This window comes from Nitrobacter sp. Nb-311A (genome assembly GCF_000152905.1).
Taxonomy (GTDB): Bacteria; Pseudomonadota; Alphaproteobacteria; order Rhizobiales; family Xanthobacteraceae; genus Nitrobacter.
This window is the reverse complement of the sequence record NZ_CH672419.1, coordinates 156,682-213,142: the sequence shown is the minus strand read 5'-3', so window position 1 is coordinate 213,142 and position 56,461 is coordinate 156,682. Positions and strand designations below refer to the sequence as shown.

At 59.8% G+C, this 56,461-nt stretch carries 48 protein-coding genes, 1 tRNA gene and 3 pseudogenes; 26 read left to right on the top strand and 26 right to left on the bottom strand.

Annotated elements, in window-relative coordinates; genetic code table 11:
- Positions 1–526: 526 nt before the first annotated feature.
- Together NB311A_RS15805 and NB311A_RS15800 are read left to right on the top strand one after the other, a co-directional pair.
- Positions 527–853: a hypothetical protein gene (locus NB311A_RS15805; protein WP_009799493.1), complete on the top strand. Its 327-nt coding sequence runs from the start codon at positions 527–529 to the stop codon at positions 851–853.
- Positions 850–1,071: a hypothetical protein gene (locus NB311A_RS15800; RefSeq protein ID WP_009799492.1), complete on the top strand. Its 222-nt coding sequence runs from the start codon at positions 850–852 to the stop codon at positions 1,069–1,071. The genes NB311A_RS15805 and NB311A_RS15800 overlap by 4 nt, the downstream gene beginning before the upstream one ends.
- Positions 1,072–1,200: 129 nt before the next feature.
- Here the strand turns inward: NB311A_RS15800 and ligD are convergent.
- Positions 1,201–2,119: pseudogene (gene ligD, locus NB311A_RS15795) on the bottom strand (non-homologous end-joining DNA ligase).
- Between the two features lie 224 nt (positions 2,120–2,343).
- Between ligD and NB311A_RS22695 the strand changes: the two are divergent.
- Positions 2,344–2,520, top strand: a complete 177-nt coding sequence (locus tag NB311A_RS22695) for a hypothetical protein (protein ID WP_245257015.1) — start codon at positions 2,344–2,346, stop codon at positions 2,518–2,520.
- A gap of 6 nt (positions 2,521–2,526) precedes the next feature.
- Here NB311A_RS22695 and NB311A_RS15785 read toward each other — a convergent pair whose 3' ends face one another.
- The 3 genes from NB311A_RS15785 to NB311A_RS15775 are packed head-to-tail and all read right to left on the bottom strand — an operon-like array spanning position 2,527 to position 3,933.
- Positions 2,527–2,793, bottom strand: coding sequence for a hypothetical protein (locus NB311A_RS15785; protein ID WP_009799489.1), 267 nt, complete (start codon positions 2,791–2,793; stop codon positions 2,527–2,529).
- Complete coding sequence (locus NB311A_RS15780; RefSeq protein ID WP_009799488.1) at positions 2,790–3,515, bottom strand: SOS response-associated peptidase; 726 nt, start codon at positions 3,513–3,515, stop codon at positions 2,790–2,792. The genes NB311A_RS15785 and NB311A_RS15780 overlap by 4 nt, the downstream gene beginning before the upstream one ends.
- A 1-nt stretch (position 3,516) precedes the next feature.
- A complete protein-coding gene (locus NB311A_RS15775; protein WP_009799487.1) occupies positions 3,517–3,933 on the bottom strand; it encodes a hypothetical protein in 417 nt (138 codons plus the stop codon).
- Between the two features lie 598 nt (positions 3,934–4,531).
- Between NB311A_RS15775 and NB311A_RS15770 the strand changes: the two genes are divergently transcribed.
- Both NB311A_RS15770 and NB311A_RS15765 read left to right on the top strand, forming a co-directional pair.
- Complete coding sequence (locus tag NB311A_RS15770) at positions 4,532–5,887, top strand: HD domain-containing protein (RefSeq protein WP_009799486.1); 1,356 nt, start codon at positions 4,532–4,534, stop codon at positions 5,885–5,887.
- A 14-nt stretch (positions 5,888–5,901) separates the two neighbouring features.
- The gene (locus tag NB311A_RS15765; protein ID WP_131522926.1) at positions 5,902–6,420 is read left to right on the top strand and encodes a hypothetical protein; all 519 of its coding nucleotides are present in this window, start codon (positions 5,902–5,904) and stop codon (positions 6,418–6,420) included.
- A gap of 65 nt (positions 6,421–6,485) precedes the next feature.
- Here NB311A_RS15765 and NB311A_RS20755 read toward each other — a convergent pair whose 3' ends face one another.
- The 3 genes from NB311A_RS20755 to NB311A_RS15755 are packed head-to-tail and all read right to left on the bottom strand — an operon-like array spanning position 6,486 to position 7,969.
- Entirely contained in the window at positions 6,486–6,728 is a 243-nt protein-coding gene (locus NB311A_RS20755; RefSeq protein ID WP_009799484.1) for a hypothetical protein, read from the bottom strand.
- Positions 6,725–7,213, bottom strand: coding sequence for a hypothetical protein (locus NB311A_RS15760; RefSeq protein ID WP_040675552.1), 489 nt, complete (start codon positions 7,211–7,213; stop codon positions 6,725–6,727). The genes NB311A_RS20755 and NB311A_RS15760 overlap by 4 nt, the downstream gene beginning before the upstream one ends.
- An 18-nt stretch (positions 7,214–7,231) precedes the next feature.
- A complete protein-coding gene (locus NB311A_RS15755; RefSeq protein ID WP_009799482.1) occupies positions 7,232–7,969 on the bottom strand; it encodes a thermonuclease family protein in 738 nt (245 codons plus the stop codon).
- Between the two features lie 190 nt (positions 7,970–8,159).
- Between NB311A_RS15755 and NB311A_RS15750 the strand changes: the two genes are divergently transcribed.
- A complete protein-coding gene (locus NB311A_RS15750; protein WP_245257014.1) occupies positions 8,160–8,735 on the top strand; it encodes a hypothetical protein in 576 nt (191 codons plus the stop codon).
- Between the two features lie 71 nt (positions 8,736–8,806).
- Here the strand turns inward: NB311A_RS15750 and NB311A_RS15745 are convergent, their stop codons facing one another.
- Positions 8,807–9,889 carry a site-specific integrase gene (locus tag NB311A_RS15745; RefSeq protein ID WP_083780493.1) on the bottom strand — a complete coding sequence of 361 codons (1,083 nt, stop codon included), beginning with the start codon at positions 9,887–9,889 and terminating at the stop codon, positions 8,807–8,809.
- A 439-nt stretch (positions 9,890–10,328) separates the two neighbouring features.
- Between NB311A_RS15745 and NB311A_RS15740 the strand changes: the two genes are divergently transcribed.
- Positions 10,329–10,646 carry a hypothetical protein gene (locus tag NB311A_RS15740; RefSeq protein ID WP_009799479.1) on the top strand — a complete coding sequence of 106 codons (318 nt, stop codon included), beginning with the start codon at positions 10,329–10,331 and terminating at the stop codon, positions 10,644–10,646.
- Between the two features lie 652 nt (positions 10,647–11,298).
- Here the strand turns inward: NB311A_RS15740 and NB311A_RS15730 are convergent.
- The 3 genes from NB311A_RS15730 to NB311A_RS15725 all read right to left on the bottom strand — a co-directional run bounded on the left by NB311A_RS15730 (position 11,299) and on the right by NB311A_RS15725 (position 15,815).
- Positions 11,299–13,860 (bottom strand): DUF3987 domain-containing protein, encoded by a 2,562-nt coding sequence (locus tag NB311A_RS15730; RefSeq protein WP_009799477.1) that lies wholly within the window; start codon positions 13,858–13,860, stop codon positions 11,299–11,301.
- A 162-nt stretch (positions 13,861–14,022) separates the two neighbouring features.
- Positions 14,023–14,220 (bottom strand): helix-turn-helix domain-containing protein, encoded by a 198-nt coding sequence (locus NB311A_RS20750; protein ID WP_083780492.1) that lies wholly within the window; start codon positions 14,218–14,220, stop codon positions 14,023–14,025.
- Positions 14,221–14,444: 224 nt separating this feature from the next.
- The gene (locus NB311A_RS15725; protein WP_009799476.1) at positions 14,445–15,815 is read right to left on the bottom strand and encodes an integrase family protein; all 1,371 of its coding nucleotides are present in this window, start codon (positions 15,813–15,815) and stop codon (positions 14,445–14,447) included.
- A 546-nt stretch (positions 15,816–16,361) separates the two neighbouring features.
- Here NB311A_RS15725 and NB311A_RS15710 point away from each other — a divergent pair.
- Positions 16,362–17,543, top strand: coding sequence for a trans-acting enoyl reductase family protein (locus NB311A_RS15710; RefSeq protein ID WP_009799474.1), 1,182 nt, complete (start codon positions 16,362–16,364; stop codon positions 17,541–17,543).
- A 23-nt stretch (positions 17,544–17,566) separates the two neighbouring features.
- On the opposite strand, the gene NB311A_RS15705 is transcribed toward NB311A_RS15710, so the two are convergent.
- The 4 genes from NB311A_RS15705 to NB311A_RS15690 all read right to left on the bottom strand — a co-directional run bounded on the left by NB311A_RS15705 (position 17,567) and on the right by NB311A_RS15690 (position 22,351).
- A complete protein-coding gene (locus NB311A_RS15705) occupies positions 17,567–18,832 on the bottom strand; it encodes an O-antigen ligase (protein WP_009799473.1) in 1,266 nt (421 codons plus the stop codon).
- Positions 18,833–18,865: 33 nt separating this feature from the next.
- Positions 18,866–20,398: an undecaprenyl-phosphate glucose phosphotransferase gene (locus NB311A_RS15700; protein WP_009799472.1), complete on the bottom strand. Its 1,533-nt coding sequence runs from the start codon at positions 20,396–20,398 to the stop codon at positions 18,866–18,868.
- 108 nt (positions 20,399–20,506) lie between these two features.
- Entirely contained in the window at positions 20,507–21,640 is a 1,134-nt protein-coding gene (locus NB311A_RS15695; RefSeq protein ID WP_009799471.1) for a glycosyltransferase, read from the bottom strand.
- A 3-nt stretch (positions 21,641–21,643) separates the two neighbouring features.
- Positions 21,644–22,351 (bottom strand): polysaccharide biosynthesis/export family protein, encoded by a 708-nt coding sequence (locus NB311A_RS15690; protein ID WP_009799470.1) that lies wholly within the window; start codon positions 22,349–22,351, stop codon positions 21,644–21,646.
- 246 nt (positions 22,352–22,597) lie between these two features.
- Between NB311A_RS15690 and NB311A_RS15685 the strand changes: the two genes are divergently transcribed.
- Positions 22,598–24,751 carry an exopolysaccharide transport family protein gene (locus NB311A_RS15685; RefSeq protein WP_009799469.1) on the top strand — a complete coding sequence of 718 codons (2,154 nt, stop codon included), beginning with the start codon at positions 22,598–22,600 and terminating at the stop codon, positions 24,749–24,751.
- 20 nt (positions 24,752–24,771) lie between these two features.
- Here the strand turns inward: NB311A_RS15685 and NB311A_RS15680 are convergent, their stop codons facing one another.
- Both NB311A_RS15680 and NB311A_RS15675 read right to left on the bottom strand, forming a co-directional pair.
- Positions 24,772–25,965, bottom strand: a complete 1,194-nt coding sequence (locus NB311A_RS15680) for a GNAT family N-acetyltransferase (protein WP_009799468.1) — start codon at positions 25,963–25,965, stop codon at positions 24,772–24,774.
- Between the two features lie 193 nt (positions 25,966–26,158).
- Positions 26,159–26,365 carry a DUF2842 domain-containing protein gene (locus tag NB311A_RS15675; RefSeq protein ID WP_009799467.1) on the bottom strand — a complete coding sequence of 69 codons (207 nt, stop codon included), beginning with the start codon at positions 26,363–26,365 and terminating at the stop codon, positions 26,159–26,161.
- Between the two features lie 96 nt (positions 26,366–26,461).
- Here NB311A_RS15675 and NB311A_RS15670 point away from each other — a divergent pair, with 96 nt between their 5' ends.
- The gene (locus NB311A_RS15670; protein ID WP_009799466.1) at positions 26,462–27,541 is read left to right on the top strand and encodes a COX15/CtaA family protein; all 1,080 of its coding nucleotides are present in this window, start codon (positions 26,462–26,464) and stop codon (positions 27,539–27,541) included.
- Between the two features lie 77 nt (positions 27,542–27,618).
- Positions 27,619–28,866 carry a nitrate/nitrite transporter gene (locus NB311A_RS15665; RefSeq protein WP_009799465.1) on the top strand — a complete coding sequence of 416 codons (1,248 nt, stop codon included), beginning with the start codon at positions 27,619–27,621 and terminating at the stop codon, positions 28,864–28,866.
- A gap of 176 nt (positions 28,867–29,042) precedes the next feature.
- Here NB311A_RS15665 and NB311A_RS15660 read toward each other — a convergent pair whose 3' ends face one another.
- On the bottom strand, positions 29,043–30,320 hold the full coding sequence (locus tag NB311A_RS15660) for an O-acetylhomoserine aminocarboxypropyltransferase (RefSeq protein ID WP_009799464.1): 1,278 nt from the start codon (positions 30,318–30,320) through the stop codon (positions 29,043–29,045).
- A gap of 468 nt (positions 30,321–30,788) precedes the next feature.
- On the opposite strand from NB311A_RS15660, the gene rplM reads away from it, so the two are divergent.
- The 4 genes from rplM (at position 30,789) to tsaA (ending at position 33,446) form a co-directional block, all read left to right on the top strand.
- Positions 30,789–31,253 carry a 50S ribosomal protein L13 gene (rplM, locus tag NB311A_RS15655; RefSeq protein WP_009799463.1) on the top strand — a complete coding sequence of 155 codons (465 nt, stop codon included), beginning with the start codon at positions 30,789–30,791 and terminating at the stop codon, positions 31,251–31,253.
- Positions 31,254–31,255: 2 nt separating this feature from the next.
- Positions 31,256–31,732 (top strand): 30S ribosomal protein S9, encoded by a 477-nt coding sequence (gene rpsI, locus NB311A_RS15650; protein ID WP_009799462.1) that lies wholly within the window; start codon positions 31,256–31,258, stop codon positions 31,730–31,732.
- Between the two features lie 192 nt (positions 31,733–31,924).
- Positions 31,925–32,872, top strand: coding sequence for a lytic transglycosylase domain-containing protein (locus NB311A_RS15645; protein ID WP_050752135.1), 948 nt, complete (start codon positions 31,925–31,927; stop codon positions 32,870–32,872).
- A 91-nt stretch (positions 32,873–32,963) separates the two neighbouring features.
- Positions 32,964–33,446 carry a tRNA (N6-threonylcarbamoyladenosine(37)-N6)-methyltransferase TrmO gene (gene tsaA / locus NB311A_RS15640; protein WP_009799460.1) on the top strand — a complete coding sequence of 161 codons (483 nt, stop codon included), beginning with the start codon at positions 32,964–32,966 and terminating at the stop codon, positions 33,444–33,446.
- Positions 33,447–33,525: 79 nt separating this feature from the next.
- On the opposite strand, the gene NB311A_RS15635 is transcribed toward tsaA, so the two are convergent.
- The 3 genes from NB311A_RS15635 to NB311A_RS15625 form a co-directional block, all read right to left on the bottom strand.
- Positions 33,526–34,779, bottom strand: a complete 1,254-nt coding sequence (locus NB311A_RS15635; RefSeq protein WP_040675542.1) for a GNAT family N-acetyltransferase — start codon at positions 34,777–34,779, stop codon at positions 33,526–33,528.
- A gap of 127 nt (positions 34,780–34,906) precedes the next feature.
- Positions 34,907–35,659 (bottom strand): glycerophosphodiester phosphodiesterase, encoded by a 753-nt coding sequence (locus NB311A_RS15630; RefSeq protein WP_009799458.1) that lies wholly within the window; start codon positions 35,657–35,659, stop codon positions 34,907–34,909.
- Positions 35,660–35,664: 5 nt separating this feature from the next.
- Complete coding sequence (locus NB311A_RS15625; protein WP_009799457.1) at positions 35,665–36,132, bottom strand: RidA family protein; 468 nt, start codon at positions 36,130–36,132, stop codon at positions 35,665–35,667.
- 229 nt (positions 36,133–36,361) lie between these two features.
- Here NB311A_RS15625 and NB311A_RS15620 point away from each other — a divergent pair, with 229 nt between their 5' ends.
- Positions 36,362–37,249 carry a cell envelope integrity EipB family protein gene (locus tag NB311A_RS15620; RefSeq protein WP_040675624.1) on the top strand — a complete coding sequence of 296 codons (888 nt, stop codon included), beginning with the start codon at positions 36,362–36,364 and terminating at the stop codon, positions 37,247–37,249.
- Positions 37,250–37,339: 90 nt separating this feature from the next.
- Here NB311A_RS15620 and NB311A_RS15615 read toward each other — a convergent pair.
- Positions 37,340–37,843 (bottom strand): annotated as a pseudogene (locus tag NB311A_RS15615) (DNA polymerase IV); the annotation flags it as partial.
- Positions 37,844–37,908: 65 nt separating this feature from the next.
- Here NB311A_RS15615 and NB311A_RS15610 point away from each other — a divergent pair.
- A complete protein-coding gene (locus tag NB311A_RS15610) occupies positions 37,909–38,733 on the top strand; it encodes an IS5 family transposase (protein ID WP_083780491.1) in 825 nt (274 codons plus the stop codon).
- On the opposite strand, the pseudogene NB311A_RS15605 reads toward NB311A_RS15610, so the two are convergent.
- Both NB311A_RS15605 and NB311A_RS15600 read right to left on the bottom strand, forming a co-directional pair.
- A pseudogene (locus NB311A_RS15605) lies at positions 38,720–39,538 on the bottom strand (DNA polymerase IV); the annotation flags it as partial. The gene NB311A_RS15610 and the pseudogene NB311A_RS15605 sit on opposite strands and share 14 nt — an antisense overlap.
- A complete protein-coding gene (locus NB311A_RS15600; RefSeq protein ID WP_009799452.1) occupies positions 39,535–39,834 on the bottom strand; it encodes a DUF3572 domain-containing protein in 300 nt (99 codons plus the stop codon). The pseudogene NB311A_RS15605 and the gene NB311A_RS15600, both read right to left, overlap by 4 nt.
- 231 nt (positions 39,835–40,065) lie before the next feature.
- Here NB311A_RS15600 and NB311A_RS15595 point away from each other — a divergent pair, with 231 nt between their 5' ends.
- Together NB311A_RS15595 and NB311A_RS15590 are read left to right on the top strand one after the other, a co-directional pair.
- Positions 40,066–40,431 carry a response regulator gene (locus tag NB311A_RS15595; protein ID WP_009799451.1) on the top strand — a complete coding sequence of 122 codons (366 nt, stop codon included), beginning with the start codon at positions 40,066–40,068 and terminating at the stop codon, positions 40,429–40,431.
- A gap of 10 nt (positions 40,432–40,441) precedes the next feature.
- Positions 40,442–41,815, top strand: a complete 1,374-nt coding sequence (locus tag NB311A_RS15590) for a PleD family two-component system response regulator (RefSeq protein WP_009799450.1) — start codon at positions 40,442–40,444, stop codon at positions 41,813–41,815.
- Between the two features lie 108 nt (positions 41,816–41,923).
- Here NB311A_RS15590 and NB311A_RS15585 read toward each other — a convergent pair.
- Positions 41,924–42,000: transfer RNA gene (locus NB311A_RS15585), tRNA-Arg, on the bottom strand.
- 449 nt (positions 42,001–42,449) lie between these two features.
- Here NB311A_RS15585 and NB311A_RS15580 point away from each other — a divergent pair.
- The 5 genes from NB311A_RS15580 to NB311A_RS15560 are packed head-to-tail and all read left to right on the top strand — an operon-like array spanning position 42,450 to position 52,648.
- The gene (locus tag NB311A_RS15580; protein ID WP_009799449.1) at positions 42,450–47,669 is read left to right on the top strand and encodes an alpha-2-macroglobulin; all 5,220 of its coding nucleotides are present in this window, start codon (positions 42,450–42,452) and stop codon (positions 47,667–47,669) included.
- A complete protein-coding gene (gene pbpC / locus NB311A_RS15575) occupies positions 47,666–49,789 on the top strand; it encodes a penicillin-binding protein 1C (RefSeq protein ID WP_009799448.1) in 2,124 nt (707 codons plus the stop codon). The genes NB311A_RS15580 and pbpC overlap by 4 nt, the downstream gene beginning before the upstream one ends.
- A gap of 51 nt (positions 49,790–49,840) precedes the next feature.
- Entirely contained in the window at positions 49,841–51,583 is a 1,743-nt protein-coding gene (locus tag NB311A_RS15570; protein WP_040675538.1) for a glycosyltransferase family 39 protein, read from the top strand.
- Complete coding sequence (locus tag NB311A_RS15565) at positions 51,583–52,332, top strand: glycosyltransferase family 2 protein (RefSeq protein WP_009799446.1); 750 nt, start codon at positions 51,583–51,585, stop codon at positions 52,330–52,332. The genes NB311A_RS15570 and NB311A_RS15565 overlap by 1 nt, the downstream gene beginning before the upstream one ends.
- Entirely contained in the window at positions 52,325–52,648 is a 324-nt protein-coding gene (locus NB311A_RS15560) for a lipid-A-disaccharide synthase N-terminal domain-containing protein (protein ID WP_009799445.1), read from the top strand. The genes NB311A_RS15565 and NB311A_RS15560 overlap by 8 nt, the downstream gene beginning before the upstream one ends.
- A 26-nt stretch (positions 52,649–52,674) precedes the next feature.
- On the opposite strand, the gene metC is transcribed toward NB311A_RS15560, so the two are convergent.
- Entirely contained in the window at positions 52,675–53,871 is a 1,197-nt protein-coding gene (gene metC / locus NB311A_RS15555) for a cystathionine beta-lyase (RefSeq protein ID WP_009799444.1), read from the bottom strand.
- 540 nt (positions 53,872–54,411) lie between these two features.
- On the opposite strand from metC, the gene NB311A_RS15550 reads away from it, so the two are divergent.
- Positions 54,412–55,446: an amino acid ABC transporter substrate-binding protein gene (locus NB311A_RS15550; RefSeq protein WP_009799443.1), complete on the top strand. Its 1,035-nt coding sequence runs from the start codon at positions 54,412–54,414 to the stop codon at positions 55,444–55,446.
- 165 nt (positions 55,447–55,611) lie between these two features.
- The coding region (locus NB311A_RS15545; protein WP_040675620.1) for an ABC transporter permease subunit at positions 55,612–56,461 on the top strand (850 nt) is incomplete at its 3' end.

The window sequence follows — 56,461 nt, the reverse complement described above, 5'->3', positions numbered from 1 at the left end:
CGCGCACTCCTTCAGCCAAGCATGGCTCAGAATGCTAGTTGGGCAGAGTGCGGCCAACAAGGATGATCTTACATTTTGCTTCTCCCCGTAGAGCTAGGGTTAACGTACCGCCGTTGCCACACACCGAGAGTCGGCTCTGGTGTTCCTTGATGGATTCATGACGCTCCTTCACGAATACCAAATGTCGATCATGACGACGACGGCCATCAGGAGAGAGGCGGCAACCAACAAGATGATCGTATCCATCACCTGCCATCCATCAGGTATACAAGGCTCGTTATGATTATCACGTCGTGAACCCAGCCCCTGGCGAAAACGCGAGCCGGAGCGCCGCGAGATGGGGCATGCAAAAAGGCCTGCCGCAGCTCGGGGCAGCGGGCCTTTCGGGAACGGGGATTAGCAAGACCGGCAAAATTCCTGCCGGCCAGATGGACCTTTAGAAAAGTTCTGCCCTGTAATTCTTGACGACTGGCACCGTCTTCCTAATATTTTTGTCGTCCAAAACGAAAGGAGATAGGAGGACAACATGACCAATTGCGGCCGTGTAATTGACGACAACGTTTACGACCTCAACGCAATCCTTCATCCCGGGTCGGTCTACGACCACCCCCGCGACGTCCTGGCGGACGAAGAACTGACCCTAGCCGAGAAGAGAGCGATCTTGGCGTCATGGGCCTCGGACGCCGCCGCTGTTACATCCTGCCCGTCGCTGAGGGCAATTCCGGGCCAGCGCCAACCCGTGTCGATTGATGACATCCTGGAAGCTTTGTCCGCCCTCAATTATGGTCCGCGGCCACCCGGCGGGAAGCCAGCTCGGCGTCAATCGACCTCGCGAATCTCAGAAGCGGCATGAAGGAGGACGCCATGGTTGGGAGCCTACCAAAAGCATTCGAACTTCAAAGTCTACGCCGGCTGAAAGAAGCTTTGGTTGTGTCGAAGGCCAGACATGGCAAATCAGGTATGATCCCTGACAAAGACTGGCTGGCTGATCTAGATGCCAAGATCGCCGCCCTCGAGCGGGGCCTGGGTCTTGAAACCAGCCTGAGCCTTGAGCGCCGGCCAGGGGGCTAGATCGAGGTATTCAACCCGGCGGATTGGTCGCCCCGTTTTGCCGACGGGCTACCGATCCGTCGCCAGCTTCCCCCAATCGTGGCCATTGCTTTCTCGGGCTGCCGACAGGGTTCAATTCCGCTTCACTCTTCAGAGCTCTTCTCTGAGACCCCGAAAGAAAGGGTGCCGAACTTTGCCTTCCGCCGACTTTGCCCGGTATTCGATTTCGGCAAGCCACTCAGGCTCAACCCACACGCCTTTGTGGGCAATTCTCTTGGTGTAAGGCTGCGTCTTCCGAACTAATGGCGTGAGGCGCTTACGCAGATCAGCAATTGAAGCCTTGTCGAAACCGTGATCGACCTTGCCGGCGTAGAGCAAAGCATCCCCCCTTACGCCTTGCGAGATGGAGGCCGTCCCATTTGTTGTCCTTCTCAGCAAATCCAGCAATCACCAATGTCTCGCGCTGGGCACAGGTTTTCTTGACCCAATTGCGGCTGCGCTCACCGGTTGGATAGGTGCCGTCGGCAACCTTTGAAACGACGCCCTCGAGGCCGACTTTACAGGCGTGATCGAACATCTCGCGACCGTCGATAGTAAAGCTCTCGCTGAACTGAACAGCGGTGCCGCCGACTAGTGCTTTCAGTGCATCCTTCCGCTGATGCAGCGGCAAACTTCGCAGGTCATGGCCATCGAGGTAGAGCAGATCAAATGCCACCAGCACGATGTTTCGTGATCGGCCGCGGAGTTCATTTTGCAGAACTGAAAAGTCCGTGGTGCCGTCTTCTGCGGGCACCACGACTTCGCCGTCTATGATCGCAGTCACGGCCGGGATACGCGAAGCGTCGTCAGCAATCTTCCGGAAGCGCTTGGTCCAATCATTACCGCGCCTGGTGAAAACCTTCACATTCTTTTCAACGAGATGCACTTGGACGCGATAGCCGTCGAACTTGATCTCGTGAATCCATCGTTTGCCCTTAGGCACGCGCTCGATAGGCGAAGCCAGTGCCGGCGGGATGAAGCCCGGAAAGTTTGCCTGGGAGCCAATGGCTTGCTTGGGGCGCGCGGGCACGGCAGGTCGGAGCTCCTGTGCAAGTCGATTCAAAGCCGGCCATGTTCTTTCGTTCCCATCGTGGAACTGAACTAATCGTTTCGCCGTTCATCTTTGAAACAAAGGAGAAGCACATGGCGCGACCAGATTGGAAACGTCCAGGATCGCCGATCGGCAAGAAAGGACCGCGCAAAGCGAACCCGATCTATAAGCGGCGCTCCCGCGAGCGATGGTCAGATCAGGACGTGCGCGAACTTCGCAAGCTGGCAAAAGCCAATACGCCGACGGGCGTGATCAGCCTGAAGCTTGAACGGCCGCAAGCCGCGATCCGCAGCAAAGCCCAGCGCGAAGGGATTTCGCTCGGGCCGACAAACCGCTCGCCGTATAATCGACGCGCAAAACCGGCCAAGCGCAAGCGCTAACGGCATTCATGCAAACAGGTCTGTCCCGGTTTGCGTCAGGCGGACATAGGTGCCGCTTTCGTGCATCCAAAACCAGCCGTTTTCAATGGCGCGGTCAATTCCGGCTCGATATTCAGCCGGTGATCCATGGAGATCGTGCAAGAATGGCCAGTTGACCTTCTCGATGTGAATGCGGCCGTCCTGAACCGGCTCGACCGAATAGGCAATCTCCATCAGCTTGCGTGCGGCGGCTTCCGGATCGGCGTAGGGCCGCGATTCGACGAATGTTGTCATGCCGCCTCCGTGTCTTCCTTTTCGCCTGCCGCCACGATCCGGAGCGATCCGTCCGGCAGAGGCCGCTGCAGCGCTTTGGCTTCACCCCACGGCGCGTGCATCCAGACGTCATGCTCCTCGGGGGTGGTCAGGATCACCGGCATCGCTTTGGGGTGCACCTTACCGACCTCCGCGTTCGGCTGACAGGTCAGAAAGCCGAAAAAGTCCTCCGTGATTTCGCCTTCCTTTGCCTTGCGCACGCAGGTCCAGTTCGTCCACAGCCCGGCAAAGGCCAGTAGCGGCCGGCTTTCGTCAATTGCGAACCAGACCGGCACTTTCTTGCCATCAATCGCGTCGTATTCTGAGAATGACGTGAACGGGACCAAGCAGCGGTTATCGGGGCTGAGCCACCGCTGCCAGTGAGACGATGACGTGTTTCGGATGTTCGTCACGCCACAGTCAGGCTCGATCCGAAGCAACTCCCTGAAATCCACTGTCGCGCCCTTAGCCTCCAGCTTGGCCGCTCGCTTCTTCGTGGCGCCCATCAGCGCAACTGGCGACGACGGCATTCCCCAGCGCGCCATGACAATCTCGCGCTCACCGGCCGAATTGCGAACGATCGGGGCAGGATAGTCGGGGAAGATGCCGGGCAGGGATGGCAGGTTGCCGACCTGGCTGTTTACCGCCCCGAACAATCGTCGTATCGCGTCGACGTTTTTCGTCATCGAATAGAGGTTGCACATGCTACCGCTCGCCAGGCCACCATACCGAAGGGGGGTCGCTGGCCGATATCGGCGTTTGTCGCAAAGCGACGAGCTGGCCGCGCTTGTACCGATAGCCGCGCATCCGCGAGCAGTCTTTGCATGCCATACGGCGCTCCAGTTCATGGATCGGCGTCGTCTCCTTTGGTCGACGTACAGTCGTCAAGTCAACCGTGGAGTGCAGCTCGCAGCCGGCGCATCGGACCTCAAGATAGCGAAACCCAGCGTTGAGGGCATCCCCCAGCGTCGGAGAGGGTTGAGCTGGCCCGCGAAAGCCCAGCATGCGCTGCGACCAGGCGATGCAAGCGAGCTTGTCGGCCTCCTTGCGCGCTTCCATCGCGCGCTGGGCCGACATGCGAACTGAGGTGCCGTAAAGGTGCTCTCGCGACTTTGTGGTCATGACCGAAAGTGGAGCGGCCCACGATGGGAGTCCAGCCGCTACAGCTTGGGGTTCCTTTCGGATTGGCCCAATAGCTTGGCGATCTCTTCTAGATTTTCAGCAAGGTCCCACATCGCTGCTCAACAGATCAGCCAGGCGCTTCTCCTGGTCGCGATCGAGAGGGGCGCTCTGCTCTCGAGCAACCCGCGCGAAATCGTCTACCGCTCTGTCATCGGCATACCGGGATATGGTGCGGCGCCTGAACCAACCAATCACGCTCAAACGAGGGCTCCCATCTGCCGGCGCAGTCATTACAATTTCCGGATCACATGTGGAGTATCGCGATGCCCAGAACGCCGAAAGACTTGTCGGCGCCGGCGGGCGAAGGTCGACGACAGCACCACATCAGCGGGGCGCGGCGGATGGCGGCGTAGCACTGCCGCGTTAGATAGACCCGGCAGTGTTTTAAGAGGCCAGCTGCTACAGCTTATGGGCTTTTTCAGTCGCCCCAATAGCTTGTAATTTTCACCAAATTTCCGGGATATCCTCGCGGACCTTGGACTTTGGCAGGGCATCTGGCTACGTTCGCGCCATAGCTTTTTGATTCTGGGCGAATGGAATGGGGAAAAGGCTGCGCGATCCTGTGCACGGGCTCATCGTGTTCGATGAGACGGATCAACTGAGAGTGGATCCACTTGCATGGTCGCTCATTGATGCGCCCGAATTCCAGCGTCTCCGGCGCATCCGGCAACTAGGTGTCTCTGAATTCACCTTCTCTGGCGCAGTGCATACGCGCTTTGCGCATTCAATAGGCGTTTTTCATACCGCCCGCACGCTCGTGAAGATCATCCAACGTGAGATGATCCGTAATCAGCAGCACTACGACGAACAGAAGGCCAAAATCGCGCTGATCGCCGCCTTGTTGCATGATCTCGGCCACGGTCCCTTTAGCCATACATTCGAAGGTGTGCAAGAATCGCGCGGCGTCAAAAAGCGTCATGAACAATGGACGGCGGACATCATACGCAATCCCGACGGCGGTATACGACCTTTGCTGGAATCCTTCGAAGCTGGAACAACAGAAAAGGTTGCAGTTTTACTGGAGAAAGAAGACCCCGAGGACATTTACCACGCGATCGTATCGAGCTCGTTCGATGCGGACAGGCTCGACTATCTTCAACGCGACAAGCTTATGACGGGCACAGGCGCAGGCGCAATCGACTTCGATTGGCTGATCGAAAATGTCCGCGTCGCAGAGATCGAGTTGGACGCTCCCGATGAAGTAGGCAACGATTTCCGGAAAGTCCCAACCTTTTGTTTGACGAAGAAGGCGCTTCCCGCTGCAGAGCAATTTCTGCTGGCGCGCTACACACTCCATCAGCAAGTTTATTTTCACAAAGCCACGCGCTGCGTCGAGCACATGATCGGGAAGCTGCTGCGTGCTATCGCACGACTGGCGGCTGGAAAGAAGGCGGATCACAGGAAGACGGGGCTGCCGGATGAGCATCCGCTTCTGAGCTTCTTTAGCCGAAGTGACGAGACGATCTCAAGCTACCTTGCGATTGATGATGCGGTTGTCATTGGTTCGCTCGACGCAATGTCACGCGCTAAGGATCCAGTGGTTTCCGATACCGCGAGGCGCTTGCGGGATAGAGATTTGTACAAAACGCTTGACCTAGCTGAATTTGGCGAAGACCAAGGTCGTCAACGGTCGAAGCTGCGCCGAATCACCAATGACAACAAGACCAAGATCGCCTCCGAAGAGGTGCTGATCGACGATAAAGCGTCAATCGGCATTTATGCCGAAATTGGTGGGGACGAGGAGCGAATGCACAAGAAACTACACATTCTGGATGGCGGTGAACCACAAGAAATCAGCAAACTCTCAAGCCTAATTGATGCCTTGGTAACGAAAAAGCAGTTCACGCGTTTATATTTTGCTGATGTCGCAGACCGCGACGCGGCTAGACAGTGAGTGGGAGGGGAAACATGCCAGCTGAACCTGAGGCCATGGTTGCTGATGTGGTGGCAGCTGCCGGTGGACGGCTCGTCAGTCGAATTCGACTTCAGAAAATTGCATACCTGCTGGATAAGTTGGGTGCGCAGAGTGGATTCTCATTCTCATATCATCATTATGGACCATATTCTCGCGATCTCGACAGCGCCGTTTTAGATGCCGAAGCGTTTGATAAGATAAAAGAAACTTTTGGACGTCGACAATCGGACGGTGCGCGTTATAGCGTGTTTGAGATTAAGCCGCAGGGGATCAATCACGTATATTCTTTTTTGCAGGATCAGCAGCTCCGACAGCGGGTCCGGGAACTTGCTGCAGTCAACGTGACCATTCTTGAACTCGCTGCAACCGCTCATTGGCTTGCAATGGAGGAGCGCGTTCCGGACTGGAAAGCTGAGGTCATTAAGCGGAAAGGTTCAAAAACTAGCGGCAACCGTCTCGATGAGGCAACAAGGCTGCTCGGACAGCTTGGCCTCGAACTTCAGGCTAGCTAGTTAAGGACGGTGCCGAGTTTGTTGTGTTCCCGGCGTCAGGATATGCCCCGCTTCGGCGGGGTTTTCTATCTGAGGCCGCCAATTACCGAAATGGCCGCATCCGTCAGGACGAGCCTATCGTTGTTCACGCTGATCAAGCCCCGCTCTGCTAGCAACCGCAGGTCATCGCTGGATGGCGCCAGCAGTTTTGTTCGTCCCGCTCGGATGTCACGCAGTACCCAGCGAAGTCTTATCGCGGTATCAACGGGCAGGTGATGGAGCGAGCTTGGCTCCGCCGAAGGTTGGTCTTGGGTGTCGTCGTCACTCATCGAATCCTCTTGCGCGTCCTCGGCAGCGCCTTGTTCACGAGCGTTGAGATCATCTCGAAGTTCTTCCGAAGTACGTCTACATCTTCGCCGTCCTTTGCGGCCTGCGCCAGCGTCTTGATGTGCTTCAGAGCTGCGACCAGATTGATCACCTGCTTCTGCAGGGCGTGGTCGCCGACGTCGCCTCTATCGCTTTGGACCATTGCTTCCGGCTGCCTCGGTCCCAAGCGCAGCTCTGGCTGGGGTTCCATATTCGGTGCGGAAACCGGGCTTTGATAAGGAGTACATATTCCGCGAAGAACGCGCTGCTTTATGAAGGGAGGAATGAGGATTCCTTCGCCGTTCGTCTTGATCCACTGATTGAAAGAACTGGTATACTCAGCAGCGATCTTCTCTTCAGCTGCATAGCAGGCCTGTAAATCATCGTAGAGCATATTTGTTTGGAGTGGCGTCGTCCCCATCGCCATCATGACTAATGCCCATTTCATCGCTGGCTTTCCTTAGGATCACCGCTTCGGCGCCCTGCATCCTGCGGCTTCAGCTTCCTGCTCGGAACAGAACCAACGCCGGTCGGGCTTATCCATGTTCATCTTAGCGTACCAGCGATCGCCTGCCAGGTGATAGATGCACTCGCCGTTGCTCACACCGGCTTTAATGGTGCAGGCAGGATCCGGTGCTTCCTGCGATGAGACAGATCCGAGCAAGAGCTCTTGAGCGTTAGTTGGGACTGAGACGGCGCCGAAAACGGCGCTCTGTTTATTTCGAGATCGCCAACCCCAAGGCGCGATAAATGCGCCAGACCAAAGACCGGCCTGCGTATCACGGGCTTTAGTCTCCTCGGCGACGTATCGATCGGAATACTTTACGAACGCGAGCGCCCATCCGTGTCTGACCATCCATTGATTGATGTTCTGGCCAGCGATAGAGCACGAGGCGAGAAAGCGATCGTAACGATCGTTGCCAGAAACGTCGCAGGACCACGGCCGAGTCTTGGAGAAGGCCGCAAGCGCGTCGCGTGAAGCAACGCCGCATGCCCATTTCTTACCTTTGGCGTCCAAGCAAAGCTGATCGGTTTCCGGGGCATCGAGGCCGTTTAGCCTGATCTTCTTCTCGCCGATCTCTACGGTATCGCCATCAACAATGTGCGCCTCACCCAGGATAGTTTCGGCGCGAACAGCGACGGCACTTAAACAGTATAACGCGGGCAGAATAGCGGCGGCGATGGTGCGCAAAGGGGTGAACATAGAGGTCGCCAGATTGGTGATGCGTTAGAACGCTCCGCTGCCGTGTCCGTTCCGCAAACCGCGTTGGTTGGTGCCTATAGTGGTTCATTTTTTTTTCGCCTTTCTAGAGGAATGGAGTAGGAGTGCGCTTTCCTTCGAAACAATGTTGAGGCTTCAGCGTTGCCTCTCCCGAAGCATCGGGAGGCGACCAATGGCGTCAAGGGAACGCATTTTCTTCGCGGGAGTGGCCACATCAGCCCTGCTGATTGGAATTGGATTCGGCGGCGGCATATTGCTCGGACAAGCGGCGCTAGAACCAACTCAGCAGGCGCCTCAACCAAAGTTAGCGACTAGATCGCTTCCCCCAGCAAGAGTGGTTCTGCCAGCGCCGACGGAAGCGGCGCCGAGTCTGCCCGCATCTTCATCGGCTCCCCTCGTACAGGCGGCAACGCCAGCCGAGTTCGAGCCGCAAAGGACCTCTTCGCAGGATGATCCTGCCCGATCCCAAAAGGCCGACCAGGTCCGGACGCGGGATCTCGAGAACCAAAAACAGGCAGAGCGCCGGGCCAAAGTGGAAAAGAAGAACGTCGAGGCGGCCGAACGCCGCAAGAAGGCCGCCGAACGCCATCGGCGATATGCAGAGAAGAAGGCGCGGCAGGAAGCAGCGCTCGAGCAGCGAGCTCTAGAACAACGCCAAGAGGCACGTAAGCGGGCGGGACCCTTTGGTTTGTTAGCTTTCGATGACGGCGCCGAGTCGCCGAGGCCGGCTAGCTTCTTCGGCAATTGATCCTCTGCCAAAGCCAGGGGTGCGGCGACTTACGCAACCCTCACTTCGATAGCAACTCCAATCGCAGAGCCTCACCCTTCTTCGAACTCGTCCAGCTTCTTCCCCAAACTTTCGCTGCTGTGATGCCCGTACACGCGCTCAACAGTGGCGGTCGTATCGCCGAGCAGCTTGGCGACGTCGTAGATTGAGGCGCCCGCCTGGAGGAGGTGAGTGGCCCGTGTGTGCCGCAGGATGTGCGGGAAGCCTTTAGCGGAGAGCCCCAGACGCTTCAGATGCCGATTGAAGGGCGAGTAGTAGTCCTTCTTCGGCAATAGGCGGTCGTTTGGAAGGCGACCTGCGGTGAGACGGGTTAGCACCGGAAGCAGAGGGCGAACAATTGGCGTGATTGGCTTGCGCTTCTTCGAGCGGCGCTGCTTTGCGGACGCGTTGTCCGGCTGAAGGTGGATATGGCCGCCGTCGAAATCGACTTGGCCCGCGGTAAGATTTTCGATCGCGCGGCGGCGGGCGCCCGTGTAATAGGCGAGGGCGATGAAATCCTTCAACTCGCCCTCGGCCGTCTCGTGGGCCAATTTATATTCGGCCTTGGTGAGATAGACGGTTCGAGATGGCGGCTCTGGCGGCGCCTCAATCAGAGGCATGTCGCTGCCACAGATCGATTCATGCTTGAGTGCGTAGCGAGCCGCGGTGCGCAGAATCAGGAGCTCGCGCCGGATTGAACCATCGCTCCCAATGAACGTGGAGCGCCTGCCACGAGCGGGCCGTACCTGGCCAGCGCGACGGGCATCTATGTAAGCCGCGCAGGCTTGGAGCCGGATCCGGTTCAGCGGCGTGCCTTTGAAGAACATCTCGATGTAGGGACGCGCGGAGCGCGGCCGCTTCACATCAATGCATTCGCGGTCTATGCGCCTTGCGATGTAGAAGTCCAAAATTTTGGTGACGGTGACGTGCGTGACGTTCATGCCACGTGGTTTCTCCGCCGGCGTCACCCGCCACTTGGCGAGATAACGCTCAAACATGTAGTACGCGTCGGCAAGGTCTTTGGTTTTTAGGCTACAGCGACGCGTCTGACGGGCGGGTTTATCGTACCAGTGAACGTACCAAATTCCGTTCGATCGTTTGGCGATCCATGGCAGTTCACGAAGCTGTCGTCCCATTGGTAGCTCCTGTGGTTGGGAGCATCAGGTCGCGACAACTTGTGGCCGTCAGTCAATCTTGATTTGTGCGGTGTTTTTGCGCCGATAAAGTCAACAAAATTTCGATGCTCGTTGAATGTGATCGGTTCGTGGATGTCGTTTTTGTTGGCTTTGTCGGTGCTGTGGACAAATTTTTGGGCGAGAGAAAATTGCGCAAAATCTTGTGCGGCTTGATTCGCAGCTGGAGCCGCTTTTGGTGCGGGGTACGATCATGCACAGCCATCGAGGTTTGGCCTATTTTTGGCCATTGCTTCACGACCCACGGGGCGCCGCGATAGAGAAGGCGTAAACGGGCCGATCAATGGCTCAGTATGCGTGCTCATGAAAATTGGTTGCAACGGAAGGGAAGAACGCACACTCTTTGCTGAAAAGCTTGGATGTCGATGTCGAGGGTAAGCGAATGGCTGAATATGAAATCCAGAAAGATTTTGGAAAAGCTGTCGAGTGGCTCTCACATGTGAAAGAGCAAGCGTACAAGGGCGTCGATGACGCCTATAAGGAAATCAAAGCCCATAACCAGACTAAGGTGTCGACCGTTAAACACGAAAAACCGGTACCATCACCGACGCCGCCACCAGCCATAGGCAGCACGGTTGCGGTAGTTGTTGGTTACGGGATGCTTGTCATGCTGATCGTGTTCTTCTTATTCAGAGATCGAGATTCATGGCTGCATCGGGCTGTCATTAGGTTTCAGCATTCTCGTAAACGCACTCCGTAAGCGGCGCGCCAGCGGAGAGATGCAGGCCAGCAACGTGTCCCCCTCAGTCGAGGAAAGAGGGGCGCGAGGGTTGGGCTGGCGCTTTTACCGGCTGCTGTGGCCGCTGTAGGCGCCTCCGTGGCTCTACGGGCTTCCTGGGCGGCTTGTGTACCTTGCCGGGACGACTCTTGCTCCACGGGGCTGGCTTGGCCCACCAGGGCATCTCCGCGATCGGAATAGGCGGCTTGTCGTTGTTCACGTAGGCCCCCGGGCGACGGTGCGGCTCGCAACGCCGTGAGAGAATTTTTCGACGCCAACCGGTTTTAGTGACCTTGGCTGCAAACGGTGCGCCGCACGTCGCGCACAGAGCGTCGAACCGAACAAGGTCGATGCACATGCCCGATCGCGTGATGTACTCGGACGTAGCTTCGCGACGCCGAAAGACCTGCCAGCCGATTTGAACCTTCTTGGGGAGTTCAGCCATGAGACGATCCTCCCGCCGGAAATGCTACGAAAACGACTTTCAAGGGCTGATTTGGTGGGGCTGCCCGCCAAACGTCAGCGCTGTCACTTAAGGCAATCTGGGAAGAAAGGAACAGCCAGAGGAGGGGATATAAAAGAAGAAAGAACACGTATTCTTTTCGCGCGTAAGTGACAGCGCTGACAGTGCTCATTAAAAATCTCCCCTGGCCGCACGGATTTCCGCTACCGTCCTGGCAATTTCCGCTTTCACCGCCGCGCGCCGTTCCGTTTCGTCGAGCTTGATAGCTGCGAAGCGTCCGTCGTGAACGGCTGGGTTAACCTTCCACTTCTTGTGAGTCTCGTTTGTGAGTTTCACCCAATCCTGCATGGCCAGCGTGGCCATCACGGAGAGTAGCTTTGCCTTCCGTTCGGCGCCGCCGAGGGGACGATATGCGCGGCCAATTTCCCGAGCTGTGATGGTCTGGAGGTCGCGGGTAAGTATGTAGGCCGCGACCCAACGAACTTCCTCGTCATCGTTCCCCATGGCCATGACGGTGCTATAAATGTAGGCCGCATGCGGATAGAGGAATTCCTCGATACAGCGGCGGGCGCGGCGCGCGGTTTCGAGCGAAACAATGCCGGCTGGCGGTTTCTCCAACGCAGGATCCACGCCGGAGGCCCATTCAATCAGATGAAATGTGAGGCAATAGCGGCCGAACTCGTTGGGTGTCTTGCTGAGCCAAGTCCTGAGACCGAACGCAACATCAGCGCGTTGGGCTTCCCGATACGCAAAATCTTCAACATGTGCGAGCTCAGCCGCGGCTTCGGGTGCCAAGCGGTAGTCGCGCGCTTCAAGGTCTGAGAGCGCGATTGCGACGCGGTCGACTGAGTTGTTTAATCGAACGTCATCGGGAAAGTCCTCGCCACTGCCGGTCCGCTCGATAGCAATCAGCGCAAATCGCTGCAGCAAACCGTCGTCCGTTAGCTCAGATGCGATCTTCGCCAGTTTTTTATCTTGGATGGTGCCGGCGATCGAAATGGCTAACGACGGGATGAACACGGTGCCGGTTGCCTTGCGGTCGATCGCGTACGGCCCGCCGTCTTTGGCCTGAAGGAAGAAGGGCCGATCTTTGCCGCCTCTCGCTCGATAGGCGTCCATACTGTTGATGAATCCGGCGAGCTCATCCGAATGCAAAAGCACGGGCGCCGCGGTGCCATCGGCCGCAAGCACGGCTCCGATGGCCTCGGTGGTCGCGTCGTTGACAATTTTTCGGCGGAGTTGCGGCTCTGGCTGTGGAAGCGGATCGTCAGCAAAGCTTTCTGTCGTTTCCTTCGGGTCAGGATCGGGCTTCGCTATGGCGTCGGTTGACCGCTTGCGCCGCCTCCTGGCTGAGCCGGCACTGAATTCGTTGGCTTCGCACGCCTTCTTGAAATCGGCGCGCCATGCTGCTTCGACAGCCTTCGGAAAAGCCATCGCGGCGTTTAGAGCCGGCGATTTGGCGACCCCCGGATCTCCGACAAACGCCATCCATAGCGTGCATTTCACAAACCAGGAATTGCTATGCTGGCGAAGGTGGAGGTTATTTCCGGCGGGCACTAAGCTGCTCAGGGTCGTAATGGCTGCTGCAGCCATTGCGCCCGGTGTTACGCCCAAGCGGCGCGCCCGGTCGCCCGCAAACCACTCAATGTAGCTGGGGACTACGCCCGCCGGCAGTGCGCGCGGCGCGGTTTCACGTTCCCAAAGGTCAGCGGGATCGTGCCAACCTGTGGGCGCCGGCTTAACCGCGACGTCGACGGGGCCGAACTCGGCTTCGGCGGAAGCGATGCCCGGAGGATCCTGGCCATAGCGATAAGCATTGGCTACCTTTTCCTCGAGCTCGTCCGGCTTCCACGGCGGCGACGCCTTAATGTCGTTCCAGTGGTCGAGCATGAGCTCGAGGCATTTCTCGGGGCTGATGCCGAATCCTTTGACGTGACACGCGACTTTGTAGGTTTCGGCATCTCCGCCGGCGCCTTGCACTGCTTCGGGCGCATTATTTTCCAGCCAGTCCGCCGCCCGTGCTATGGCCGATTCGGTGTCCAGTTCGACTAGGGGCGTCTGGCTATCTCCATTCCTCGTCGCCCTGCGGTCATGGACTTTTGGCAGGAGGTCGATAAGCCATTGCGGCGCGTCGGCGATGGGTAAATCTTTCTCTACCGTATATTCACCCACGGCTGTGGAAGACCCCGCGCCGACAATGTAGCCGGTGCGGCCCGCGCGGATATCGATGTCAGGGAAGCCGACAATTTTGTTGGAGCAGGTTTTTATAGTGACGACGATCTGAGGCGGAGCCCTGTATGTGAAGTGGTATCCACCGCTCGCCGATCGTTGCGTGTAGGTTAGAGGCAACCCCTCATAGAGGGCCTCGAGCAATGCCAGCGACTTCGCGCCATGCTTCCCGGCCTTTGTGTCAACGTCAATCAAAATCAGATCTTCGTTGAAGCATCCTATGTTTAGTATTGGGTATCTGCCCCACACTGCCTGGATCCGCGGGGCGTCATGCGTTGCCCATTCCGGCCACTCCTTAATGTAGGGCTTTTTGTCGTTCTGAATGACTGGAAAAACTCTGAAGCCGCGTTGCGCAAGTGCCAAAGCGGCCGCAAGGCGGGTGTTTGTTTCGTCACTCAGAGAGACATCGGTAACCGGTGGCTCGCCTAAGTTGGTCGTCAGGTCAGGTTTTTTGGCAAGGGTAGTTTGTTGAACGCCGACGGCGCTTGTGTTACTGTTGCTCATCTTCAATTTCCTTGGCCCCGTGCGACCTGGCAGTCGGCGGGGCCAATCTATTTTGGCGCCCGCGAGGGGATGCGGTGATAAGTCAGATCAATAGATCGGCTGCTGCCCCTACGTCCTGAGGCTACGACGCGCGTCGGCGGTCTCGCGCGCCGGTATTCCGGCTCAGGCGGCTTGCTCTGATGTCGAGGTACGGCGCCGGCTTTCCATCCAGGCATCAAGGTCCGCGGTGGTGTAAATAACGCGGTCCGGCACAGGATTGATGTAAACGGGGCCGCCTCCCTTCACACGAAGGCGCTCAAGGGTAGCCGTAGACAAGCGGACGTGCTTCGCCGCTTCACGGGTATTGAGATAACAGGGCATGAAACACCCATGGAATCGAAGGGGGAGTTGGCCCTGTCTGTGACCGGCTGCGGCCTCTACGCCTGAGGCTACGACGCGCGTCGGCGGTCTCGCGCGCCGGCAAGCCACCCGACAGCTGAATACATGTTGCGCCAGAAGGCGACCTATTAGGCTTGCGGGCGTAGTACTAGCACAGATTGCGCTTACCGTCTCCCCTTGCATTCTTTTTTTGCGCAGGTGAACGTTCAACTCGCTACACGGAGTTTTTCTTCGAACAACACGACATTGTCGGCACTGATTTTCTCAGGTGAGTGCTCAATCGGCTTTGGCCCGATGATCTTCTTGAGCTCATTCGCGAGAATTCCGGCTACGACACGTTTTTCGGCAAGCATGTCGTATTTGTCGTATGTCGCGGTCACGTCGCCCTCTAGATGGTCAAGCAACGCTTTAACGTCCTCGCGCCTGGCTCCTCCGCGACGCGCAATGGTCGCCGCCGTTCGTCGAAGGTCGTGCGGTGTGAAGTGCTGCATGCCGAGAAATTCTCGGATGCCCATTCGCTTCGGAATCTTCCTCTTGGCTGGTCGTCCGTTTAGCGCTGCAGCCAATGCGTTGCGTGTGAGTGGGGCAGGGGCGTTCTTCTGTTCCGGCTTTTGACTGTCGTTTAGCGATTCATCTTGCGTCCGTCGAAGAGTCCATGATGTGAAGACAGCCAATTGATTTTCGAGAACAATTGCCTCGGACACGACCGACACCGCTATATCGTTCAACGGGACAATCACATCCCGGTACTTTTTCACGCGGTTCTTTGGGATGTGATATTGCGGATCCGCTCCATTGCGGCCCGTTAATTCCGAGATCAGGGCGCCCGCAGATTGCCCTGGCCGAACCATGGTCGCCAGCACGAATTTGAGCGCTAATGCTACGGGGCGGCTTGCGGGCAAACGAGGGTCGTCCAAACCCCACCACAGTTTCCTGATTTCCGCATCAGTCAGGACACGCTCTCGCGCCTTCTCCTGATAGCGCCGCCTCATGTCCGCAACGGGGTTGCTCGGAACGTGTTTGCGTCCGGGCTCTTTGGCCCAGGAAAATAGGGTGTGGAGAATAGATTGGGTGCGGTTTGCGCTCACCGGAGCTGAAGCGCCAATTTCCTCGATTAATTCGGCCACGTCGTCGTCGGTAATCTCGGCGGCGATTCTCCGCTTCCACTTGTCGCGAGCGCGTTTCAGATAGCATTCGTCATTTTTCCATGACGATTTGCGAGGTTTGGCGTATTCATCGAGATAGAGCTGAGCTAACTCATCGAACTTGATTCGATCACGCTTTGGCCGTTTAGCCCGCTTTTCCGCAGCCGGATCCGAGCCCCCAGCAATTGCGCCGAGCAGGATTTTCGCTTGGTTTCTGGCTTGGTCGGGCGCCATCTTGCCGACAGCCGCGATTGTGAAACGCTTGGTCGGAGACGTCCGGCCGGTTCCGGCCCGATAGACAACGACAAACGACTTGGCGCCCGATGGACGGACGCGGACGCCGAACCCGGACAGCTTTTCATCCCAAAGAGTGTACTCGAGTTCTCGGGGTTGCAGGCCGTCAACCACGGTTTTGGTGATGGTTTGCGTCATACGACCTCCGGGAAGCACAGGGGAAGCACCGCTGTGCTAATCAGAGACGGCCTAGGTAGCACCGAGGTAAATTTTAGCGGCGGTTTGAGGCTGGATTGCAGGTCACGGCGGGTGTAAGACAGCGAGTGAGGGGATATGGCACTAGTCTGGGAGACTAGGGGTCGGAGGTTCAAATCCTCTCGCTCCGACCAATACTTATCATGTTTTTTTCACACGAAGCGGTATCCATAGTCGGGTCCCACCCGAAGACACACGCTTTCGCTCGAACCGCTACATCGAGCGTGATCTTAGCCGAAAGCCGATCCTCTTCAGGACCATGACCAGCGTTTTCAAGAAAATTCGCGTGAAGAAGGCGCGTCAGATCAAAGCGATAGAATCTTCGCCGTGAAGCGGTGAAGACCTCTAGAGCATGATCCCGAAAAGCGGAAACCGGTTTTCGGAGAAGATCATGCTCAAACAGAAAGATAAGCGACGAGTCTGGTTCAACAAAGTCGAAAAACAGACTCTAGGACATTTTACAGACTCTAGGATATTTTCAGGAAGGCCATGACATCGTCGTCAACGGAGTTCGATATCATTGTCTACGGCGCAAGCGGGTTCACCGGCCGGCTCGTCGCGGAATACCTCGCCGCCGAATATAGTGATGGCGACCTGAAATGGGCCATCGCTGGACGCGACCTCGATAAGCTGGCGGCGGTACGCGAGGCCATCGGCGCGCCCCGCGATCTTCCGCTGATCGCCGCGGACTCCGACAATGCCGCATCGCTCAGGACCATGGCTGACCGGACGGCCTCGGTGCTGAGTACGGTCGGACCTTATCAGCTTTACGGTTCCGGTCTCGTCGCCGCCTGCGCGGCGAGCGGCACCGACTATCTTGATCTCTGCGGCGAACCGCTGTGGATGCGGCAGATGATCGACGCTCACGAGGCGGAGGCGCGCAGGAGCGGCGCACGGATCGTGTTTTCCTGTGGCTACGATTCGCTTCCGTTCGAGCTCGGCGTGTTCTTTCTTCAGGAGGCCGCAAAGCAGAGGTTCGGAGCGACCGTCTCACGGGTCAAAGGTCGCGTGCGCAAGATGAAGGGTACGTTTTCCGGCGGTACCGCTGCGAGCATGAAGGCGATCTTCGCCGCGGCCGCCAACGATCCAAGTCTGTTGCCCAAACTACGCGATTCCTTCGTGCTGACGCCGGGGTTTGAAGGGCCGAAACAGCCGCCGGGCAACAAGCCGTTGTTCGACGAAGATCTTGGGATGTGGGTGGCGCCGTTCGTGATGGCAAACATCAACACCCGCAACGTGCACCGGTCGAATTTCCTGCTCGGTTTCCCGTATGGCAAGGATTTTGTCTATGATGAAATGGTGGTCGCGGGGCCGAAGGAGACTGGCGAGGCGACCGCAAAAGCCATCATCGCCGCCAACAATAAACTCGGCGCTCAGGGGGGTCCCAAGCCAGGCGAGGGCCCCTCGAAGGAGGAGCGCGAGAGCGGGCATTACGACCTTGTTTTCCTCGGCATCGGCCCCGACGGGCGGCAATTGAAAGCGGTCGTGACCGGCGATCGCGATCCCGGCTATGGATCGACTTCCAAGATGATTGCGGAATGCGCAATCTGTCTGCGGCGCGACGCGCCGGACCTTGCCGGCGGCTTCTGGACGCCGGGGGCTGCGATGAAGGACGCCCTGATCAAACGGCTCGTCGATCACGCAGGGCTGACGTTCGCGATCGAACCATAGCGGCACAGGTCGCGCAGGCGAATCTATTGCGGCGCTGGCTGAACGGACGTGTGCCGCGCGTCGGCCATGTACTGGTGGGTCGCCGCGAACATGCCCCACATCATGCCAAGCATCAGCCAGAAATGGCGCCAGTGATCGGTGTCGATAACGAAGCTCTCTCCCACGGTTCCCAAGAACGCCGTGAAGATTGCCAGATAGGTGCGTTGCCAGGGAACTCGCACGAAAATGTAACGAAAGCCCAAGATTACGGTGGTGAAGATCAACACCGGATAGCAGATCCCGGAAATCCAACCACCCGACATGAAGGCGTTCAGGTAGGAGTTGTGGGTGTCTTCCGGAAAGAACCGCGTGAACTGGAGCGGGCCGATTCCGAGCGGCTGGTCCAGCGCCATCTGGAAGCCGAGAATATGCCGGCCGAAGCGGCCAAAGCGCCCTTCGTCGTAGCTCTGGTCGAAACTCGCACGTTCCTTGAAAAGGCTATCGACTGAATCGAGGGACAGCAGAATGGCCAGCAGCAGTGCAATCGCACAGGCTGCGATCGTCGCCGTCAGGACCAACCGCGACCGCTGCTTTCTTGATGGGTTGGTCAGGAACATCAGGACCAGCATGAAAGCCGATGTGAGCACGAACTGGCCCCAGGCCGCGCGCGAAAACGCCAGCAGCACCGCAAGACTGATGATTCCGAGCACGATCGCGCTACGAAGCGCCTTTCCGAACCGATCCGTGACGATGCTTTGCAGCACGAACAATGCCGGCAGGATCAGGAACGCGGAGAGCACGTTCGGGTCCTTGAAGGTGCCGCGCGCGCGGCCATAAAGGGTCAGCACGTCGTGTTCGCCGGGCACCAGATGGAAATAACCGGCAACGCCGGCGACCGACGCGATGACCGCTCCGACGATCAGGCCGCGCCGCATCAGGTCTAGCCGCGCCTCGGTATCTTCCGAAAATACCAGCGCGAAAAAAACGACCGTCACCGCCATGTACCACGAGGTCATGACCCAATTCACGATCTGGGACTTGTCCATCAGATGTACGGCGCCGATCGTGTAGCCGATGTTGATGAGAAAGAGCAGTGTGAGCAGGGGAATGAAGGCGAGCCGCATTCGCAAGCCGGTCGCGAAGAACACGACTATGGCCGCCAGCGTCGCAAACTCATAGGGACTGGGCTCAATGTAGACGATCGCGCCGCCAACTCCCACGGCCCACAACAGCGCGCGCTGGAGTGCGGCAATGCCCGGTGCTTGCGTCGATGGCCGGAACCAACTGTCAACCGCTGCGGGATACGCCATTACACTTTCACAAACTCAACGCACCAGGCCGGATCAGTACGCGTTCTCGGATTTCAACAGCGCCAGCGGCGTCTTGAACAGGATATCAAGATCGAACAGTACCGACCAGTTTTCGATGTAGTAGAGGTCAAACTCGACACGCTTCTGGATCTTTTCTTCGTTGTCGATCTCGCCACGCCAGCCATTGATCTGCGCCCACCCCGTAATGCCCGGTTTAACGCGGTGGCGCGCGAAATAGCCGTCAACCGCCTCATCGAATAGCTGGCTCTGCAGTTTGCCCTGCACGGCATGGGGACGTGGTCCGACGAGGGAGAGGTCGCCCTTGAAGACGACGTTGAAGAGTTGCGGCAGTTCGTCCAGGCTGGTTTTTCGGATGAATCGTCCGACCCGGGTGACACGGCTGTCGTTTTTGGTCACGACTTTCGTGGCCATGGGATCCGCCTGATCGTGGAACAGCGAGCGGAACTTGAAGACTTCGATGCGCTCGTTGTTGAAACCGAAGCGTTTCTGGCGAAACAGCACCGGGCCCGGACTATCGAGCTTGATCGCGAGTGCGACCAGCGCCATCACCGGCGAGGCGAGCAGCAGAATGAAACCGCCGATAATCCTGTCGAACAGCCATTTCATCACCAGATCCCAGTCGGTGATCGGGGCCTCGAAGACGTCAAGCATCGGAATTTTGCCGAGAAAGGAATAGGCGCGGGGGCGAAAGCGCAGTTGGTTAGTGTGCGCCGATAACCGGATATCGACCGGGAGCACCCACAGCTTTTTCAACATCGCGAGGATCCGCGTTTCCGCCGAAATCGGCAGCGCGAACAGTACAAGATCGAGCCGGGTACGCCGCGCGAATTCGAGCACGTCGTCGACCTTGCCGAGCTTGGGGCTTCCGGCGCAACTGTCGAAGGCGCGCGAGTCGTTGCGATCATCGAACACGCCCAAAATTTCGATGTCGGAGTCTTCCTGCGCTCTCAACGCGTTGATGAGATTTTCTCCGTTCGTGTCGGAGCCGATGATGACGGTGCGGCGTTCCAGCCGGCCGTCGCGTGCCCAACGGCGGATCACGGCGCGCAGCAGGAGCCGCCCGGCGATGAGGCCGGTCAGTCCGACAAAAAAGAACGAGGCCAGCCAGAGCCGCGAGACGGAATCGCCGAGCTTGACGAAGAACGAGACGCAAATGAACAACAGGAAAACGAACGCCCAGGACGAAATCATCCGCGTCATCTGCCGCAATTGGCCGCGGAAAACCTGGATGTCGTAGATGTCCGCAGCCTGGAAACACACGACCGCGGTGGCGGACATGGCAGGGATCGCTGCGATGTAGCTCCAGCTAAACCCGTCGATGCGGGCAACGTATCCAAGATAAAGCGCGATGCCGATAAGGCTGAGCAGCACGAAGTCTGCGGCACGGACGATGCCGGTGATGACGACGGGCGAATAGGCCGGCCGTACCTTTTGATTGGTGACGGCAAGCGCCGCGGGTGACAGCCGTCGGCGACGCTCCACGGGTATCCCGAGGCCGCTGCTCGCTGCTGCATCGATCGTTGAGCGAGCGTTGATAGGGTCCATGTCCTCAAGTCCAAATCGCGCCACACACCAGGATGGCGTTCTCAGGGCGACTAAAGGACTAAATCGGGAAGATTTGGTTTCGCGCAACTCCCGGCATTTCGGAAATGGTTAATCTCTCGCAAACGTCTCGCGATAGCCCGCCATGACGCCCTCGACCATCGCTGTCTGCGAGAAATGCATGAGGATGCGCTCGCGTAGCGCTTTTGCGCGTGCGGCGGCGGCCGCAGGGTCATTTAACGCGGCCTCAATGGCGTCAGCCAAGGCAGTGACGACGCCGGGGGGAAACAGCGCGTCGGTATACGAGTCGAAAATTTCCGGGATGCCACCGACCTTCGCCGCGATCATGGGAACAGCTGCCGCCGCCGCTTCGATCACCACATAGGGCATGGAGTCGCCGCGCGAGGGCACGATCAGCAAGCGGCCTTTGGAGAATCCATAGCGCGCCTTGACGTGTCCAATGAAGCGGACCGTCTCTTCAAGATCAAGGCGCTGGACCTGGGCTTTCAGCGCTCCTGTTTCCTCGCCATCCCCTGCGAGCGTGAGCGTGAGGCGTTTACCGCGCTCCCGCAAAAGCGCCACCGCCTCGATCAGCAGGTCGGCGCCCTTGATATGTCTGAACTCGCCGACATAGATGACGTCGGTCGCATCCTCGGCCAGAGTAACGGGATCGAATTCGCCGGCCGTTACGCCGTTGAAGACGCATTTCACCAGTCCGGCCGGGATGCCGACGATGCGCTGATAGGTATTCCGCGCGAATGCGCTCTCGAACAGGAACAGGTCGGTGCGATTCATCAGCGCGCGTTCGAGACGACTGTAAAACATTCCCTTCATTGTCGTCGGCGGGAAGTGCAGGGATCCGCCGTGCGGCGTGTAGACACGGATTACGCCTTTCGAGGGACCCTTCAGCCGCACGAAGGCGCCGGCCTTGGCGCCGTGTCCGTGAAGGACATTCGGCTTAAGCTTTCGCACCAGCGCGGTGAATTTCATCCATGCAAACAAATCGCCAGGATGAGGGTTCCGGCGGATCGGAATACGGTGGATCCCGAGTTTCATTCGGGGGGCGATCTCTGCGAGAGCAGCAGCCGCGCGTTCCCCGCCGGTGAGGCTGTCGGTGACGATGCCGACGAGGTGTCCTCGATCGGCCTGTCCGTTCGCGACATCGAGAATATGTCGGATGATCCCGCCGACCGGCGCGCGCACGGCATGAAGGATGCGGAGCGGTCGGTCGAGCGGCGGCGCCATGGGTCAGAACCAGCGTTCGTCGACGAGGACGGTGTCGCCGGGGCTGAGCTGCGTAGCGGTGGGAACGATGAGGCGGACGGTGCCACGGGCATCGGTGTGGGTGATGGTGACGAGGTCGCGTCTGGCGCGTGGCGAGAAACCGCCGGCGATGGCGACGGCGCTTTCGACCGTCATGTTGGGCACGAACGGATATTGGCCGGGAGCCGCCACCTCGCCGAGAATGAAGAACGGCCGATAGGCCTCGACCTCAGCGGCGACGTAGGGCTGGCGAATGTAGCCCTTGCGCAGCCGCGCGGCGATGGCGGCGGACAGTTCCGCCGGCGTGCGGCCGCGCGCAGTGACAGCGCCGATCAGCGGCATGGTGATGTTGCCGCCGGCATCGACCAGATAGGTATTGGTGAGACCCTCCTGGCCGTAGACCACGATGCGCAGCCGGTCGCCAGCACCGAGCCGATAGGCGGCATCATGCACAAGAAGGGGTGGCGGCGCGGCAGCGTAGACCACCGGCGTAGCGGCGCTGGCGAAGGCTGGCGTATGCCACAGGCCACGGCGAGGGACCGGCGGCGGCGCGAGCGCCATCCGTCCTCCGTAGGCCAGCGCATCGAGATCGTTATGCGGGCGAACCATCGCCACCGGCGCCGGTTGCCGCATGCATCCCGATAACGCCAGCGCGCTCAGCAGGCACAAGGTGACGGCACGCACGTTTCGCATCAGGCATCCATGAAAAATATCAAATTGATTAAAGGCTTTTGTGGTTAATAAACCGTAAGCGAGGGTCCTCGCGACGCATTGGTCGGATTCTCCCGGCGCGCGGGGTTAACTCGGCGGAAACTATAATCGACTGTAATCGTCCCGTTCGGCTGAGCGGTCCTATTCAAAGCTCCAACATTTGCCTCCGGTTCAGCGGGCCGATGTCAGGTTCACCCGAAGCGCTTGAGCGTCCAGCGGGAGTAAGCAATGCGATTTGCGTTCTGGCGTGCCGTCAAGAACAAGATGTCGGATCTCGGGACTAAATCCGAAGCGATGGTATCCGCGCCAGTTCCTGCGGCGTCCGAAACTCTGCCCGATCCGGAGTTCAGTGACCTTGATCTGCGCTCCATCTGGCGGGTGCTGCTGCGCAAAAAGCGCTTGATCATCATCCCGACGCTTCTCGCCTTCGCGCTTTCGCTTCTCATCGTCAATCTGATCACGCCCAGATACAAGTCCGAAGCCCGCATCCTGATCGATGGACGTGAAAATGTTTTCTTGCGCCCGAGCGGCGAGCGGAACGACGAACGCAACGCGCTTGATCCGGAAGCTGTCGCCAGCCAGGTTCAACTGGTGCTGTCACGCGACCTTGCCCGCGAGGTTATCAAAAAGAACGGGCTTGCGGAGAATCCGGAATTCGATCCGGTATTGCGTGGCGTGTCGCCGATCAAATCGCTGCTTGCGCTGTTCGGAATCGGCCGCGACCCGCTTCGGATGACGCCGGAGGAGCGCGTTCTGGATGCCTACTACGACCGGTTGACTGCCTACGCCGTCGACAAATCCCGCGTGATCGTCATTGAGTTCCAATCATACGATCCGGAACTCGCAGCCCAGATCGCGAATTCGATTGCGGACGGCTATCTTATCCTGCAACTGAACGCTCGTCAGGAGCAGGCGAAGGCCGCAGGACAATGGTTGTCCGGAGAGATCGACAACCTGCGCAAAAAGGTCGCCGATGCCGAGGCGCGGGTGGAAGATTTCCGGTCGAAATCCAGCCTTTTCATCGGCACCAACAACACGTCGCTATCCAACCAGCAACTGGGTGAACTCAATACTCAGCTGAACAACGCGCGTGCGCTCAAGTCCGACGCGGAATCGAAAGCACGACTGATCCGCGGGATGCTTGAGAGCGGTAGACCGATCGAAGCCTCGGAAGTTCTCAATTCGGAACTGATCCGCCGCCTTTCCGAACAGCGCGTAACGTTGCGCGCGCAACTGGCGGAGCAGTCGTCAACCCTGCTCGACCGGCATCCGCGGATCAGGGAACTCAAGGCCCAGCTCGCGGATCTCGATCGCCAGTTGCGCGAGGAGGCAGGCAAGATTTCGCGGTCTCTGGAAAACGACGCCCGTATCGCCAGCGGCCGGGTCGAAAGTCTCAGCAACAGTCTTGATCAGTTGAAGAAGCTGGCGACGTCCTCCAACGGCGACGACGTCAAGCTGCGTGCGCTGGAGCGCGAAGCCAGGGCGCAGCGCGATTTGTTGGAATCCTATCTCGCAAAGTATCGCGAAGCCACCACGCGCGAAAACATCGATGCGGCGCCGTCCGATGGCCGCATCATCTCGCGCGCCATCGTCTCAAACACGCCAGCCTATCCGAAGAAGTTGCCCATCGTCCTGATTGCGACGCTGGCGACCCTGATGCTGACCGCCGGGATCATCGCGACCGGCGAGCTGCTGCGCATCACTTCGCCGCGGGGGCAGGCTGCAGTTCGTCCTGCTACGCAGGGGTTAGGGGAGTTCCGGATTGATTCCGCGCCAGCCGCGGATCTGGTAGGGATTGATCGTCTCGCTAGCGATTTGCGAGCGGCGGGCAAAGCGGCGCGCAAGATTACGGTCATGGGCGCCGGCCAGAACGAGAGCATCATGCTCGCGTCGCTCGGGCTTGCGCGACTATTAGCCGATGGTGCCAAAGTCGTCCTGGTCGACCTGTCGCCGTCATCGTCGACGCTGTCGGCGACTTCGGTCGATGCGGCGGCGCCAGGGCTGGCCGACCTGATGCGGGGCGAGGCATCTTTCGGAGAGGTCATTACCCGCGACCGGCTCTCGCAGCTCCATCTTGTCGGCGCTGGACGTTTTGACGCCGATCGCTCGCTGCTGCAATCGCCGCGTCTCGCACTTGCACTCGATGCCCTGTTGCGCGTCTACGATCATGTGCTGCTCGTCGCAGGCACCGCCACCGACCTCCCGGCGAAGCTCCTGACGGAGCAGGCGCGCGCCATCGTCATTCCCGACCCGTCGATGAACGCCGATGCGCGGACGCGGATGAGCAGCCAACTCAAGGCTGTCGGCTTTACGATCGTGACGATGCTCGATCCGGCATCGCCACGCTCGGGCGTCCAGGCCGGACCTCGCGAGGCGGCTTGATCGTTCGCCGGTGCGGGGCGTCAGCGATGCATTATCCCGCGCAACATCTGAGCCGATCGCTTCAGCGCCGGCGTCTGCTTCACGAAGCGTTTGGCGCGCGCCAGCGATGACATGCCAATGGCGGCCATTCTGCCGCGCGCGGTGAGCGGCAGGTAGCTGTCGAAGATTGGTTCGTCGCTTTTGCAGAACAGGCGCTTGTAATCGTCCGATCCGATTCCGAGATCGAGCGAGGTGTATCCGCACTCAGCATAGTGATCGATGATATTGCGCATCAGGATCAGGCCGGGACTGTAGCGGGCGTTTTCCGACATGGTGTAGGTGTTGAACATCATCGAGAAGCGGTGTCCGTCCGCGACGCCGGCGAAGATCGCGATCACCTCGGCGTCGCATTCGAGGCCGTGGATCTCGATGGCGCGCCCGCCACCCGTCAGAGGTGTCAGGCAGGCCGTGCGCAGGAAATCCTCGACGCCCGCCTCGGCGAACACGTTCGGAAGCTTCTGCTCGGCCATCCGCAGCGGCTTGACCGTGAAGAACGCATCGCACATCCGTTTGATCTCGGCGTCCGTCGACGCCACGCGATAGCGATAGCCGGGCAGTGGTTCGAGTTTGCGTTCCTTGCCCTTGAGCCGGCGTCGAAACGAGTTGCTGATGCGCTCCGACGGCGGGGCGCCCGGCGACAATATCATCAACGGACAGCCATTGGCCGAGGGCTGGTTCGGCAAGAGCGCCATTGGATTTTGGAGATCGCGCCAGCGCCGCGGCTGCCGTGTAAATGCCAGCACGTCGATTCTGGTCGGAAGTCCCCTGATTCCCTGAATCAGCGCATCGAGATCTGCACGCGTAGCGGAGGCCGCGAATTCCCGCTGCCAGAGCGCCATGTTGAAGGTGGTATGCTTGCCGCCCATGAACCGTGCGACACGGACGCCACTTTCCATGCCGATTACGAGCGGGAGCAGCAGCAGCGGCTGTTGCTGAGCGTCGCAGGCGACGATAATGCCGGGCAGAAGTTGTTGGTTGGTTTCGATGTGCCGCTGCCAGGCGGACAGGAAGTCAAATCGCTGATAGGGAGTCGAAAGCTGCGTCGCTTCGAGGTTACGCCAGATCAGCTCGGCTTCGCGCAGATCCTGAAGGATTTCGAGATGCGCGATGCGCCGTTCGCCTGATCGCACCTGTGACTTCGCGGTCGGACCTTCGATCAGAGCCGCCATGGTCATTACTGAGCCTGTTATCAACTTTTTGTTAGCTTTTTGATCTGTCGGACTTTCGCACAAAAAATCTCAACAAAGAGTAATGGCAACATGTGAGCGACGAGAAGGCGGTTCGCGAAGGCATTCGCGTCGAAGTCGAGTGAGCAGAAAGGTTCGGATCGCAGGCTTGCGTTCGCGCCTGGAAACGACGACCGGCGCTTCACGCGTCGGGTTTCGCCATCCAACTCACGATCGGCATAGCCGGCAAGACCCAGCCAAGTCCGGCGACGACATAGAAGATCGCCTGGTAGAAGCCGGACGCCGCCAGCCACGGCGTTTGTGCAACCGTCATGCCCAGCAGCGACCAGACGACGACCAGCACCAGCAAAGCGATCGTGCCGAGGAACTTTCGAGTGCGTATCCGCATACCCTAAAATGCAACTCTTGACCGGGACGAGGCTTGCGCCGGGGCTGCGGTGGACTATAAAGGGCACGAAAAATACCTTCAACCGCGGCTTTTTCGATGACCCGTCCGATCGCACAAAAGGAATCCCATCTGCGCGCCGTGCGCGGGTGGCTGATGTTCGTGGCGCTGCTGATTGCCGCGATGGTCCTGGTCGGAGGCGCGACGCGGCTGACCGAATCTGGCCTCTCGATCGTCGAGTGGAAACCGGTGACCGGCACCTTGCCGCCGCTCACGCAGGGGGAGTGGTCCCAGGCCTTCGAGGGCTACAAGAAGATACCGCAGTATAGCGAGATGAACGCGGGCATGACGCTCGACCAGTTCAAGACGATTTTCTGGTGGGAGTGGAGCCATCGTCTGCTGGGACGCTTTATCGGTGTCGCGTTCCTGCTGCCGTTTCTCTGGTTCATGTGGCGTGGCGCGCTGCCGTCGGATTTGAAGCGGCGGCTCTGGATCATCTTCGGTCTCGGCGGGCTTCAGGGTGCGGTCGGCTGGTGGATGGTCGCATCCGGTCTCACCCAGCGCGTCGAGGTTTCGCAGTATCGTCTCGCGACGCACCTCGTGCTGGCGCTGTTGATTTTCTCGGCGATCGTCTGGACCCTGCGGCGGTTGTCGGATCGGCCGCCGGCGTTGTCGTCAATGCGCTTGCGCGTAACCAGCGGCGTTCTGCTGGCGCTGGTGTTTGTGCAACTCTACTTCGGGGCGCTGGTTGCCGGGCTGCGGGCAGGGCGAGTCTTCAACACCTGGCCGGACATTGACGGATCATTCATTCCGTCTGCGGCCCGACTGTTTTTCGAGCAGCCATGGTGGCGTAATCTGTTCGACAATACGCTTACGGTTCAATTCCAGCATCGCATGATGGCGTATACGCTGTTTGCGATTGCTGTTTTGCATGCGATCGATGCGATTGTGTCGCGGGCAGGCGCCGGAGTCGTTCGCGGGGCGCTCTGGCTTGCGGCCGCAATGACGCTACAGGCAACGCTTGGAATCCTCACCCTCCTGTATGAAGTTCCTATCGTGCTTGCGCTGGTCCATCAGGGAGTTGCGATCCTGGTGCTGACGCTTGCGGTCGTTCAGGCGGAACGACTGACGGCTGGCAATACAGTGCTGGAACGGCAACGGCTGCGCGTCGCGGCATGATGGCGAAATCATAAGTCAGGTTCGATACGCCGGAACGTCAGCCATTCGGCCGACGCGAGCCATGATCGGGGCGAGGAATGGCGAGATCTGGCAATCTGTCGGTCCTGCTCATCACGACCTGGGCCTTTACCGTCTGTTTCGCGGTCTGGATGATGTTCGGTGTGGTCGGCATTCCGATCCGCGAACAGCTTGGGCTCGGTTCGACCGAGTTCGGTCTCCTCACGGCGACGCCCGTCCTCACCGGCGCGATCTTTCGTTTGCCGCTGGGTATTTGGACCGACCGCTTCGGCGGACGGATCATCATGCTGCTGTTACTGGTCGCCTGCGCGGTCCCGCTCTGGCTTGCCGCCTATGCGACCGCGCTCTGGCAGTTTCTGCTGCTCGGACTGGCGCTCGGCCTCGTCGGCGCCTCGTTTTCGGTCGGCACGCCTTACATCGCGCGTTTCTTTCCCAAGGAGAGCCGCGGTTTCGCGATGGGCTTCTTCGGTGCGGGAACGGTCGGTGCGGCGCTCAACATGTTCGTCGCGCCCTGGTTGATCACGGCCCATGGCTGGCAGACGGTGCCCAAGGTCTATGCCGTCGCGCTGCTGGTCACGGCGCTTTTGTTCTGGATGTTGTCCAAGCCTGATCCCGGCGTCGGCGGTCAGGTGCCGTCGATGTGGCAGCAACTGTCGGTGCTGCGCGATCCCCGGGTCTGGAAATACTGCCAGTACTACTCGATCGTATTCGGCGGCTTCACCGCGCTGTCGATCTGGATGCCGCAATACTTCAAGACCGAGTACGGCTTCACCATCGCGCAGGCGTCGCTGCTCGCCGCCTGCTTCTCGCTCCCCGGTGGCGCTTTCCGCGCTTTCGGTGGCTGGCTGTCGGATCGCTTCGGCGCCCACAACGTGACGTGGTGGGTGCTGTGGGTCGCCTGGGTCTGCCTGTTCCTGCTGTCTTACCCCAAAACCGATCTGATCGTGCACACGATCCGCGACCCGCTGAGCTTCCGCATCGCCCTGCCGTCGTGGTTTTTTACAATGCTGCTGTTCACGCTCGGTATCGTCTTTGCCTGCGGCATGGCTTCGACGTTCAAGTACATCGGCGACGATTTCCCTGACAGCATGGGCGCAGTGTCCGGCATCGTCGGCATGGCGGGCGGTCTGGGCGGCTTTCTGTTGCCGATCATATTCGGAGCGATCCTGGACCTGCTTGGTGTGAACTCGAGCTGCTTCATGCTGCTTTACGGCATCGTCTGGGTGTCGCTGACCCTCAACTATCTGACGGAAGTCAGGCGAGCGCCGGTCATGGGCGAACAAATTCGATCGCCTGCGGCAAAGTAGTCGCGTCAGGCTCGGGCTGTCGTCGTTGCATGAAGCGGGCGATATTCAGTCCAATCGTCATGCCCGGCTTGATGCCGGGCATTCACGTCTTTCCGGAAATGCCGCACACAGGACCTGGATGTCCGGGACGAAGTCCGCCATGACTCGTGGCGAACTTATCGTTGATGCATTTCGTTCTACGCCATGGCCTGATCGAGGTCGGCCATCAGGTCCTCTTTGTCCTCGATGCCGATCGCCAGACGAACAATATCGGGGTCGGCGCCGGCTTTGATCTTCGCCGTATCGTCGAGCTGGCTGTGCGTGGTCGATGCCGGATGGATCACGAGTGATCGGGTATCGCCGATATTAGCGAGGTGTGAGAACAGCTTGAGCTTCGACACCAGCTTGACGCCGGCATCGTATCCGCCCTTCAGGCTGAACGTGAACACCGCGCCCGCGCCCTTCGGTGAATATTTGCGGGCGAGGGCGTTGTACTTGTCGCCGGGCAAGCCGGCGTAGTTGACGGCTGCGACCGCGGGATGGGTCGCCAGCCATTCGGCGATCGCCTGGGTGTTCTCGCAATGCTTCTGCATTCGCAGCGGCAGTGTCTCGATGCCCGTCAGGATCATGAACGCGTTGAACGGCGACAAGGCCGATCCGAGATCGCGCAGGCCAAGCGCGCGGCAGGCAATCGCGAATGCGAAATTGCCGAACGTCTCCTGTAATCGGATTCCATGATACTCCGGGCGCGGCTCGCTCAGAATCGGATACTTGTTGTCTTTCGACCAGTCGAACGTGCCCGCATCGACGATGATGCCGCCGAGCGAGTTGCCGTGGCCGCCGAGGAATTTCGTGAGCGAGTGAAGCACGATATCGGCGCCGTGCTTTATCGGCTGAATGAGATAGGGGCTCGCCATCGTATTATCGACGATCAGGGGAACGCCCGCCTTGCGCGCGATCGCGGCGACCGCTTCGATGTCGGTGACGGCTCCCCTGGGATTGGCGACCGATTCGATGAAGATCGCCCGTGTTCGTGGCGTCACCGCCTGCTCGAAGGTGGCGACATCGTCCGGGTCCGCCCACGCCACGTTCCAGCCGAAGCTCTTGAAAGCGTGCGTGAACTGATTGATCGTCCCGCCATAGAGCTTGCGGGCGGCAATGACCTCATCGCCGGGTTTCATGAGCTGCTGAAGCGCGATGACCTGCGCGGCATGTCCCGACGCCACCGCGAGCGCCGCAGTGCCGCCTTCGAGCGCGGCGACACGCTCTTCCAGCACCGCGTTGGTCGGATTGCCGATCCGGGTATAGATGTTGCCGAACGCCTGCAATCCGAACAGTGAAGCCGCGTGGTCGGCGTCGTTGAACACGAAGGAGGTAGTCTGATAGATCGGCGTCGCGCGCGCGCCGGTGGTCGGATCGGGCTTGGCGCCGGCGTGGACGGCAAGCGTTGCGAAGCCCGGAGTGCGATCGGTCATCTCGTGTCCTGTCTGCTCGGTCGTAATGTGACGCCGATGCTGATGGGATCGCGCGTTGACGTCAAGGCGCTGCCAGATAACGCTCGCTGTTTCCGCGTGCGTCGCCACGGTCGCCACGATGCTTTAGCTTGACCGCCGGGCCGACCCTTGCCTGTTCTGCTGAAAGTCCCGCGGATATGTTGTCGTCGAGGCGTGGCGAGACATCTCGCTGATCCAAAGGCTGATCAATCGATCATCGGATTTCACGTCGGCTTGCCCCAGCAAACGGCTGTTCAATCCCAATCGCTCACAGGGACTATTCCATTCCGACTACTTGAAGATTTCGAAGGTAATATGGAACCATTTTCATAAGATGATGATAAATACATAGAAATACATTCTGAATGGCGTTGACTGGGGAAGGCCGGGTCTCTAGAAACCTCACCGGTTCGGTGCGTGGGCGCCGAGGTTTTTTCACGGATCTCTCACATGAAAACGTTCTCGGCGAAGCCCGCCGAAGTGACGAAGAAGTGGGTGCTGATCGACGCCAGTGGACTGGTGGTCGGGCGGCTCGCCACCCTCGTTGCGATGCGGCTGCGCGGCAAGCATCTGCCGACCTATACCCCGCACGTCGATTGCGGCGATAATGTCATCATCATCAATGCCGCGAAGGTGGTTTTCACCGGCCGCAAGCGTGACGACAAGGTCTATTACAATCACACCGGATACATCGGCGGCATCAAGCAGCGCACGGCGAAGTCTATTCTTGAGGGGCGCTTTCCGGAACGCGTCATCGAGAAGGCCGTGGAGCGCATGATCCCGCGCGGCCCGCTGGGACGCGTGCAACTCGGTAATCTCAGGGTCTATGCCGGCGCGGAGCATCCGCACGAGGCGCAGCAGCCGGAAGTCATCAACGTCGGTGCGATGAATCGCAAGAACATGAGGGCCGCATAATCATGGCCGATACTATCCAGTCTCTCGACCAGTTGTCCGCGTTGAAGCCGGTCGAGTCGGAAGCGCCGACGCACACCAAGAAAGTCGACAAGTACGGCCGTGCCTACGCCACCGGCAAGCGCAAGGATGCGGTTGCCCGCGTCTGGATCAAGCCGGGCGCCGGCAAAATTCTCGTCAACGCCCGCGAAGTCGACATTTATTTCGCGCGTCCCGTGCTGCGGATGATGATTCAGCAGCCGCTTGTTGCCGCGGCGCGCGCCGGTCAATATGACGTGGTCTGCACCGTCGCCGGCGGCGGCCTGTCCGGCCAGGCGGGAGCAGTTCGTCACGGCCTGTCCAAGGCATTGACAAACTTCGAGCCCGAATTGCGTGGCGTGCTCAAGAAGGGCGGCTTCCTGACCCGGGATTCCCGCGTGGTCGAGCGTAAGAAGTACGGCAAGGCGAAAGCCCGTCGTTCGTTCCAGTTCTCGAAGCGTTGATTTGTGGATTCGACCTTCGCCGCAGCCGGCGGCGAAGGTCGAGTTCGAACTTCCGAACTCTCGCTCGATTTTTCCCGACAGAGCAGGGGGCTATGGAAGATTTCTGCAGAAATCTGTTACCTTTGCAGAATGTATCCGGCTTCGCTGCCGTCGTGGAAAAGAACCGGCGTCGTCCCGCGCCTGTCCGGTCTGATGCGCTGTGCATTGACTGCGATTCTGGTGGCGCCTGGTTTGACCTTTTCGAAAGTGTGCGCGGAGACGGCGGCTACCCCCCAGCCTGCCGCCAAGTCGGATAAGGCAGACAAGACAGACAAGTCCGATAAGGTCGATCACGACACACGCGAAGCAATTTGCCTGATGGTCGAGTCCGCGGCAAAGGCCGAGAGCTTGCCACTGGAGTTTTTCGCGCGCGTGATCTGGCAGGAGAGCCGGTTTCAGCCCGACGCGGTGGGACCGTTGACGCGCAGCGGTCAGCACGCGCAGGGCATCGCGCAATTCATGCCTGGGACGGCCAATGAGCGACGGCTGCTTGATCCGTTCGATCCGGTGCAGGCCCTGCCGAAGTCGGCGGAATATCTGAATGAGCTGCGCGGTCGCTTCGGCAACCTTGGACTGGCGGCCGCGGCCTATAACGCCGGCCCCCGCCGTTTGCAGGACTGGCTTGACGGCAAGGGATCAATGCCGGCGGAGACGCGCAACTATGTTGTCGCGATCACGGGATCGCCTGTCGAGGACTGGGCGGCGGCCGGCAAGAGCGGCAAACTGCCGGCCCATTCAAGCGCGACGGGCTGCCGTGAATTGATTGCGCTGTTGAAGCGCGCCCCCAATCCCTTTGTTGCCGGGCTCGAACAGCACGTCAAGTTGGGGGCGGACAAGCCGTGGGGCGTGCAGCTCGCGGGCGGCTTCAACCGCACCGGCGTCATGGCGATGTATGCACGAGCCATCCGGCGGCTCGGTGCTGTGATCGGCGACCGCGATCCAAGTCTGTTGGGCTCGATATGGCGCAGCCGCGGCACACGAACATTCTATCAGGTGCGGATCGGCGCCGATTCGCGTACGGAGGCGAACGTTCTCTGCAACCGGATTCGGCGCGCCGGTGGCGCTTGCCTGGTGCTGCGAAACCCGCGCGTGAAAGGATAGAATGACAAGGCGGTGGCTTGTTGCGGCCTGCGCAAGCTGTTTCTAATGCGGCGGGTAACTCGCCCGGATCAGGAAAAGAGGGCCGACGGCAATGGCGCGAGAAAACGAAGTCCGGGCGGGAGAGGTCGCGGTCGAGCCACCGCCGCCAACGGATGCCGGCCTGGTATTCGTCGGTCGCGTTCGAACACCCTGGACAAGCCGTTCAGAGACGCCGCGTCAAGGGCAGCCTGACGGACCGGTTTGCCGCCTCGAGATTTTCGATCCATGGAAGCAGGCATTGCAGGGGCTCGAAAGGTACGAGAACATCGAGGTGATTTACTGGCTTCACCTGTCGCGTCGAGACATCGTGCTGCAGGTTCCCAAAAGCAGCGGCACTTCTCATGGAACCTTTTCGCTTCGGTCCCCGGTGCGACCCAATCCGATCGGAACGTCGATCGTGAAGCTGGTGGGTATCGAGGGCTCCACGGTGCTGGTGCGCGGACTGGACTGCCTCGACGATACCCCGCTGCTCGACATCAAGCCGATCCGCTGCCAGTTTGCGTCAGCCCCGAAGGGCGATGCCGAAACCGGCTGAACGCTGCCGCCAGAGTCTGTTTCCAACTGCGTTGAATCCGACTCGTCACTTATCTGAAGCGAAATGCTCTGTCGCCGCGTCAAGCGACGCCGTCTCCGGTCTTGCGAAATGGGCCGGCCTCCGTAAGCTCGCGGGCGGCCTCGGCGACATATTGACGTTCCCGGTTGAGATAGTCACCCACCGCGCGGCGCAGCCCCGGATCGGCGATGTAGTGCGCCGAATAGGTGGTCTGCGGAAGATAACCGCGCGCGATCTTGTGCTCGCCCTGCGCGCCGGCCTCCACGGTTTTCAGGCGATGACGGATCGCAAAATCGATCGCCTGATAATAACAAACCTCGAAATGCAGAAAAGGATGATGCTCGATGGCGCCCCAGTGCCGTCCGAACAACGTCTCTGAGCCGATGAAGTTGATGGCGCCCGCGATCCAGCGGCCATTACGCCGGGCCATGATCAGAGCGATGTTCCGGTCCATGCTTTCCCCGATCAGGGAGTAGAACGATCGGGTCAAATAGGGTCGCCCCCACTTGCGCGAGCCCGTTTCCATATAGAACTGAAAGAAGGTGTCCCAGATTTCCTCTGTGAGATCGCTGCCGGTGAGGACATGGATGGTGATGCCGTTGGCCAGCGCATCGCGACGTTCGCGGCGGATCGCCTTGCGGTGTCGTGAGTTGAGGCTGGCGAGAAAGTCTTCGAAGCTGGAATAGCCGTCGTTCCGCCAATGAAACTGCTGGTCGGTGCGCTGAAGGAATCCGTTCTCCGCGAGAAACGCCCATTCGTCCTTGCAGGCAAAAGTGACGTGGACCGATGACGCATGGGTTGCGTTACACAAGCCGACGAGGCCCCCCGTCAGCGCGGCGCGGATATCCGCTTCGCGCTCGCCGGGGCGGATCAGAAGCCGCGGGCCGGTGGCCGGCGTGAACGGAACCGAGGCCAGGAGCTTCGGGTAATAGCGTCCACCGGCGCTTTCGTAGGCATTCGCCCAGCCGTGATCAAAGACGTATTCGCCGTGCGAGTGGGACTTCAGATAGCAAGGAACGATGCCAACGATCACTCCATTCTGGCGCGCGATCAAATGGCGCGGTCCCCAACCGGTTCGGGAGCAGGCTGAATTCGACGCTTCAAGAGCTAAGAAAAAGGCATGTGAAACAAATGGATTGTTTGCTCCTTTTGAACTTGAAAATGAATTCTGAGGGGGCGCGGAGATCGCGCTCTCGGGCGTTCCGCGAGGAACGGGCGATGGGTTGGCGCAAGCGTCCCAGTCCGCAGCCGGAATTTCGCTGACGGATCCAATGGCTTCGAGCGATATTTCAGATGACGGCTCAGGTGATGACATCGAGGGGTTGAACCGATCCCGGCCTATGTTCGGTCCTTACGCGATAACCTGCGCAGGGTCCTGAATTATTTCGAACCCAGCCACGCCAGAGTTGGACATGATGCCGGCAACGTCAAGGTTCGCGAGATCATATGTTCTGGTGGAAACCTTCGAAGATCATCTGATCGGCGTATCTTTGCGCACGGGCGCGCTGTTCCGCAGTGCGCACCGTCCATGCGAGAAGGGGGCATCTGAAAATGTTTCTTGCGATCCAAGGCGCCAAGGCTGGAAGTTCGTTCACGTTATAAGCGACAAAATGCGGCCGGGTGCGGAAGGCGTGACGCAGATGGGTCATCGCGGCGCGCTGGAGCGAAGTCGTTTTCGGCCAGTCGGCCTCCGCGTAATGGCGCTCGGCGACAATGCCGCGCGGGCGCGACGGCATCAATTCGCGCATCGCCATGACCTGATCCGGGTCGAACGACATGCCGGCTGCCGGCCCGTCATAGCCGGTCAGCACGTCCGCCATGCGCTTCACCAGCCGTGTATTGCTATCGAAATGACTTTTGACCTCGATCAACAGCGGCGCACGCCCAGCGACCAGCGCGCAGAGTTCCGCGAGCGACATCATTCTTTCTGACGTGTTCTTGAAAACGACCCGCTTCAGCTCGGCCACGGTCTGGGTCCGCAAGGCTCCCGATCCTTCAGTCAGCCGGCCGAGTTCATCGTCATGGTGGACCATGGCTTCACCATCGGCGGTAAGCTGGATGTCCACCTCGATGCTGAAGTTGCCGGCGATGGCCGCCCGGATCGCCTCAGGCATGTTCTCTATGATGCCGCGAGCGCGGTCATGCAGGCCGCGGTGAGCGATCGGACGTGCTGTGAGCCAGTCGGGCGCACGCATCGCAGTCAGGCAACTTCGAACAGACCTTCGATTTCGACCGCGGCATCCGCGGGAAGGGAGGCCACGCCGACGGTGCTGCGCGAATGGCGGCCCTTGTCGCCGAATGCTGCAACCATCAGATCCGAAGCGCCGTTCAACACCTTGGGTCCATCGGCGAAATCGGGAGTGGAGTTGACGAAGCCGCCTAGCCTGACGACGCGGACGACCTTGTCGAGATCGCCGAGCGCGGCTTTGACCTGCGCCAGCAGATTGAGAGCGCAGCCGCACGCAGCGGCGCTGCCCTCTTCAACGGTAACGCCTGCGCCCAGTTTGCCCTTCGCGATCAGGTTACCCTCGGGATCGAGGCAGAGCTGTCCGGATACGAACAGCAGGTTACCGGTCCGGACGAAGCCGACGTAATTCGCCACGGGCGATGCGGGTTCATGCAGTGTGATGCCCTGCGCGGCCAGTTTCTGTTCAATCGCCCCTGCCATGGTCAGCCCCCCGTAATGGATGTTCCGCTCGAAATCCGTTGAGAATTCTATCTCGCTTATCGCCGTACGACATGCAACCCGATGCCGGGTTCGAGCCGAATCCCGAACTCCCTGCCGGAGAATCAAACTTTCAGGATAGAGCAACAAATCGCAAGTATGTGACTGCATCTCTCCAGTTGCAGCGCAATGGAGCGGTGATATGGTCGGATTCGATCCATCGAGAGACAATATGCGCCATCATTTCCATGGTTCCGCCCGGCGGCTTTGGCCCTGGTTTCTGACGGCGATTATATCCGCTGCGTCCGTGCAGGCGCCCGCTAGTGCCGCGCACGCCGCTGCCGGCGTTTCATTTCTATCCCACCAGGCTCTGTATAATTTGAGCCTGGTGAAGTCTCGCGGCAGCACGTCTCTGGACAGTGCCCGCGGACGAATCTTTTACAGGTTTTCCGGAAACGTCTGTGAGGGCTATACGTCCGATTTCAGGCAAGTTTCAGAAATGAACAACGGCGAAGGCAAGACCACGCTGAGCGATATGCAATCCACGAGCTGGGAAGACGCGGAGGGCAAGACCTACCGTTTCAAGATTATGACCCGCATGGACGAGAGCGGTCAGAGCGAGGTTGACGGAGTCGCCGAACGCAACGGTGACAAAATTACCGTGAAATTGAAACGGCCGGTCGCCAAAACCTTTACCGTCGACGGCAAGGCGGTGTTTCCGACCGAACAGATCCGGCGAATCATCGCGGCCGCAAAAGAAGGAAAGTCGTTGCTGGAGCTAACCGTGTATGACGGATCCGACAACGGCCAGAAAGTCTACAACACGTTTTCGGTTATCGGAAAACCCATTCGGGGAGAGGGAACGGCATCGTCGTCCGATCCATCGACCGCCAATAATCAGATGAAGGCCCTGACGCGATGGCCCGTCACTGTCAGCTACTACGAACGCGACGCTGCACATACCAACGGTGAGCAGACCCCGAACTACGCCATGTCTTTCGAGCTCTTCGAGGATGGCGTCTCGCGGGCGCTGGTGCTCGACTACAATGACTTCGTGATTTCCGGGAAGATGGACAAGTTCGATATCAGCGATGTCAGGAGCGCCAAGCCCTGCAAGTAATGTCAGGCAAAAAAGCACCTCCCGGCATTCTGATCGGGAGCCAGTCCACGTTGGGGAATATGAGCCGGCCATTTTATTGCTGACGTGTTATCACTGACGTGGTTTTTCGGGCCCGTCATAGGCTATGCCCCGGATCACGGCCACGCTTCCGAACTTTTTGCGCAGGTCATCCATTGCCCGTTCGGCATGAGCTGAGCGGAAATCCAGCATATCGGCCTCGTCAGCTTGCGATCCCGACCGGAGCGCGCTGACGCCTATCCCCATCAGGCGGAAGGCTGTGCCATCGATTTCCCTCGCCAGTATTTCGCGGCACGTTGCAAAAATCTTCGACGCGAGCTGCGTCGAAATGGAGATTGATTGCGAACGGGTCCGTTGCCGGAAATCGGCGGTCTTGAGTTTCAGCGTGATGGTCGATCCCGCCAGCTCACTCGCCTTCAGCCGCGAGGAAACTCTCTCCGACAGCCGCCAGAGCAATCGTTCCAGGGTCGCGAAATCGCGGATATCGGATTCGAAGGTGGTCTCGCTCGAAACGGTCTTGGCGCCGCGATCCGCAATCACCCGACGGTCGTCGATACCCCGCGCCAGCCGCCATAAGAGGCCGTTTGGAAAGTCGGTTTGTTGGGCTTTCGCGGCGAGCGGTGTTGTGATTCAAGCTTCGGATGTGGACAGAGCAAAGCCGTGGGCGAATGGCCAAGATCGCCAAGAAGACCAAGCGTTACCCGTCGGACCTGACCGATGAGGAGTGGGAGCAGATCGCGCCGCTGATGCCGGCGCCAGGCCGTCGCGGGCGTCCGCGCGAGGTCGATTTCCGCGAGGTGATCAACGCGGTGCGCTATCTGGTGCGTTCGGGCTGCGGCTGGCGGATGCTGCCGATCCATTTCGGCCCTTGGCAGACCGTTTACGGCTGGTTCCGCGAGTTGGCGCGCCGTTTGCTGTTTCAGACCATCCATGACGTGGCGCTGATGGTTGACCGGGAGCGGGCGGGACGCGAGGCGAGCCCGTCCGCGGCGGTGATTGACAGCCAGTCGGTCAAGGCTCCGCAAGCCGAAACAAGAGGTTATGACGCGGGCAAGAAGATCGTCGGGCGCAAGCGCCACATCGCCGTCGATACCGACGGGCGGCTGCTGATGGTCAATCTGACGACTGCCGACATCTCCGACAGCGCTGGCGCCCAAGCGATCCTCGATGCCATCCGCAAGCGCTGGCCCTGGGTGAAGCACCTGTTCGCGGATGGCGCCTACGACCGGCTCAAACTGATGGACAAGGCCGCCTATCTCGACTTCGTCATCGAGATCATCCGTCGATCCGACGACCAGAAGGGCTTCCAGGTTCTGCCACGCCGATGGGGGGTCGAACGCACCTTCGGTTGGATGACCCGCTGGCGCCGCCTCGTGCGCGACTACGAGAAACGCATCGACATCTCCCACGCTATGATCCTGGTCGCCATGGGCGGCAACCTCATCCGCAGAAACGCCCATCCATGAATTTCAAAACGGACTCTAAGCGGTGGCCCTCCGCAGGAAACTGCTTCATCATTTCGATCTCGTCGGCACGCTGCAGATCGCCGATGGTCCGAAAGCCGCGTTCCGACAGGCGCTGCTGGGTGGCTGGGCCGACGCCGAACATGAAACCTGCCGGCTTGTCCGCGAGCATAATGCGCGCCTCGTCCTGATCAAGCGCCGCGAATCCGCGCGGCTTGTCGAGGTCCGAAGCGATCTTCGCGAGAAACTTGTTGCACGACAGTCCGACCGACACCGTGATGCCGAGTTTGCGTTCGACGTCGGTTGCGAACTTCGCCAGCACCTTGGCTGGAATCATGCCGTGAACCCGCTGGGTGCCGCTGAGGTCGAGGAATGCCTCGTCGATCGACAGCGGTTCGACGAGCGGCGTCAGCGCCTGCATGATCGCGCGCACCTCGCGACCGACCCGCACATATTTCGCCATGTCAGGCGGAATCACGGCTGCGAAGGGACAAAGCGCGAGAGCCTTGAACATCGGCATTGCGGAACGGACGCCGTAGGTTCGGGCGGTATAGCAGGCGGCCAACACCACGCCGCGCCGGCCGCCGCCTACAATGACGGGTTTATCCGCCAGCGCCGGATTGTTCCGCTTCTCGACCGTGGCGTAGAATGCGTCGCAATCGATGTGAGCGATGGCCAGTGTCGGCAATGAGCGGTTTCGCGCCAGCCGGGGCGAGCCGCACGTGCTGCAACGGGTTGACGTAAAGGCGAGATCGTCGAGACAATCCCTGCAGAAGCATAACGGACCGTCTGATGGACCTGTGGTCACGGGAGGTCGCGTTCCTGAAAAGACTCGCCGAGCGCCTGCCTGGCGGCCGCGATCGTGGTCGGATGATGTCCCGAGGACTCCGAAAACGCTTTCACGGTTGCGTCATCGCGCAGCACGAAATCGAGCACGCCGGTAAGAAAATGCGGATCTGAGGCGGAACTGCGCAGAGTCTGCGGACCGATTCCGGTCTCGGCCAGAAACCGGCCTAAAATTTCGGCGTCGTTTGCGACAAACGAAAGAGCCTGAATTGCTACCAATTCAGCTACTTCGCGCGGGTTATACACACGCTTTGTCATCCCGGCCGTTTGCCTTTCCGTAACCTATCAATTCTACTTTGGAACCAGCATGACCGAGTCCCAAAAACCTTCAACAAGTGCTAATCCCCTCGCATAAAAATCGTCCTACGTCTTAACGGCTTAGAGCAAATTCTGGTGCAAATCTAACTCCAGTTTGCGGATAAATGTTACGGCGCCGGTAGATTTTCGCTCACCAGGGCGGACGAGCACCGAGTCGACTGGAGGGCCAGGGTGGCCAAGACGGTCCTGATTGTGGAAGACAACGAGCTCAACATGAAGCTCTTCCGCGATCTGTTGGAAGCTCACGGGTACCACACGTCGGGGACCAGCAACGGTTTCGAGGCGCTCGATCTGGTTCGTAAACTTCGCCCCGATCTCGTTCTCATGGATATTCAGTTGCCGCAGGTGTCCGGTCTCGATGTCACGCGTTGGATCAAAGACGATCCGGAACTGCGCGGGATCCCTGTGGTTGCGGTGACGGCGTTTGCGATGAAGGGCGACGAGGAACGTATCCGCGAGGGCGGCTGCGAGGCTTACCTATCGAAGCCGATTTCGGTCGGCAAGTTCATCGAGACCGTCCGCCGGTTCGTGGGTTGAGGAGACAAGTGTGTCTGCGCGTGTCCTGGTCGTCGACGACATCCCCGCCAATGTCCGGCTCCTGGAAGCACGATTGTCTGCGGAGTATTTCGACGTCATAACCGCGTCCAATGGCGCGCAAGCACTGGAGACCTGCGCCCGCGCCGAGTGCGACATCATCCTTCTCGATGTGATGATGCCTGACATGGACGGTTTTGAAGTCTGCCGTCGTCTGAAGGCTAACCCGGCGACCCATTTCATCCCGGTGGTGATGGTCACAGCGCTGGACAGTCCATCGGACCGCGTGCGCGGGCTTGAAGCCGGCGCCGATGACTTCCTGACCAAGCCGGTATCGGATGTGGTGTTGACCGCAAGGGTCCGTTCGTTGACGCGCTTGAAGATGATGACCGACGAACTGCGCATGCGGGCCATAACCTCGCTCGAAATCGGCGTGCAGGCGCCGGAGCGTGAGGCGGTTGACGATAGCGGGAAGGGCGGTCGTATCCTGTTGGTCGATGATCGCCCCTCGTCTTATGAGCGGTTGGCCTCGATGCTGAGCGCCGAACACGCCATTGATATCGAACCCGACCCCTCCGAGGCTCTGTTTCGTGCCGCCGAAAGCAATTACGATCTCCTTATCGTCTCGCTCGGGCTGGAAAATTTCGACGGCTTGCGGTTGTGCAGCCAGGCGCGCTCGCTGGAACGGACGCGACACGTTCCGATTCTGGCGGTTGCTGATGTTGACGACAACGGTCGCTTGCTGCGCGGCCTCGAGATCGGCGTCAATGACTATCTGCTGCTGCCGATCGACAAGAACGAGTTGCTCGCCCGCGCGCGCACGCAAGTCCGCAGGCGCCGCTACACCGTTCACTTGCGTGATAATATGCAGAGTTCGATCGAAATGGCCGTCACGGACGGACTGACCGGGCTGCACAACCGACGTTATATGGAAAGCCATCTGGCGACGTTGGCCGAGCAGGCCTCGCTGCGTGGCAAACCATTAGCGCTCATGATGCTTGATATAGATTACTTCAAGTCGATCAATGATAGCTACGGTCATGATGCCGGTGACGATGTTCTGCGCGAGTTCGCGCTTCGAATCCGCAAAGCCATTCGAGGCATTGATCTTGCCTGCCGTTATGGTGGAGAGGAATTTGTGGTTGTGATGCCGGAGACCGATCTGCATGTCGCCGGCAGGGTGGCCGAACGTCTGCGCCGCGCGATTGCCGGTGAAACGTTCTCCGTCCACAAAGGGACGAAGCGGCTCAAGGTGACGATCTCGATCGGATTGTCGATCCTGGAGCGGAAAGGGGAGTCCGTCTCCGACGCTCTCAAGCGCGCCGATGTTGCGCTTTACCGCGCCAAGCATGACGGCCGAAACCGCGTCGTGGCGGAGGCGGCTTGATGTCGGCAACCCGAGTTTCACTGAGCAGTTCGCACGATCGGACGCTCACATCCGTGCAAAACACGCTCAGCGTTCTGGCGTTCTCGGCGCCGTAAAACACGCAGCGCATGGCGATCCCGGCAGGATTCGAACCTGCAACCCGCGGAGTAGAAATCCGCTACTCTATCCAGTTGAGCTACGGGACCGTTAAGGCTTCTCCTCACCGCAATATGAAAAAACCGCGTTCACGCCAAGTCCCGATCCGAACCATTTCGATGGGGCGGGCGACGAACACGGGCGTTCCATTCATCTCGAGTGACCTGTACAGACGCCTCGTACGGACAGTCCGATGGATCGAGATTCGATGGTGCTGGCCTTGTACTGTAACAATACGCCGTAAGGCAATGAATGTATTATATTTTGGTGTGTTTCCTAGCGTAAATGGTGCGATTCTGATATTCACATCCCATTCAGGCCCGTGTCACGCAGTTAAACGAATGACCAATAGTGAATATAAGCTGTAGGTGGAGTGTTGGCAGCACGACCGAGTCCCGGACTCGCGGCTTAGGGATTACGAGTGCCAAAATTCAACTCGGCAGCACAGCGCAGAACGGACCCGGAAACATAAGCGGCATTTGCGCGCAGGGAGCATTTTATGATCAGGGTGGTTCGTGCCGTAGCTCTCTGTGCGACCTTGCTCATCGGGCTCGGGTCAAGCCTCCAGGCGGCGGATAAAGCCTTCAAGCGCGATGACCTCGCCGATGCGGCGATCAAGCTCGAAGCGCAGATCAAGAGCGAAGCCGGCGCCGTCGCCAAATCGAGCCCCACGTTGCGCGCCGATGCCGACGCGGCTTTCAAACGAGCCGATTTTCGCAGCGGTCTTCAAATACTCGGCCAGATCGCGACCGTCGCACCGAACGACAGCGGCAACTGGTTGCGCCTGGCGCACACGATTTTCCAGATCAAGCCCGCCACCAGTCAGGAGCAGACCTTTTTGCTGGAGCGGGCGTCCACCGCCGCCTATCTGGCCTATCAGCGGGCCAGCGATTCTGCGGCCGAGGCTGATGCATTAGCCGTTCTCGGTCGCGCGTTTTCGGACCGGAAGCTGTGGCGGCCGGCCCTCGACACATTGCGGCTCTCGCTCGATCTGCGCGAGGTCGCCAGCGTTCGCGAACAATACGAAAAAATGCGGGACGACCACGGTTTCCGGTTGCTCGATTACACGGTGGATTCGGATTCGGCATCGCCTCGGGTCTGTTTCCAGTTCTCCGAGGATCTCGCCAAGAGGACCGACTTCTCACCGTTCGTCGCGCTCGCCGGAACCGACCGGCCGGCGCTGTCCTCGGAGGACAGACAACTCTGTGTCGAAGGTCTCAAGCACGGTGAACGCTACAATATCCATTTGCGCGCCGGGCTGCCCTCGACCGTGAAGGAGGGTCTGCCGAAATCCGCTGAATTCAACGTCTATGTCCGCGACCGAAAGCCCTTCGTTCGCTTCACCGGGCGGGCCTACGTGCTGCCGCGGGTTGGCCAGCGCGGCATTCCGCTGGTCAGCGTCAATACCCAGGCGGTGACCGTCGAGGTCTTCCGGATCGGTGACCGCAATCTCATCAATACCGTTGTCGACAGCGATTTTCAGAAGACGCTCAGCGGCTATCAGTTGTTCGATCTCGGCAACGAACGCGGGATGAAGGTCTGGTCGGGCGAGGTGACGACGGCGTCCACGCTGAACGCCGATGTGACGACCGCGTTCCCGGTCGACGAGGCGCTCGGAAACCTCCAGCCCGGGGTCTATGTGATGACGGCCGCGCCCAAGGGTCCGGCTCCGGCGGACGAGGGGGAGTCCGGTTCGCTGGCGACTCAGTGGTTCATCGTCTCGGACCTGGGCGTGACCGCCTATTCGGGCAACGATGGCATCCACGTTTTCGTCAATTCGCTTGCGACAACCGATGCTGTGGACCAGGCGGAAGTCCGCCTGGTCGCACGGAACAATGAAATCCTTGCAACCCGGAAAACGGATGCATCCGGCCACGCGCTGTTCGAGCCGGGACTGGCGCGAGGCGAAGGAGGGCAGTCGCCTGCGCTGCTGACGGTCAGCACCGACAAGGCCGATTATGCATTCCTCAGCCTGAAGTCGAATGCATTCGATCTGACCGATCGCGGCGTTTCGGGCCGCGCCGTGCCATCGGGAGCCGACGCCTTCGTTTATGCGGAGCGCGGCGTCTATCGCTCCGGGGAGACTGTGTATCTCACGGCGTTAGTACGGGACGGGCAGGGTAACGCCGTGGCCGGCGGGCCGTTGACGCTGGTGATCGAACGGCCCGACGGCGTCGAGTTCCGCCGCGCAGTCCTGTCGGATCAGGGCGCGGGCGGACGAAGCCTGACCCTGCCGCTCAATTCAGCGGTGCCGACCGGGACCTGGCGGGTTCGCGCGTTCACGGACCCGAAAGGACCGTCGGTCGGCGAAACCACTTTCATGGTCGAGGACTATGTCCCCGATCGGATCGAATTCGATTTAACAACAAAGGCGAAACAGATCGCGGCTGATGCTCCGGTCGAACTTAAGGTCGACGGCCGATTCCTCTATGGCGCTCCCGCATCCGGCCTGCAACTCGAAGGCGATCTGGTGGTTACGCCCGCCGAGAGCCGTCCGGGGTATGCAGGATATCAGTTTGGCGTGCGCGACAACGAGGCGGCCAGTAACGAGCGCACGCCGATCGAGAATCTGCCGGAAGCCGATGCAAATGGCGTCGCCAGTTTTCCGGTCAGTCTCGCCAGGCCGTCGCTTTCGGGCGAGCCGCAGGAAGCGCAGATCTTCGTTCGTATGACGGAAGCCGGCGGCCGCGCGGTTGAGCGGAAAATCGTGCTTCCAGTGCAACCGTCCGGCGCCATGATCGGCGTCAGACCATTGTTCGCGGACAAGAACGTTGCGGATGGCGACAAGGCCAGCTTCGATGTCGTCTTTGTCGCGCCGGACGGAACATCGCTTGCTCGCAAGGGTCTGCGCTACGAACTGCTCAAGCTGGAAAGTCGCTATCAATGGTATCGTCAGAATTCGTATTGGGAATTCGAGCCGGTGAAGTCGACCAGGCGGGTTGCCGACGGCGATCTCTCGATTGCCGCCGACAAGCCTGCACGGATCGAACTTTCTCCGCAGCCGGGCCGCTACCGGCTGGATGTCAAGTCATCCGATCCGAACGGACCGCTGACATCCGTTCAATTTGACGTCGGCTGGTATTCTGACGGCAGCGCCGACACGCCTGACCTGCTGGAAACCTCGATCGACAAGCCGGATTACCAGTCCGGCGACACCATGGTCGTGTCGGTCAACGCCCGGACCGCCGGTAAGCTCACGATCAATGTTCTCGGCGACCGGCTGTTGACCACCAAAACCAGTGAGGTCAAGGAAGGCACCTCGCGAGTCAAAATTCCGATCGGCAAGGACTGGGGCACCGGAGCCTATGTGGTGGCGACGCTGCGGCGGCCGCTCGATGTCGCCGCGCAGCGGATGCCCGGCCGCGCGATCGGCATCAAATGGTTCGGCATCGACAGGACCACGCGCACGCTTTCGGTCAACCTCTCGCCGCCGGAATTGGCGCGACCATCGACACCGCTGAAGCTACCGGTGAAGATCGGTGGTCTAAGTCCCGGCGAAGACGCCAAGATCGTGGTTGCCGCCGTTGACGTCGGCATTCTCAATCTCACCAATTACAAGCCGCCCGCGCCTGACGACTACTATCTCCGCCAGCGTCGCATGACGTCTGAAATCCGCGATCTCTACGGGCAACTGATCGACGGCATGCAAGGCACGCGCGGCCAGCTCAGGACCGGCGGCGATTTCGCGGGAGCGGAGTTGCAGGGCAGCCCGCCGACGCAGAAGCCGCTGGCGCTCTATTCGGGCATCGTCACGGTGGCCGCGGACGGCACGGCCGAAGTCAGCTTCGACATTCCGGAATTCGCAGGCACCGCCCGCGTGATGGCGGTCGCCTGGACTGCGACCAAGCTCGGACGTGCGACCGTTGATGTCACGGTGCGCGACCCGGTGGTGCTGACGGCAACCCTGCCGCGCTTTCTGTTGACCGGCGATCAGGGCACGATGAGCTTCGATCTCGACAATGTCGAAGGTCCGCCCGGCGACTACACCATCACCGTCAAGACCTCGGGGCCGGTGAAGGTGGCTGGCGATGCCACGACCACGATCAGGCTCGCGGCCAGGCAGCGCAGCTCGACGGCGCTGACGCTTGATACCGCGGGCTCCGCCGGATCTGCCCACCTCGACATCGATATCGAGGGTCCTGACGGCCTGATGCTGGCCCGGCACTATGATCTCGACGTCAGGCCCGCGACCCAACTCCTGGCGCGCCGCTCTGTCCGAACGCTGGCAAAGGGCGAGAGCCTGACGCTGACCTCGGACATGTTCTCCGACCTCGTGGCGGGGACGGGAGGAGTATCGATGTCCGTCGGACTGTCCTCGGCGCTGGACGCGGCAAGTGTCCTGAAGGCGCTCGATCGTTATCCCTTCGGCTGCTCCGAGCAGATCGCCAGCCGGGCTATGCCGCTGCTCTATGTCAACGATCTCGCGGCTGAAGCGCATCTCGCGATGGATACCAGTGTCGAGGATCGCATCAAGAGCTCGATCGATCGGCTGCTGGCCAGGCAAGGCTCGAATGGTTCGTTCGGCCTGTGGTCATCCGGCGGCGAGGATTCCTGGCTCGACGCCTACGTCACGGACTTCCTGACCCGCGCGCGAGAGAAGGGCTTCTCCGTCCCCGACCTCCAGTTCACGAGCGCGCTCGACCGTATCCGCAACTCGGTGGTGAATGCAGCCGAGCCGGAGAAGGACGGCGGCCGCAACCTGGCTTACGGGCTCTACGTTCTCGCCAGGAACGGCGCCGCCCCGATAGGAGATTTGCGTTATCTCGCTGATACGAAGCTGAACAATCTGGCGACGCCGATCGCCAAGGCGCAACTCGCCGCGGCGCTTGCGCTGGTCGGTGACAGGGCGCGGGCAGAGCGCGTTTATGCTGCTGCGGCGGAAAGTCTGGCGCCCAAACCGGCACTCGAATTCGGCCGCGCTGACTACGGCTCAGCGCTGCGCGATGCTGCGGCGCTGGTTTCGCTCGCGAGCGAGGGCAACGCTCCGCGGGCCACGCTCACGCAAGCGGTGCAGCGGGTGGAGGTGGCTCGCGGGTTGACGGCCTCGACCTCGACGCAGGAGAACGCGTGGCTGGTCCTGGCGGCGAGGGCGCTTGCGAAGGAAACAATGTCGCTCAATGTCAACGGTGCGTCCCTCAAAGCCGCGCTTTATCGCAGCTACAAGGCCGCCGAGATGACCGACAAGCCGGTCAAGATCACCAACACCGGCGAGGCGCCGGTACAGGCGGTGATTTCCGTGACCGGCGCGCCCTCCACTCCCGAACCGGCCGTCTCGAACGGCTTCGTGATCGAGCGTAACTATTTCAATCTCGACGGAACGCCCGCGGATCCGAGCCGGGCCACGCAGAACGAGCGGTTCGCTGTGGTTCTCAGGATCACCGAAACCAAGCCGGAATACGGCCACATCATGGTGGCCGACTATCTTCCGGCAGGATTCGAAATCGACAATCCTCATCTGGTTTCGTCCGGCGACACCGGCACGCTCGACTGGATCGAAGACGGTAAGGAGCCGGTCAGCACCGAATTCCGCGACGATCGGTTCACCGCCGCCGTCGATCGCGCCGCCAGCGACAAGGCGGTGTTCACCGTGGCCTATGTTGTGCGCGCTGTATCACCCGGCAAATACGTTCTTCCGCAAGCATACGTGGAAGACATGTACAATCCATCGCGCTACGGCCGCACCGGCACCGGCCGCGTCGAGGTGCGTTCGGCGAAATGACCATGCCCGACAGCCCTGCAATGCCCTTGCAACCGCATCGGTGGCGGCGGGTGAAGCTGGTGGCGGCAGTCCTTGCGATGCTCGCAATGGTAATCACCGGTGCGGTTGCAAGCTGGATCGTTTCGTTGGGACCTCTGCCGCTGGCGGCGACGCGCGAGGTCTCGACCATCGTGCTCGACCGCAACGGCAAATTGCTGCGCGCATTCGCCATGGCCGACGGCCGTTGGCGATTGCCGGTCGATGCCAGGACCGACGTCGATCCCCGATATCTCAACGTGCTGCTGGGGTATGAAGATCAGCGATTCTATTCGCACCGGGGCGTCGACCCGCTCGCACTTGGCCGCGCGGCGCTGCAACTTTTGACCCGTGGTCGCATCGTCTCCGGCGGTTCAACCATCACCATGCAGCTTGCCCGGCTGATCGAGCCACGCCGGCGACGCTCAATGTATGCCAAACTGCATCAGATCGTTCGCGCGTTCCAACTCGAGCACGAACTCTCCAAGAATGAAATACTCAATCTGTATCTGACGCTCGCGCCGTTCGGCGGAAATCTCGAAGGTATTCGCGCGGCGACCCTTGCCTATTTCGGCAAGGAGCCGAAGCGGCTGTCGCTGGCAGAGTCGGCTCTGCTGGTGGCCTTGCCTCAATCGCCGGAACGGCGGCGCCTCGACAGACATCCTGCCGCCGCGCGCGCGGCCCGCGACCGTGTGCTCATGCGCATGGTTGAGGACGCGCGCATTGCCGCCGAAGATGCCGAGCGGGCCATGGCGGTCCCGGTTATGCGGAAACGCCGACCATTTCCGATGCTGGCGCCGCATTCGGCGGATCAGGCGCTGGCCACCCACAAAAATTTGAGCCGCATCAGGCTGACGCTGGAGTCCGGATTACAGCGGCAGCTCGAAGCGCTGGCGCACGACCGCGCGGCTGCACTCGGGCCGGACATTTCGGTCGGTATCGTCGCGGTGGACAACGTAACCGGCGATGTGATGGCCCATGTCGGCTCCGCGGATTATTTCAACGAGCGGTTGGCCGGGCAGGTGGACATGACGCGGGCGGTACGCTCGCCGGGATCGACCTTGAAGCCGTTCATCTATGGGCTGGCGTTCGAAGACGGGCTGGTCCATCCGGATAGCCTGATCGACGATCGCCCGGTCCGGTTTGGCAACTACGCGCCGGAAAACTTCGATATGACATTTCAGGGCACCGTCCCGGTGCGCCGGGCTCTGCAATTATCGCTCAACGTTCCGGCAATCGAACTGCTCGACCGCGTCGGCGCCAGCCGATTGTCGTCGCGGCTGAAACAGGCGGGCGCCAGTCTGGTGCTCCCCAAGGATGAGGCTCCGGGTCTCGCGATGGGATTGGGCGGCGTCGGCGTGACGCTCCTCGACCTGGTGCAGGTTTATTCCGGCATTCCCAGGCTGGGCAGCGTGATGCCTTTGCGCGAAATCGAGCACGGCGACTCCGGCGGCCGCGAGCCTTTGCGGTTGCTGGATGCCGTCGCCGCCTGGCAGATCAGCAATGTCCTTTTGGGAACGCCGCCGCCGGAAAACGCTGTCCGGAACCGGATCGCTTTCAAGACCGGCACAAGCTACGGTTATCGCGATGCGTGGTCCGTTGGCTTTGACGGCCGCATGACCATCGGCGTTTGGGTCGGACGCCCTGACGGTGCGCCGGTTCCCGGTCTTATCGGACGCGTGGCGGCTGCGCCCATTCTGTTTGATGCCTTCGCTCGCACCGGCAGGCTGCCTGCGCCGCTGCCCAAGGCTCCGCGCGGAACCCTCACCGTCACCAATAATGCAAAACTTCCGCTTCCCTTGAGGCGGTTTCGTTCGGCCGGTGAATTCATCCGGACTGGCGATAACGGGCGCAGGCTCCGTATCCAGTTTCCGTTGAATGGCTCGCGGATCGATGCCGGGGCAGGGCAGGGAACGCTGTCTCCGCTGCCGGTGAAGGTGACGGGAGGCAGCCTGCCGATGACAATGCTGGTCAACGGGAAGGCTATCGGAGTGATCGACGGCCGTCGTCAGCGGATGATCGACCCTCCCGGGCCGGGTTTCGTCCGGCTGACGGTGATGGACGCGGCTGGCACCGCGGACACAGTTACAGTCAGAATTCAATAGTGGCCGGCCAAGCGGTTGTCCCTGCCTCAGGTTCAGCGTATGCGGAATCCCATGGCCGAGACTTTTCCCCGTCCCCGATTTGGACAGCCGCGTGAGCCGAAAAACCCGCTGGGTACGGGACGGGGTCTGGCGAACGTGATCGACTTTGTCTCCGCCAATCATATCAGATCGGTGCTGTTTCTGACGATCGTCGGTCTGCTGTTCTTTCTGCCTGGTTTTTTCAACATCCCGCCAATAGACCGCGACGAGGCCCGTTTCGCCCAGGCGACCAAACAGATGGTCGAGACCGGCGACTTCGTCGACATCCGCTTTCAGGGCGAAGTGCGGTACAAGAAACCGGTCGGCATTTACTGGCTACAGGCAGCCGCCGTCGAGACGGCGTCATCTCTCGGCCTGCCGCGCGCGCAGATTCGCATCTGGCTCTATCGTGTGCCCTCTCTGATCGGTGCGATCGGCGCGGTGCTTTTGACCTATTGGGCCGCGCTGGCGTTTATAACCAGACGGGGCGCTGTTTTGGCCGGACTGATCATGTGCAGTTCGGTCCTGCTGGGAGTGGAAGCGCGGCTCGCAAAGACGGATGCGATGCTGTTGCTGACCATTGTGGCGGCGATGGGTGCGCTTGCGCGAATCTATCTGTCATCCCGGCGGCGCGAGAATCCCGAGCATCCGTCCTGGATACATCCGGCGATCTTCTGGACCGCGCTCGCGGGGGGAGTTTTGCTGAAAGGTCCGTTGATCCTGATGTTCGTGGGATTGACGATCGGGACCGTCGCCATTCTCGATCGCTCCGCATCATGGCTGTGGCGGCTGCGATCCGTCTGGGGGCTGATGTGGATGTCTGTCCTCGTCATGCCGTGGTTCGTTGCGATCTTCCTCCGCGCCGGCGATACGTTTTTCACCGACTCGATCGGCGGCGATATGCTGAGCAAGCTCGCGGCTCAGGAATCGCATGGAGCGCCGCCCGGCACCTACTTCCTGCTATTCTGGATTACGTTCTGGCCCGGCGCAGCGCTCGCGGGATTGGCGGCGCCCGCGGTCTGGCGCATGCGGCGGGAGCCGGAAGTGCGGTTTCTGCTAGCGTGGCTGGTTCCCTCATGGATCGTGTTTGAACTCGTATTGACGAAACTTCCGCATTATGTGCTGCCGCTATATCCTGCGGTCGCGATCTTGTCGGTTTGGGCGCTGGAGCGTCGTCTCCTTTCCCAATCATGGCTCACCAAGGGCACGGCATGGTGGTTTGCCATCCCCGCGATGACTCTCGTGCTCGCGATCATCGCGACCATAACCCTAACGCGCCAGCCGGTTTTCCTGGCGTGGCCGTTCGCCGCGGCGGCGTTGATCTCCGGACTGTTCGCCTGGTGGCTTTACGATGATTATAACGCGGAACGCTCCCTGCTGAATGCGGTTCTCGCGGCGCTGTTCCTGAGCGCCTCCGTCTATGGGATCATCGTCGCGGCGCTGACGCCATTGTTCCCAAGTCCCGAAGTCGCACGCGCGCTGCGAAACGTCGAGTGTATCGGGCCGAAGGCAGCAGCGGCTGGCTACCATGAGCCAAGTCTGGTCTTCATGACGGGAACGTCGACGCTGCTGACCGACGGCTCCGGGGCCGCCGATTTTCTCCGCCATGGAAGTTGCCGGTTTGCGCTTGTCGAATCCCGTTCCGAGCGGGCCTTCGCGCAACGCGCCGAGGCGATCGGGTTGCGCTACAACGTTGCGACCCGAATCGATGGTTTTAACTTCTCGCAGGGCAAGACGATTTCAATCGCCATCTTCCGCTCTGAGGGGACGCGTTAATGTCCATCAGCACGACCGCGCCGACAGTTTCCATTGTTGTGCCTGTGCGTAACGAGGCGGACAATATCGCGCCCTTGATCGATGAGATTGCTGCGGCGCTCGACGGCCGATGGGATTACGAAATTGTCTATGTCGACGACGGCTCCACTGACGCGACCGCCGCGCGGTTGACCGCGATCATGGCCAATCGCGGGACCGTGCGCCAGATTCGCCACGAAACGTCATCGGGTCAATCTGCGGCGGTTCGAACCGGGGTGCGGGCCGCACGCGCCTCGATCGTTGCGACGCTGGATGGCGACGGTCAGAACAATCCGGAATTTCTGCCGGCACTCATAATCGCGATCGAGAAGGGCGAGGGGCGTATTGGTCTTGCCGCCGGCCAACGCGTCGGCCGCAAGGATACCGGCTTCAAGAAATTTCAATCGCGAATCGCGAACAAGGTGCGAAGCTGGGTGCTGAGTGACGGAACGCGCGACACCGGTTGCGGGCTAAAGGCTTTTCGGCGGGAGGTGTTTCTGTCCCTCCCTTATTTCGACGGCCTGCACCGGTTTCTCCCGGCGCTGGTGCGTCGAGAGGGCTATGACGTCACCTATGTCGACGTAACCGACCGGCCGCGACGGTCGGGCGTTTCGAATTACGGATTCTTCGATCGTCTATGGATCGGAATCATTGACCTCGCCGGAGTGTGGTGGTTGATCCGCCGTAAGAAATCGACGCCCGTCGCAACCGAGGTTATGCGTCATGACTGACACTGTCGAGATGCTGACGAACTATTTCTACGATGTGTTCGTAACTAATTTCGACGGCTGGGTCGTTCTCGGTTTCGTTGCGCAGGGTCTCTTCACCATGCGGTTCGTCGTGCAATGGATTGCATCCGAACGGGCGCGAAAAAGCGTAATCCCCGTGGCGTTCTGGTTCTTCTCAATAGGAGGAGGAACTCTTCTTCTGGTTTACGCCCTCTATCGGCGAGACCCGGTATTCATCGCCGGCCAGGCTCTCGGGCTCATTGTTTATTTTCGCAACGTGTATTTCATCATTCTCAATGGACGCCAATCATCGACGTAAAGAGAAACACGACGGCGCGGAATGGTTCATTGCCGGGCGTTGAAGGCTTCAAATCCCCGTGCGAGATCGGCTTTGAGATCGTCCACGTTCTCAAGGCCGATGTGTAACCGCAGCGTCGGTCCGCCCGGCTCCCACTTTGTCGCGGTCCGATACAAAGCGCAGTCGAAGGGAATGATGAGGCTTTCGAAGCCACCCCACGAGTAACCCATTCCAAACAGTTTCAGCGCATCGAGCAGCGCATCGACCGCTTGTTGTGGCGCGGGCTTCAGGACAATGCTGAACAAGCCCGATGCACCGGTGAAGTCCCTTTTCCAGATCGCGTGGCCGGGATCGTCCTGCAATGAGGGATACAGAATTCTCGCAACTTCCGGCCGCTGCGCGAGCCAATGCGCGATATCGGTCGCGGCCTGCTGGTGATGATGAAGCCTCACCGCAAGGGTGCGTAATCCGCGAAGGGCCAGAAACACGTCGTCGGGACCGACGCACAGGCCGAGCAGTTTGATGGTTTCGATGAGCGCCGGCCACGCCTTGGCATTGGCGGCAACGGTTCCGAACATAATGTCGGAGTGTCCTCCGATGTACTTGGTCGCAGCCTGGATGCTGATGTCCACGCCTTGTTCGAGCGCGCGGCGGAAGAGGGGAGTTGCCCACGTATTGTCGTCGATCACAAGCGCTCCGCGGGCGTGTGCCGCGGCAGCGATCGCCGGAACGTCCGGCATCTCCAAAGACTGAGAGCCTGGAGCCTCAACCATTACCGCGCGGGTTTCCGGCAGGAACAGCGCGGCGATCCCCGAGCCGATCAGTGGGTCGAAATAGGTGGTTTCGACTCCGTAGCGCGCCAGCACCCCATCGCAGAATTGTCGCGTAGGGCGATAAACATTGTCGCAGACGAGAACATGATCGCCGGCCTTCAGCACGGACAACAGCGCTGCGGAAATCGCAGACACCCCCGATGGAACGAGGCCCACGCCTGCGCAATGCGAGCCTTCCAATGTCGCCAACGCATCCTGCAACGCGCGGGTTGAAGGAGTGCCGAACCGTCCGTACTGGAATTCCCCCCGATGGGCGTGAAGGTCGCCGGCAGTCGGATAAAGGACGGTCGACCCGCGGACAATGGGAGGATTGACGAATCCTTTCTGCGACTCGGTGTCTCGACCGGAAACGACCAGTCGGGTTTCCGCCCGAAGCGAATCCGTGGATCTGTCGCCTTTCGAGAAGGTCATATCCTCGCCGCTGATAAACGAGGCATTTTGCCGCTAACGCCTGCCTCGAAACTTGCCGGATCTTAGGTCCAGAGTGGTTGGGTAGTAACAGGAAGGGAAAGCCACTCGTCAACCCCGCGCGTCGCGGAGCCCGTCAAATTAAAACCCCGCTGGCAGCCTATATCTGCTAGTGGCTCCTTGATACCAACCCTCGCAAGGAGACTCGCTGAACGGATGCGCATGCTAGAGTCCGGCGCAAGAGCAGCTTTCGAGCGAAGTGGACACCGGCTCGCGTGAAGAAAACGCGTCAGATCAAAATCTGAGAGCCCCACTTCTGACTCAATCAGAAGCGGAAAGGCTTTCGTCGTTTCGTGATGGAATTCAACCCACCGCCGACCATAAAGAGCCGCTGGAGCTTCCATCTGTTCTCAACCACGGTTGATCGACAAAGGTCCGTCTTTGGCCCGATTCTGGTGGGAGAAGCGAATCGACAGGCCGCACTCAAACGAGCGATTCAACGGCACAAATTGACAATCAATTGACTTCTTGAAAGGCATTGCCATGAAATGCGTACTTGCTGCCATTCTCGCTATCGCTGCTGGTATTTCATTACAACCGGCAACCGCGCAGGAATCCGCGAAGGCGAAGACAACGCTCGACGTAGTCAAGGAACGGGGCGTGCTGTCGTGTGGCGTCACTCAGGGGTTACCGGGGTTCTCCACCCCTGACGACAAAGGAAACTGGACCGGCCTTGACGTCGACATCTGCCGCGCAATCGCGGCAGTCGTGTTTAACGATCCGAGCAAGGTCAAGTTTGTCCCGCTATCCGCCAAAGACCGGTTTATAGCTCTGCAGTGGGGCGAAATAGATGTGCTGTCGCGCGATACATCATGGACGCTCTCACGCGATACCTCGCTTGGAGGAAATTTCACCGGCGTGACTTACTACGACGGACAAGGCTTCCTTGTCAGGAAATCTCTCAAGGTGAATTCGGCGCTGGAATTGAATAGCGCATCCGTCTGCGTCCAGACCGGCACCACGAGCGAACAGAATCTCGCCGATTACTTCAAGAGCAATAAGATGAAATACGAGGTTATCGCGTTCGGCACGGCCGACGAGACCTTAAAGGCCTACGAATCCGGCCGGTGCGATGTGTTTACGTCGGATATTTCACAGCTCTACGCCCAGCGGTTGAAACTCCTCAATCCCGCCGATCATGCGGTTCTGCCGGAGGTGATCTCGAAGGAGCCGCTCGGGCCGATGGTTCGTCAAGGCGATGACCAGTGGTTCGATATCGTCAAATGGACGCTGTTCGCGATGATCAACGCCGAAGAGCTCGGTATCACGCAGAAGAACGTCGACGAAAAGGCTAAATCGGAAAACCCGGAAATCAAGCGCGTTCTTGGGACCGACGGCAATTTCGGCGAGCAGCTCGGCGTAACCAAAGATTGGGTTTCGCGCATCATCAAGGCCGTTGGCAACTATGGCGAAGCGTTCGATCGCAATGTCGGCGCCGGATCCCCGCTTGGAATCACACGAGGACTCAACAGGCTCTGGAATCAGGGTGGCATTCAGTACGCGCCACCGATCCGCTAGTGTGGTGGTTCAGAAGCTCGCCTTACCTTTCCTGCGGGTCCTTCAAGTGGGCTTCTGAACCTAAGCCGCACGAGATTCATGGAGCTTGTGTCCTTTTGAATCCGACGTTCTCCAAGGAGGGTGCTGCAAAATGAGACGAACTTCGGATTCGGGACACTGACGTCCATGCCGGGAAGGGCCGTCAAGTCCCGAAAACCGCCGTTGCAATTTTTCCTCCGGCTACGACGTGCGCTTGGCGGGCGGGCAGGGTGGGGCGGGCTTGCGTTGCAGGCGTTGTTCATCGTTGTGCTAACGTGGGCCGGCTATGAGATCGTGGCCAACGCCAAAGGAAATCTGGAAGCGCAACATATCGCATCCGGGCTTGGCTTCATGTCAAATACCGCGGGCTTCGGCGTCAGCCAGACCCTGCTCCCATACTCCGAGACCGATAGCTACACCCGCGTTTTTCTTGTTGGCCTTGTGAACACGCTGGTCGTCGCCGCAGTGGGAATTTTCTTTGCAACGGTCATCGGCTTCTTGGTGGCGCTCGGCCGGTTGTCGCCGAACTGGTTGATATCCCGCATTGCCGGCGGCTATGTGGAACTGGTTCGAAACCTGCCCTTACTGTTTCAGATTCTGTTCTGGTATCTCGCGGTGTTGAGTACACTTCCGAGTCCGAAGCAAAGCATCTCGGTCTTTGACGGCATTTTTCTCAGTAATCGCGGTCTCGTGATCCCCAAGCCTGTCGGATACGAGGGGCTGATCGCGTTCATCATGGCGGTCGTGGTTGCGATCATCGGCTGCATGATGCTGCGGAATCGATCCCGTCGCGGGTTGTTTCGAAGTGGACGGGCGCTGGTCGTGTGGCCATACGCCCTTGGCCTGTTGATCGGTCTTCCTGCCGCGGCGATGGTCATTTTCGGTGTTCCCTTTACGTTCGAAATGCCGGTCCTCAAGGGATTCAATTTCGTTGGCGGCGCGCATCTGATCCCGGAGTTTGTCGCGCTGGCGATTGCGCTCTCGACATATACGGCTG

What these genes read in the sequence shown, in the direction of transcription:
- NB311A_RS15805 (WP_009799493.1), top strand. Translation starts at nt 527, where the DNA reads ATGACCAATTGCGGCCGTGTAATTGACGACAACGTTTACGACCTCAAC.
- NB311A_RS15800 (WP_009799492.1), top strand. Translation starts at nt 850, where the DNA reads ATGAAGGAGGACGCCATGGTTGGGAGCCTACCAAAAGCATTCGAACTT.
- NB311A_RS15785 (WP_009799489.1), bottom strand. Translation starts at nt 2,793, where the DNA reads ATGACAACATTCGTCGAATCGCGGCCCTACGCCGATCCGGAAGCCGCC.
- NB311A_RS15780 (WP_009799488.1), bottom strand. Translation starts at nt 3,515, where the DNA reads ATGTGCAACCTCTATTCGATGACGAAAAACGTCGACGCGATACGACGA.
- NB311A_RS15775 (WP_009799487.1), bottom strand. Translation starts at nt 3,933, where the DNA reads ATGACCACAAAGTCGCGAGAGCACCTTTACGGCACCTCAGTTCGCATG.
- NB311A_RS15770 (WP_009799486.1), top strand. Translation starts at nt 4,532, where the DNA reads ATGGGGAAAAGGCTGCGCGATCCTGTGCACGGGCTCATCGTGTTCGAT.
- NB311A_RS15765 (WP_131522926.1), top strand. Translation starts at nt 5,902, where the DNA reads ATGCCAGCTGAACCTGAGGCCATGGTTGCTGATGTGGTGGCAGCTGCC.
- NB311A_RS20755 (WP_009799484.1), bottom strand. Translation starts at nt 6,728, where the DNA reads ATGAGTGACGACGACACCCAAGACCAACCTTCGGCGGAGCCAAGCTCG.
- NB311A_RS15760 (WP_040675552.1), bottom strand. Translation starts at nt 7,213, where the DNA reads ATGAAATGGGCATTAGTCATGATGGCGATGGGGACGACGCCACTCCAA.
- NB311A_RS15755 (WP_009799482.1), bottom strand. Translation starts at nt 7,969, where the DNA reads ATGTTCACCCCTTTGCGCACCATCGCCGCCGCTATTCTGCCCGCGTTA.
- NB311A_RS15750 (WP_245257014.1), top strand. Translation starts at nt 8,160, where the DNA reads ATGGCGTCAAGGGAACGCATTTTCTTCGCGGGAGTGGCCACATCAGCC.
- NB311A_RS15745 (WP_083780493.1), bottom strand. Translation starts at nt 9,889, where the DNA reads ATGGGACGACAGCTTCGTGAACTGCCATGGATCGCCAAACGATCGAAC.
- NB311A_RS15740 (WP_009799479.1), top strand. Translation starts at nt 10,329, where the DNA reads ATGGCTGAATATGAAATCCAGAAAGATTTTGGAAAAGCTGTCGAGTGG.
- NB311A_RS15730 (WP_009799477.1), bottom strand. Translation starts at nt 13,860, where the DNA reads ATGAGCAACAGTAACACAAGCGCCGTCGGCGTTCAACAAACTACCCTT.
- NB311A_RS20750 (WP_083780492.1), bottom strand. Translation starts at nt 14,220, where the DNA reads ATGCCCTGTTATCTCAATACCCGTGAAGCGGCGAAGCACGTCCGCTTG.
- NB311A_RS15725 (WP_009799476.1), bottom strand. Translation starts at nt 15,815, where the DNA reads ATGACGCAAACCATCACCAAAACCGTGGTTGACGGCCTGCAACCCCGA.
- NB311A_RS15710 (WP_009799474.1), top strand. Translation starts at nt 16,362, where the DNA reads ATGACATCGTCGTCAACGGAGTTCGATATCATTGTCTACGGCGCAAGC.
- NB311A_RS15705 (WP_009799473.1), bottom strand. Translation starts at nt 18,832, where the DNA reads ATGGCGTATCCCGCAGCGGTTGACAGTTGGTTCCGGCCATCGACGCAA.
- NB311A_RS15700 (WP_009799472.1), bottom strand. Translation starts at nt 20,398, where the DNA reads ATGGACCCTATCAACGCTCGCTCAACGATCGATGCAGCAGCGAGCAGC.
- NB311A_RS15695 (WP_009799471.1), bottom strand. Translation starts at nt 21,640, where the DNA reads ATGGCGCCGCCGCTCGACCGACCGCTCCGCATCCTTCATGCCGTGCGC.
- NB311A_RS15690 (WP_009799470.1), bottom strand. Translation starts at nt 22,351, where the DNA reads ATGCGAAACGTGCGTGCCGTCACCTTGTGCCTGCTGAGCGCGCTGGCG.
- NB311A_RS15685 (WP_009799469.1), top strand. Translation starts at nt 22,598, where the DNA reads ATGCGATTTGCGTTCTGGCGTGCCGTCAAGAACAAGATGTCGGATCTC.
- NB311A_RS15680 (WP_009799468.1), bottom strand. Translation starts at nt 25,965, where the DNA reads ATGACCATGGCGGCTCTGATCGAAGGTCCGACCGCGAAGTCACAGGTG.
- NB311A_RS15675 (WP_009799467.1), bottom strand. Translation starts at nt 26,365, where the DNA reads ATGCGGATACGCACTCGAAAGTTCCTCGGCACGATCGCTTTGCTGGTG.
- NB311A_RS15670 (WP_009799466.1), top strand. Translation starts at nt 26,462, where the DNA reads ATGACCCGTCCGATCGCACAAAAGGAATCCCATCTGCGCGCCGTGCGC.
- NB311A_RS15665 (WP_009799465.1), top strand. Translation starts at nt 27,619, where the DNA reads ATGGCGAGATCTGGCAATCTGTCGGTCCTGCTCATCACGACCTGGGCC.
- NB311A_RS15660 (WP_009799464.1), bottom strand. Translation starts at nt 30,320, where the DNA reads ATGACCGATCGCACTCCGGGCTTCGCAACGCTTGCCGTCCACGCCGGC.
- rplM (WP_009799463.1), top strand. Translation starts at nt 30,789, where the DNA reads ATGAAAACGTTCTCGGCGAAGCCCGCCGAAGTGACGAAGAAGTGGGTG.
- rpsI (WP_009799462.1), top strand. Translation starts at nt 31,256, where the DNA reads ATGGCCGATACTATCCAGTCTCTCGACCAGTTGTCCGCGTTGAAGCCG.
- NB311A_RS15645 (WP_050752135.1), top strand. Translation starts at nt 31,925, where the DNA reads ATGCGCTGTGCATTGACTGCGATTCTGGTGGCGCCTGGTTTGACCTTT.
- tsaA (WP_009799460.1), top strand. Translation starts at nt 32,964, where the DNA reads ATGGCGCGAGAAAACGAAGTCCGGGCGGGAGAGGTCGCGGTCGAGCCA.
- NB311A_RS15635 (WP_040675542.1), bottom strand. Translation starts at nt 34,779, where the DNA reads ATGTCATCACCTGAGCCGTCATCTGAAATATCGCTCGAAGCCATTGGA.
- NB311A_RS15630 (WP_009799458.1), bottom strand. Translation starts at nt 35,659, where the DNA reads ATGCGTGCGCCCGACTGGCTCACAGCACGTCCGATCGCTCACCGCGGC.
- NB311A_RS15625 (WP_009799457.1), bottom strand. Translation starts at nt 36,132, where the DNA reads ATGGCAGGGGCGATTGAACAGAAACTGGCCGCGCAGGGCATCACACTG.
- NB311A_RS15620 (WP_040675624.1), top strand. Translation starts at nt 36,362, where the DNA reads ATGCGCCATCATTTCCATGGTTCCGCCCGGCGGCTTTGGCCCTGGTTT.
- NB311A_RS15610 (WP_083780491.1), top strand. Translation starts at nt 37,909, where the DNA reads ATGTGGACAGAGCAAAGCCGTGGGCGAATGGCCAAGATCGCCAAGAAG.
- NB311A_RS15600 (WP_009799452.1), bottom strand. Translation starts at nt 39,834, where the DNA reads ATGACAAAGCGTGTGTATAACCCGCGCGAAGTAGCTGAATTGGTAGCA.
- NB311A_RS15580 (WP_009799449.1), top strand. Translation starts at nt 42,450, where the DNA reads ATGATCAGGGTGGTTCGTGCCGTAGCTCTCTGTGCGACCTTGCTCATC.
- pbpC (WP_009799448.1), top strand. Translation starts at nt 47,666, where the DNA reads ATGACCATGCCCGACAGCCCTGCAATGCCCTTGCAACCGCATCGGTGG.
- NB311A_RS15570 (WP_040675538.1), top strand. Translation starts at nt 49,841, where the DNA reads ATGGCCGAGACTTTTCCCCGTCCCCGATTTGGACAGCCGCGTGAGCCG.
- NB311A_RS15565 (WP_009799446.1), top strand. Translation starts at nt 51,583, where the DNA reads ATGTCCATCAGCACGACCGCGCCGACAGTTTCCATTGTTGTGCCTGTG.
- NB311A_RS15560 (WP_009799445.1), top strand. Translation starts at nt 52,325, where the DNA reads ATGACTGACACTGTCGAGATGCTGACGAACTATTTCTACGATGTGTTC.
- metC (WP_009799444.1), bottom strand. Translation starts at nt 53,871, where the DNA reads ATGACCTTCTCGAAAGGCGACAGATCCACGGATTCGCTTCGGGCGGAA.
- NB311A_RS15550 (WP_009799443.1), top strand. Translation starts at nt 54,412, where the DNA reads ATGAAATGCGTACTTGCTGCCATTCTCGCTATCGCTGCTGGTATTTCA.